We start from the raw sequence: 45,499 nt of genomic DNA on the forward strand, positions 1-45,499 counted from the left end.
ACCACGGCGGACCCTTCACTTTCCCCACGAGCAGCTCAACGAGTCACCAGACAAGCAGACATGGCCTCAGCGAGCCTTTGTGTTAGCTCCTCTTATGCTCATGCCGGCTGCGTGGCCATCACCCTACGGGTGGTGACCCGGTGGAGCTCGCCTTAGCGCCTCCTACTGCGCTGGCAACGGACCAGATGAACGGGCTCGGGATGCCGTGCCAACTTACGTGGAGCACATCCCGGGCACGAGTACAGGCCACGAACAGCAGGCTGAGTTCGCTCGCCATGTCCTCACGGTGCTGCTGTGCGTCGACCTCCATCGGTGTGATGGCGTTACGCATCGGAAGGGTGCCGTCGTTCACGCCGGCCACGGCCATGCAACGAAATTCCAGTCCCTTCATCCTGTGCATCGTGCCGATCCGCACACCTTCTGCCGGTGAGCCGCTGCCGAGTAGCGAGAAGGTGATCCCAGCTCGGCCGAGCACTTCGGCAATGTCGCGGCCGAGTTGGTTGAACCGGACAGCGACGCCGATGCTCTCCGGCGCGACCCCAGAGGCGACCCACTCGCCGATGCGGCTCACAAGCCCGTTGATTTCATCGGCCTTTGTGCTGTGGCCGGAGACCTCGGGGCGGGCTCCGTGCAGGGTCGCCCGATATCCGTCGAGTGACTCGCTGCTGTCGTCCATGTCATCGGGGTGCTCACCGGTCAGCAGAGCCGCCGACCAACGCAGGATCTCCTGAGTGGTGCGGTAATTGATGCGCAGCCGCGCGGACCGGCCGGTCACCTGGACGCCGACGGACCTCAGGGAGACCCGATTACCGTAGATCCGCTGATGTGTGTCACCGGCGAGGAACATGTCGTTCGGCCCCGGCGCGACCAGCGACCGCAGGAAGCGCCACTGGGTCGGGTGGAGGTCCTGAGCCTCGTCGACGACCACGTGCCGGAAGGCAGGCCTGTCGTGGCGGCCGAGGATCCTGGCGGCTTCCGCACAGATCTGCAGGAATGTCCACTCTTGGTTGTTCCGGAGCTGGTGCTCGAACTCGGCGACGGCGCGCCACAGCTGTGCGCGCTTCAGTGGTCCCAGCGCGACACCTCGGCCGGTGCGGGATGCCTTCAAATATGCCTCGGGGCTTTCGATCGCTTGGGCGAGGATGACCTGCCGCCACTCCTGGTCGAGGAACACGTCGGTGAAGTCGAGCCCCAGCCTGCGCCCCACCCGCGACCATCGGGAGGTGATGTCCCGCTGTTGAACGAGAAGCTTCAGTGGGGATCCGCCGCGTTCGCGGCGCACGATCTCGTTGGCCAGCGCGTCGACGTTCACCACCCTGACCTTGGCCCGCACGGTTTCGTCCGTGACCAGCAACCCCAGGCAGCGCTCGAGATCTGCAGCAAGCTCCTTGGTGTAGGTGGTGAGCAGGATCGACCCGGCCGGCGCGTCCTGGGGGAGCGACCTGGCCAGGTGGTAGGCGCGGTGCAGTGCGACGACGGTCTTCCCGGTGCCGGGGCCGCCGGTCACCCGGGCAGGGCCCGCGTAGGTTTCTCGGTAGGCGAGTTGGTGCTGGCTCGGGTGAAGGAAGACCCGCCAGGCGTCGAAAGGGCGCTCCAGGATCTCCATCAGTTCCTGCGGACCGGAGACGAGGGCGACGCGTCCACGGGATCGGGCCATCGCGAGGGCGAGCTCGTCATGGCCGAGGGCGATGGACTCGGGCGGCGCCGTTCGTGCGTGGGCCTGAACGATCTCTCGGTCGATGTCCTTCGGGTCCAGGCCACTGGCGAGTCCCAGGAGTACGTCGTACTGCTGCTCGGGCAGGATCTTGTGAAGTGCTTCGAGGTGATGCTCGTCGGGCAGGAGGCGGATGATCGGCAGGATCTCCTCGTCGATCCCGAGGCTCCGAAGCACCTTGTCCGGATGGTGGGCGAACAGCCGTTGGGGGTGGGGTTCGTCCGCCGCCAGGGCCCTCAGGGAGGTCGTGGCACGCTCCAACGCGACGTCGTTCCGGATCTCCACGCCCTGCGTAGCGGCATTGAGCGAGGCCCGGTGTTTGCGCGCCCAGTCGTTGGCCTTGTCGTGCGGCAGGACCTTCAGCAGCAGATAGCTGTTGCCGGTGTCAGCCTTGAGTACGACGCCACGCCAGAAGTCGGTGATGCGGATGGTGCGCAGGCGTGGGTCACGCTGGTTGGTGAGCTTCTCGAGGTGCAGGCCGGCGTGGGTGGCCGAGGTGAACTTCTCGAAAGCCTCGAAAACCCGTCGCTGCACCGGCTTTTCCAGTGCTGCGAACTCCAACAGGAAGTCCCGGTGCATTCCCAGCGTCGCCACGCGGGGCCTCCTCGGTGCTCTCCGTCCGACTGTTGGATCACTCTACTGAGAGGCAGTTCGACCATGGGGTACGAACGCAGTACTGCCCTACACTCCGCGGTCGGGAGGAGAACGATGGATCAGCTCGCTGGCGGCGTGGTACTCGGAGGGCGTTACCGACTCGAACAGCCGCTGGGCCGTGGTTCGATGGGGCAGGTCTGGCAGGGTAGGGATCTGCACCTCGGACGTGCCGTGGCGGTGAAGACGGTTGCGGCGGAGCTGGTGACCGGGCCCGAGGACCGTGCATACGCCCTCCGCCGCTTCGAGCGGGAGGCGCGTGCGGCGGCGGCGCTCGACCACGCCAACATTGCGATGGTGCACGACGCGGACATCACCGGCACGACCTGCTGGCTCGTCATGCAACTGGTGGACGGCGCCACACTGGACCTCCTCCTCGGGGAGTGCGAGCGCATGGACGTGGCCGCGGCCGCATCAGTTGCCGCACAGCTCTGCGCGGGCCTCGCGGCGGCGCACGCCGAGGGCCTGGTGCACCGGGATCTCAAGCCCGAGAACGTGATGATCCGGCGGGACGGCGTCCTCAAGATCCTCGACTTCGGTCTGGTGAAGCTGATCGCCGACAGTGGTCCCCGCATCACCCTGCCGGGTGAACAGCCAGGCAACCTCCGTTACGCCTCGCCGGAGTTGCTGGCAGGGACGCCGGTCGTCGACGCGCGGAGCGACCTCTACAGCGTGGGCTGTCTGCTGCACCACATGCTCGCCGGCGAGCCGCCCTTCCCCGGCGGGAACCCGGCAACCTTGGTTGCCGCTCACCTCGGGACGCCGCCGCCGCCCCTCACCGACTACGGCGTCGAGGTACCGGCCGGCCTCCAGGCCGTGATCACGGCCTTGTTGGAGAAGGACAGGGAGGACCGCCCCTGTTCCGCGGCTGAGGTGTACGGCGCCCTGGGACCGTTCCTTCCCCGGGCCGAGCCGGGCGAAGCGGCGATGCGGACGTTCGGCCCCGAGGACCCCCGTCGGCCCTTTGTCCTGCCTCAGGCGCCTTATCCGGTATGACCGCGCGATACGTCGGTGGGATGAGAAGATGCCCGCGGTGGCGGAGGTGGCGTGCGAACGATTCGTGACTGGGGACAGGGCGTGACGCAGGAGATCCTGGGACGTTACGAACTGGCGAGCCTGCTCGGCCGTGGCGGAATGGCCGAAGTCTGGTCTGCCCACGACAAGAGGCGCGACCGCCCGGTGGCGGTGAAGGTTCTCACTCCGCGCGGATACCGCGGCGAGGCGTTGACCACGCTGGAGCAGCGTTTCCTGCGCGAGGTGCGGTTCACCGCCCGGCTGCGCCATCCCGGTATTCCCCTCGTCCACGAGAGCGGGAAGCTGGACGACGGCCGGCTGTACCTGGTGATGGAGGTGGTGGCAGGACGGACGGTGTCCGCGTTGGCGAAGGACTGGGGGCAGTGGCCGGTCCCGCTGGCCGCGTCCCTGGCTGCCCAGACTGCCGACGTCCTGGCGCACGCCCATGCGAACGGCGTCGTGCATCGCGACCTCAAGCCCTCCAACCTGATGCTCACACCGGAGAACGCCGTCAAGGTGCTCGACTTCGGTATCGCCGCCACCCTGGACCCGGGGCTGGAGGAACCGCGCCTCACGCGTACCGATGCGATCCCGGGCACTGCCGGCTTCATGGCGCCGGAGCAGGCGGAGGGCAGGCCGGTCGCCGGCAGCGACCTGTACGCCCTCGGATGCATCCTGTACGAGCTGGTGGCCGGAACGCCGCCGTTCGAGGCGGAGAACAACCTGATGCTCGTCTACCGCCACATGACCGAGGCGCCGCTCCCGGTGACGTCGCTCCGGCCGGACCTGCCGCAGGGTTTCGCGGATCTCGTGATGCAGCTGCTCGCCAAGGACCCGGCCTGTCGTCCCGCCTCGGCCGGTGCGGTGCAGGACGTCGTGCGGGAGTGGGCCGGGGTCGGGGTCAAGGCGTGGGCGGATGCCGGCCACCGAGTGGCCATTCCGGGGGCCCCCGGTTTGCAGGCGAGACAACCGGAGCGGGTTGCCGCCGGAGGGCCTGCGGGCTCGGTGGGCCCGGTTGCTGCTGTTGCGCGATCGGGGACACCGCTGCACGAGGGCGGCCGGCAGGCGGAAGGCACCGGGTCCGTATCCACCAAACTGGAGCTGTACGAGAATCTCCGGCAGTCGGATCGGCCTGGGAGTGCTCACGACGGTTTCGTAACGCTTGCTGCGGAGCTCTGCCGCAACAGACCAGCGACCGACCGGGAGTTGTTGGCTTGTCGGATCGGCATCGCGAGGTGCCTTGCGGCCCTCGGCCGTGCCGCAGAAGCGAGGCATGAACTCGAGGCACTGCTGCCGGTGCAGCAGCAGGCTTTCGGCCACGCCGACCGGACCGTTTTCGACACCAGGTACGAGCTTGCCGTTCTGTCGGCCCAGGTGGGTGACCGCGACAGTGCCCGGCAGCAGCTGGTATGGCTGGGGAGGGATCAACGGGCCGCTCTGCCCTACTCCGACGAGTCCCATGCGCGGGTGGACCAGCTGCTCGCCAGGCTCGATCGCATGCTCCCACGACAGATTCTGCGTTAACTCTGTTCACGGAGCTCGCGGCTGCTAGTCTTCCACGCGCCGGCACGGGGATGCGGGGCGAGGCATCCTGGAGGATTGAGCCGGCTGCATCATGCGAAGATCGAACAGAGGGGCAGGCGCATTGGCCATGGCTGCGACGGACGCGCGCGGGAGCAGGAGCACGAAGGATCGCCTCCCCGTAGAGGGTGATCTCGTCGAGGTCCGGGGCCAGAGCTGGGTGGTGGCCGGCGTCAGGCCGTCGTCCAGCCCCGCGGAGAACGAGGGCCGCGGTGCCACCATGGTCGACCTCCAGTCCGTGGCGGACGGCCGCTTCGGCGACAGCATGACCGTCATCTGGGAGGTGGAGCCCGGCCGGCGAGTGCTCCCCGCAGGCTCCCTGCCCGACGCCTCCACCGGCCGGTACGACCAGCCGGGCACCCTCGCGGCCTTTCTGGACGCCGTTCGCTGGTCGGCCGTCGCCTCGGCCGACGCCAAGACCCTCCAGGCGCCGTTCCGCTCCGGTGTTGCCATCGAGCCGTACCAGCTGGAGCCCGTCTCCCGCGCGGTCGGAGCCCCCCGCGTCAACCTCCTGCTCGCCGACGACGTCGGCCTCGGCAAGACCGTCGAGGCAGGCCTGGTCATCCAGGAACTCCTGCTCCGAGGCCGCGCCCGCCGTGTGATGGTGGTCTGCCCGGCCGGCCTGACCCTGAAGTGGCGCGACGAGCTCGCCGAGAAGTTCGGCCTCGACTTCACCATCGTCGACTCCGAGCAGTGCGCCCGGCTGCGCCGGACCCACGGCACCGCGGCCAACCCGTTCCGGGTGCACCCGCTCACCATCGTGTCCCTGCCCTGGCTGCGCGGCACCAAGGCCCAGCGCCTGATGGACGAGGTCGTCCCGGCAGGCGGGGCCGCGCACAACGAGGACGGCACCGAGCGCCGTTTCTTCGACCTCCTCGTCCTCGACGAGGCCCACCACGTCGCGCCTGCCGCCCCCAAGCAGGTGTACGCCGTCGACTCCCAGCAGACCAAGTTGATCCGCCGCCTCGTGCCGCACTTCGAGCACCGGCTGTTCCTCTCCGCGACGCCGCACAACGGCTACCCGGAGTCGTACACGGCGCTGCTCGAACTCATCGACAACCAGAGGTTCGCGCGCGGTGTCGACCCCGACAAGGAGGCGCTCAAGGACACCGTTGTCCGCCGGCTCAAGAGCAACGTCACCAACCCCGACGGCACGAACCGCTTCCGCACCCGCCGGACGCGCGAACTGCCCGTCGAGTACACCGTCGACGAGCAGGAGGTCCACGGTCTGCTCGGCAGTTTCGCCGACCTGCGCCGAAAGCGCCTGGCTCCCAAGGCCCGCGGCGGGCGGCGGGCTGCTGACCTCGTCACCCTGCTGCTGAAGAAGCGCCTCTTCTCCTCGCCCGCGGCCTTCCTGCACACCGTGCGGATCTACCTCTCCCACGTGGACGACACGGCCGGGCGCACCCGCACCGCGGCCGACGAGGTCCCCGCCTGGCTGGACGAGTTCGCCGACCTCGCCGCCGACCTCGACGACTTCGGCCTGGCCGAGGCCGAGGACGACGCGCTCACCCGCTCCACCAGCCTCACCCCGCAGGAGGACGGGGAAGAACTCGAACTCCTGCGGCAGATGGAGCGCTGGGCACTCACCCACGAGGCCGCTGCTGACTCCAAGGCGGACGAACTGCTCACCTATCTCAAGGCGGTCTGCCGTCCGGACCGGCACTGGACCAACGAGCGGGTCGTGGTGTTCACCGAGTACCGCGACACCCAGAAGTGGCTTTTCGACCTGCTCCGCCAGCAGGAGATGACCTCGGACGGCCGGGTGGCCGTCCTGCACGGCGGCCTGAACGCCGAGGAACGCGAACACATTCGACTCGGCTTCCAGGCCCACCCGGCGTCGGACGAGGGAAAGGTCCGCATCCTCCTGGCCACCGACGCCGCCAGCGAGGGCATCGACCTCCAGAACCACTGCCACCGGCTCGTCAACTACGACATCCCCTTCAACCCCAACAAGCTCGAACAGCGCATCGGCCGCGTCGACCGCTGGGGCCAGCGGACCGACCCGGAGATCAGCCACTTCATCGGAGCCGGCTGGCAGCAGGCCGCGGCCGGCTCCTACGAGGCCGACCTGGAATTCCTCTCCCGGGTCGCCCGCAAGGTCGCGCGGATGGAGGAGGACCTCGGTTCCGTCAACGCGGTGATCGCCGACGCCGTCCAGCGCCGGATGACCGGCGACCTGACCCCGGTGGACATCGACAACGCCAAGCCCCGGCAGATCAAGGGCCGGACGACGGGCGGCACCGTCGCGCCCGACCAGAACGTCACCGCCCAAGCCCGGCGGCTGGCCGACCAGTACGACGAGACCGTCGACACCCTCGGCCTTACCCCCGTCAACGTCCGCCGGGTCGTCGACACCGCTCTGGCCCTGGACCGCCAGCAGCCCCTCGCCGAGTACTTCCACGAGGACTTCGACGGCGGCCTGTACACGGTGCCGCCGCTCTCCGGCACCTGGGAGCGCGCCACCCGGGGCCTGGCCCACAAGCTCCGCCCGAGCGAACAGCGGCCCGTCACCTTCGACCCGAAGATCGCCGCCGAAGGACGCGACGACGTTGTCCTGGCCCACCTGAAGCACCCGCTCGTCGCCCTGTCCACCCGGCTGCTCACCGCCGCCGTGTGGAACGCCGACACGGTCGGTCTGCACCGGGTCACGGCCGTCGTCACCGACCACCCCGACGTCGAGACCACGCTCGTCAGTGCCTACGCCCGGTACGTCCTCGTCGGCGCCGACGGCACCCGCCTGCACGAGGAGGTCCTGCATGCGGGCGGCTGGTTCGGCGACACCGGGCGCTTCCGCCGCTGGGAGTCCGTGCGCGCCCAGGGGGCCGTCCTCTCGCACGCCCTCACCACCGGCAGCGAGGCGGCCCCTCACCTGCGCACCGGACTGGCCGAGGCCTGGCCCCGCCTGGCGAAGCCGCTCTACGACTCGCTGGAGGCCCGCGCCCGGGAACGAGGCGCATCGCTGGAGAAGGCGCTCAACGACCGGCGTGAGGAGGAGAAGCGCCGGGTCAATGCGACCCTCGACCGTTTCGAGGCGACGCTGCGTGCGAAGCTGAAGGAGGAGGGCGACGAGATCGGCGAGCAGCTGGCCTTCTTCGGCGATCGCGAGGTCACCGCCGCAGAGCAGCGCCAGTACCGCGAGGACCGCGACCGCTGGCAGGCCCGCCTCGAGGGGCTAGCGGTGGAACGCGAACGAGAACTGGCAGCCATCGCCGCCCGCTACCGGAACCCGCGCTCCCACACCTTCCCGGTCGCCGTCGTCTTCGTCATCCCCGCCAAGGAGGCCACCCGATGAGCCCCCGTCCCGTCTCCCGCGGACTCGCCGTAGCCCAGGCCAAGGCCCGCGACGGGCGCGCCCAGCACCAGGAGTGGCTCGACCTCACCGAGGTCTCCGGCCCCTTCCTCACCATGCCCGTCCTGCTCGACGCCTGGCCCCAGCTGGACGCCGTCGACAAGGAACAGCGGATCCGGCTGCGGGCCCGCCACGCCGACTGGCAGACCGACGCCACGGCCGGCCGGGACGAGTGGGCCTCCTACGTCCTGCGTGACCTGCTGGAGTGGGGCGACGCCCTGGTGCTGCGTCGGGGCGAGGACGACGACCTGCTGCTCGACCGGTTCACCGTGGACGTCCCCGAACACGGTGCCCATCTGCGCGCCGACTTCGCCCTCGTCGAGCCCGGAAGTGACCCGGCCGCCGAACCGGACACCGCGGCCGCCGCGAAGCGCGTCCCCCTGCTCGGCATGCTCGTGCCGACCGGGACGGCGCCGACGGCACGCGCCTCCTGGGGCGGCGACTGGTCCGCCACCCCGGCGGACCGGCTCGCCAAGCTGCTCCGGCACCACGGAATCCCGCTCGGTCTCCTGACCGACGGCCGCTGGTGGTGCCTGGTGTGGGCACCGGTGGGCGGGGTCACGACGACCGCCGTCTTCGATGCCATCGGCTGGAACGAGGCCGGCGAGCGCAACGTCGTCCGTGCGCTGATCTCGATGCTGCGGCGCCGACGGTTCTTCGAGTACGAGGAGCCGGAGACGCTCGTCGGACTGCTGACGAAGAGCTTGGACGCCGGCGAGGAAGTCACCGACGCGCTCGGCGTGCAGGTGCGCCAGGCCGTCGAGCTGCTCGTCGACGCCATCGGGCGGGCCGATGCCCGTGCCATGGAACACGGTGCGCCCGGCCTGCACGCGGAGAACGTCAGCGCGGGAGAGGTCTACCGCGGCGCGGTCGCGGTGATGATGCGCGTCGTCTTCCTGCTGTTCGCCGAGGAGCGCGGCCTGCTGCCCGCGGACAACCAGGTGTACGCCGAGTCGTACTCGGCCGGCCGGCTCTGCACCGAGCTGGAGGCCCGGGCCCAGGCGGAGGGCGAGGGCGCGCTGGAGCACACCACCTCGGCCTGGCACCGGCTCATCGCTCTCTTCCACGCCGTGTACGGGGGAGTGGACCACCCTGACCTGCATCTCCCCGCATACGACGGCTCCATCTTCGACCCGAAGCAGCATGCCTGGCTGGAGCTGGGCTCGCCGCTGTTGCCGATCGACGACCGGACGGTGCTGCACATGCTGCAGTCCGTCCAGTACGTCCAGATCGGCAGCGGGAAGAACCGGGAGCGGCGACGGCTGACGTTCCGGGCACTGGGCGTCGAGCAGATCGGCTACGTGTACGAGGGCCTGCTGTCGTTCGACGGGCGACGTGCCGTCGACACGATCGTGGGTCTGATCGGCCCGACCGGCTTGGAGCACGAGGTCCGGCTGCGGGACCTGGAGTCGCTCGCGGCGAAGTGCCCGGACGTCAAGGCGCTGGCGAAGAAGATCCACGACACCTACAAGGAGCCGAAGCCGCCGGCCTCGGCGGCGAAGCTGGAGAAGCTGCTCGCACCGCTGACGGGCGACGCGCAGGCGGAAGCCCGACGACTGCTGCTGGCCGCCTGCCGCGACAGCGAACTGACGGAGCGTCTGCTGCCGTTCTTCGGCATCATCCGACGCGACCTGCGCGACCTGCCGGTGGTGATCCGGGCGGGCGCGTTGTATGTCACGGAGTCCTCGCTTCGCAAGAACACCGGCACCCACTACACGCCGCGGACGCTTGCGGAGGAGGTGGTGCTGCACGCGCTGGAGCCGCTGGTGTACGAGCCGGGGCCGCTCCAGACCGCCGACTCGGCGGAGTGGCAGCTCAAGTCGGCGAGAGAGATCCTTGCGCTGAAGGTCGCAGACATCGCGATGGGGTCGGCGGCGTTCCTGGTATCGGCCTGCCGTTATCTGGCGGACCGTCTCATCGAGGCCTGGACGGCCGAGGGGAACGAGGCTGCGGTGCGGTTTGCCGAAGGCCGGGGGATCGAGGCGGCGACGGCGGTCGACGCCGAGTCCGATTCGGTGGTGATAGAAGCCCGGCGCCAGGTCATCGAGCACTGCCTGTACGGCGTGGACATCAACCCGATGGCCGTGGAGATGGCCAAGCTGTCGCTCTGGCTGGTCTCCATGGACCCGACCCGGCCGTTCACCTTCCTGGACGACCGGCTGGTCTGTGGTGACTCGCTGCTGGGCATCGCCGACATGCAGCAACTGGAGACCGTCAGCCTCACCCCGTCGCAGCAGGACGACGTCCTGGGATGGGTCGAGGGCGCGCGCAGGCGAGTCGAGGAGCTGGCAGAGGAACGCCTCGCGATCACCAACATCAAGGGCGACGGCCTGCCCGCCTTGACCGAAAAGCGCGAGCGACTGGCCCGGGTGAATCAGCACTCGGCCCGTCTCCGCCTCGTCGGTGACCTGATTGTGGGAGCCGGCCTGGCAACGTGTGCCTCGGAGCGCGTCCCCTGGTACGACGAGGACGCTGGCGCGCGTTTGCGCAACCTCTTCCCGGCGGCGGAACGGATTGTGGGCCGTATCGCGGCGGGGGGTGTGACAGATGACGCCGACGTGGTCCGGGATGCGCGCGCGACCGCCGACGAGTGGCTGGCTAGTGAACTTCCTGGCGGTGGACTGGAGCGGGTGCCCGTGCACTGGCCGCTGGTGTTTCCGGAGGTCTTCACCAAGCGGGGCGGGTTTGATGCGATCATCGGTAACCCGCCGTTCCTGGGAGGCCAGAAGCTAACGGGCGCGATGGGTGAGGCCTATCGGGAATACCTGGTCGACTACCTTGCAGACGGCAAGCGCGGTAGTGCCGACCTGGTGGCCTACTTCGAGCTGCGTACTCATCGGCTGCTGAATAACGGTGGGCAGTCGGGACTGATCGCCACCAACACCCTGGCTCAGGGTGACACACGGGAGGTCGGCCTTGACCAGCTCCATGCTGCAGGAGTGACGATTCGCCGGGCAATCAAGAGCAAGCCGTGGCCGTCCAACTCGGCAGTGCTTGAGTACTGCGCGGTGTGGACCAGCAAGGCGCCGGTGGGGGACGGCGCAGCCTATGTGCTGGGTGACGGGCTCCTGGTGCCGAGGGGCATCTCAACGTCGCTGAATCCGGCAACGCGGGAAGCGTCGTGGGTTGAGGAACTGAAGGTCAACGGGGATTTGTCGTTCATTGGCTCGTACGTCCTAGGTCTGGGATTTACATTGCCAGAGAGCGAAGCCCGTTCGTGGATTGCGGAAGATGCGCGGTACGCGGAGGTGCTGTTTCCGTATATTAATGGAGAGGACCTCAACCAGAGTCCCACACACACTAGCGGCCGCTGGGTTATTGACTTTCAGACGTGGCCTTTGGAACGGGCGCAGGGCTACGAGAAGGCTATTGATAAGGTAATTCGTGATGTAAGGCCTGAGCGGGCGCGAAACAACGACAAGAGTCGGCGTGAGATTTGGTGGCGATTTACTCGCCCTGCCGTGGATATGCGCGTCGCGATCACGTCGCTGGAGCGATGCATTGTCATTACCCGCGTGAGCAAGGTCGTAATGCCGGTGATGGTGTCAACGGGGCCGGTGTTTAGCGAAGCTACTGTCGTATTCGCTTCCGACGACCCGGCTGTGCTTGCAGCCCTGAGCAGTGCCCCGCACTACTGGTGGGCGATCGACCGTGCCTCCACAATGAAGGGTGATCTCCGGTACACGCCGTCGGATGTCTTCGAGACCCTCGTCCGTCCGTCGCTCACTGATGATCTCCGTACTGCAGGCACTCGCCTCGACATCTGCCGCCGCGAATTGATGCTGCGCCGCAACCTCGGTCTGACCGCAACCTACAATCTCGTCCACGACCCCGACTGTCAGGACGAGGACATCGCCGAACTGCGCCGTATTCACGAGGAGATCGACCGGGCGACCGTCGCCGCCTACGGCTGGCACGACCTTCTCGACTCCACCGGTGCCACGCCGCTTACGGACCCCACCCACGAGACCGTTCCGCTCGACCACGGGTTTCATGAGACCGATCAGGGCATCCGCTACACCATCGGCTTGCTCGCCCGTACCGAGATCATCGACCGCCTGCGCCAGTTGAACCACCAGGCGTATGCCGACGAGGTCTTCCTCGGTCTCCACAAGAAGCCGGCCAAGCATCCCGACATGCCCAAGCCCTCCGCCGAGGCTCGGCGGAAGAAGGCCGAACAAGTCGGCCGGTCCAGCGTCGGGTTCGAGGACGACGGCCTCTTTCCTCCGGATGACGCCCTCTTCTGACGTTCTGACGTGAGCCGCCCGTTGCACCGGTCCGATCCCGGCCGTGCAGCGGGCGGCCTGCGCTCTTGCGTAACCCCCATCCACCGGACACCTGACCGGAGGCCGGCTTCCCCATGCCTGCACCGTTCGACCATCGTCTCGTCCAGACCGGAGTGATCGGCAACAAAGGCTCAGACAAGCCGATCATCCTGCCGATGGAGGCGCATGAGCTGGAGCGCTGGCGCAAGCAGCACCCCACCTACACCTACTGGTGCGGTCTCCAGCTCGGCGGCTGCGGCAGGCAGCTCGCCGACCGCCTCTACCGGGACAAGGTGTGCCACTTCGCACACCACCCCAACCCCGACGGTTCGCCGGTGGTCTGCCACCGCACCGCCAACGGGGAGGACAGCGCGGACCACCTCTTCATCAAGCAGGGCGTGGAGCGCTGGCTCCGGCGGAATCGTCTTGCGGGGAAGGCCACGCTCCGCAATCTCGGCACCGGTCCCGGTGATGCCGTGGAGGTCCACCTTCCGCGCAGCCGCCAGCGGTTGCGGTTCCAGCTGAGCGGTATCGACTACCGCGCCTGGCGACGAGCGGAGGAGGAACTCTCCGACGACGCCGACGGCATCGACTGGATCTTCGCGCAGTCCGGGCCGATCACCCGGGAGATGCTGGGACGCTTCGGCTACACCCTGCGCGTCCGGTGCGAGACCGACGGTGCTGTCCGACGCGTCTACCTCGGTACGGAGAGACCGAGCGAGAATGTCGATTGGGTGCCTTTCGAGGAGTGCACCCTGTCGTCCGCCGGCCTGGTCACGCCGAGGCACGCCCAGGAACCCGGGCCCACTGGAGTGGTGGTACTGCCAGCAAGGCCCAGGCTCAGGCCTGCTGCCTTCGTCCTGCCGAGCGAGGCCGTCTTCTTCGTGGTCGACCCCGATGCGCGAGTCCCCCAGGATTCCCCACTCGCCGCCGACGGGCGGTACCTCGTCGCTGCCGACGTCAAGCCGGGGGACAGCAGGACCGTGCGGGCGCTGATTTCCCTGCCGAGGGACGTCCCCGTCCCTGCCGCGGATCACGTGTACCGCTTCACGCGCGCGATCCGTCTTTTGGTCACCGAACCGGACCGTAGGGATGCCCCGCAGTGGCTCATCGAGGGCACGACCTTCGAATGCCTGAACGCGCGCGAAGCCCACCGCACCGGACTCTCCGCACTCCTGCCGACAATTCGGCCCCCGGAGGCACCGGTCCCCGCTGCGACCACACCCGAGAAGCACCGGCCGGTGGCTGTCGTGGCCAAGACCCCGGATCGTGCTCCGTTCGTCCCTGCACCAGCCGTCCCTGCCCCGGCCGTTCCCGTACGGAAGACGCCGCCGTCCGCACCCCGGAAGGGCGGGGAACCCGGCCGGCAGACAGATCGGCAGCAGCCGTCCCCGAAGGTCGCACTGCCAGTGGACGGCCTTCGCAAAGCCCTGGAGGACGCGGCCGCCCGCGGCGTCCACACCACCTGGGGCGAACTGGCCGAGGTCCTCCCCATCGACCTGTCACGGCTTGCGATCACCGACCGCCGGAAGCTTCTCGTCGCAGTGGATCGCGGAGCCGCGCGCAAGCAACCCCTGTTGTCCGTTCTCGTCCGGAGCCCGTCCGGCGGGCCGCTGCCGTATCTCCCGCTCGCTCTGACCCTGCTGGGGATGGATCCGCCTTCCTCCGTCCAAGGGTTCGCGGCCTTCTGCGACAGGGAGGCTCAGCGCACCTTCGCGGCGTACGCGCCCCGGAGCCAGGCACCCGTTGCCGTCGTGCCGCCGCAGGCCGCTGCCGTCCCAACTGTCGAAGAGATCCAGAGACTTGTTACCAGCGCGGAGAACGGCTTCCAGCTGTTGCGGGGTGGATCACGGCGTCGGCTGGCGACAACGGCGATCAGCCGTGCTCGGAACTGGTTGCGCTCGGTGGACGGCACCAAGCCGTCCCGGAGGTCCGACCACCACAGGCACGAGGAGGCGCGGCAGTGTGTCGACCTCCTCTCACAGGTGGTCGTGGAGGCCGAGGCCGCCAGGACCGCAGCGCCGACGAACCGGCCGACGACCGTGGCCGCTCCTCCCGTCCCGCCGCAGGGCAGCGGTCGGTCCGTTCTCCCGCCCCGGACGGCGCCGGATCTCCCTCCCGCGGACACACCGGACGCCGAGGAACGGCAGGGGCCCGTCGACGGCCGGCTCCCCGCCGACCGGCTGGACCGGATCGCCGAAGTGGTGAGGGAGATCCTCATCAAGACCGCCAGGAACCGGTCCACCGTCACCTGGTCCTCGATACGGCACCAGCTCGGCCCGTTGCTGCCCTCGCTCCACACGGACGATCAGGGCGAGATCCTGGTCCGGACGGACCGGGCGACCCCGGTGGACGAGCCGCTGCTGTCGGCGCTCGTCGTCGTGGGCGACCACGAGATGCACCCGCTCTACCGGCACGTGGCCTACTCGCTCGACCGCGATCCTCCGCCGTCCGACGATGAGCTGCGCACGCAGTGGGCCATGGACGTGCTCTCCGTGCACACGCACTGGCGCCACCGCTGACAGAGCGTGCGGCGTGGGCGCCCGGCACGGGAGAGCCGGGCGCCCACGCGACCTCATGCTCTGCGGGCGAGGTCCAGCGCCGCAGTGTGGACGAACCACTCCAGTACCGCGCAGATCTCCTCGCTGTGCTCCGCGAAGACCTGGAGCGGGAAGGACGGCCGCAGCTCCAGCTTGGCTTCGGCCAGTTCGACGCCCTCGATCTCGTTGAGCCGTCGCAGCAGCTCACGGCGCAATTCGGTGTCGTCGAAGGGGGCGCGGTCCTTGAGGTACTGGAAGACGACCTCGACGGTGCCGGTGACCGGGTAGAGGGCGAGCGGCCACAGCAGGTGAGGCTGCCCGGACGTGCCGGCGTCCAGCATCGGGAAGCAGCTGGTCTCCTCGTGGCGTCCGTGGTCGCGGTACCCGCCCTGCTGCTCCCAGAAGGCCAGTGCCGCGAGCACGCCGTCCGCAGCAGCCGGGTGGTGGTCCTTCAGCTGCTGTTCGAAGCGCGCAGCGGCTGCGCTGTTCTCCGCGTCGGGCAACGGGTCGGCGAGGCGGTTCTCGGGGATGTCCCGGCCGAGTAGGGTCGCCAGTTCGGCGGCGGTCAGACGGTGCGAGTGGTGGGCGCGGCCGGCCCGGTCGAACGGGACGCCTTCGCGCTCCAGAATCTCCTGGGGAGTACTTGCCTCGTGCCCGTCGGGCCAGCGGAAGGAGGGGGAGACCCGTCCGTCCGAGGTCAGCACCCGGTATACGCCGATGACGCCGACCTTGCCGGCCAGGTAGGCGCCGACGGGCACAGGGTGGCTGCCGACGAGTTCGGCGACGTCGCCGTAGGTCGTCCAGGTGCCGCTGGGCATGGCGACCAGGGCTGCCCGCAGCTCCGACCAGCCGGGCCACTCCTCGCCGACCGTGCGCGGGACGCCGACGGGGCCGGGCCACAGCTTCACGGCGCGCTCGGCGAGCCGGTCCGCTCGGGCGAGGATCTCGGCCTTGCCCCATCGTGCAGCGGCGGCGATCTCCTGGTTCATCCGCAGTGAGCTGGAGTCGAGGATCTGCTGCTTGCGCTGGAAGGGGTGATTGGAGAGCTTGGCGTTCTCACCCGAAAGGGTGAGGTTTCCGAGCGTGTGGACGAGCAGGTCGTGCAGTTCCTGCGGGCTCTGGCCGTTCTCGGTCTCCTCGGTCAGGAGGTCGAGCCAGGGCTGGCCGGGGCGCTGCGGGAGCACGTGCTCGACGGTCAGCGCGGCCTTGTCGAAGTCCACCGGCTCCGCGGAGGCGTGGCTCTCCTCCAGGCTGCGCAGGACGAACGTGCGCTGGGCAGGTCGCCCGCCCCAGTAGAAGGGCTTGCTGCGGATCGCCTCGCGGAGGTCCTCGTCCGAGGGCCAGTTGCGCCGGCGGCCGGACAGGAGCCTGCGGACCGCCTCCGCGGGGGAGCGGTCCGTCTCCAGTTCCTTCGGCGTCTCCATGAAGATGCGGTTGAGGTTGTTCGTCGGGATCTGGCAGATCATCCGGCGGACCAGGTAGGACTCGACGAAGCGGAGGGCCTCGGCAGCCTCCTCCGCGCTGGTGCGGCCGCCGTCCACGAGGTCCAGCAGGTGGAGCGCGAGCGGGTAGTGGATCTGGCCGCCCCACCGGCCCAGGCGCTCCAGTGCCGTCCGCAGCGGGACGGAGCGTTCGCGTCGGGGCTCCAGGATGCGCAGGAGCCGGCCGCCGCGTTCGGCGAGGAGGGTGATCTCCTGTTGCAGCGCCTCCTCGTCGCCCTTCCACGGGTCGAGACGCTTCTGCTGCTCGCGGTAGATCTCGCTCTGCTTGGCCTTGCTGTGACCGCGCACCACCAGGTCGAGCCAGACGAGGAGTTCGAGGTTCTTGGGCCCGAGCTGCTGCTGCATCGGCAGCCACAGCTCCTCGTAGATCCGTTCACCGCGCTTCGGCAGCATGCTGAAGAGGTAGTTGCGCAGCAGGTCGCTCTGGCTGAGGCCGACACCGGTGTTGTTGATGGACTCGAAGATCCGGTAGACGTTGTCGCCCTGCTCGGCCGTGATCTCGACGATCGAGAGCAGGTCCTTCAGTGCCGTCTCCACGGTCGTCACCCAGTCGTTGCCGCTCTGCTCGTCGCCTTGGGAGAGCACGCCGCGGAAGAACCGGTAGGCGGCGCCGATGTTGTCGCCGCCGCCTGCTGTTGGTGTGGCCTCCAGGCAGGCCTTGAAGGCGCTGCGGTCGGCTTGGGTCGGCAGCAGCCGGTAGTGGTCGAGCCCCTCGTGGAACTCGTTGGTCAGGAACTGGCGGTGAACCCGGTCCGCTCCGCGGGCGTCTCCGCGATCCTTGAGGTGGTCGCGCAGTGCCGTGCACGCGAGCATCAGTGTGGTCAGGCGCTGCTGGCCGTCGACCACGAGCCAGCGCTGGACCCCGCCGGCCTGGATGTGTCCGGGGGCGAGCACGACGGAGCCGAGGAAGTGCGGGGCGGGTGCCTCTCCGTTCCGCTGCTGGTCGACGAGTTCGCAGACGTCGTCCCAGAGGCGCTGGAGGTTCACCCGGCCCCAACTGTACGTGCGCTGGTAGAGCGGCACCTGGAACTGCTTCTCGCCCTGGACGAGCTTGAAGAAGGTGATCTCCTGAGCGCGCATGACGTCCCTTCGGTGCAATTCGCTCTGCGGCGACCGTCTTTGACGGACCAGAGAGTACGGTGTGGTGCGAACCGATTGCAGTGAATGTCCACTCCCGTTGCGATATTGTGAACTGAGTGCACATCTCGCGGCGGTGTGCTTCCGTGCGTCGTTGCGCCCGCTGTTCCGGGCGCGCAGTGAGGGCGCGGACAGCAGTCGAAGGTGCGTTGCCGGTCGGTGTCGGCCACCGGCAGCGGGAGGGGGCGACGTGAAGGAAGACGACCGCGGTTCCAAGGGGCTCGCGGAGCTGTTCGTGCACCGGCGGCGGGCCTGGGTCGGTGAGGTCGCCGCCGAACTCAGTTCGGCCTGCGAGTGGTTCAGCCCCCGGCTCTACGCTGCGGCACCGCGTGATCTGGGTGATCAGGGCCTGGTGCGTGCGCTGCTGGTGGCGCGTGTTGCCGCGGCCGACGCGCAGGTGCGTCCGACGGCGGACGTCGTGGCAGGTCTCGAGAGGGTGCTCGGTCCAGGCGTCGGCGGGCGGGGGTTGCCCGTCGAGGCCGTGACCGAAGTGCTGTCCGGTCTGCGGAGCAATGACCTCTCCCGGCTGTGGTCGTGGGAGGCGGCTACTTGGGAGTCCCTGCTCATGTCCGAATGGCTCCGCCGGCGGACGGTGGAGGTCGGTTCGGCGCGTGCGGAGTCGGAACTCTCGCTGCGGTGGGGGGCGTCCAGGCCGGTCGTGGTCGAGGGGGATGTGGCCGAGCGTGTTGCGCGCCGACGAGGTCTTCGTACTTTGTCCGCGTACTTCGCGGCGGCCGGTGACGAGCCTGCCCGTCTGCTGGTCGATGCGGTGTCGACCCGGTCGCACGTTGCGACGCGGGTGCGCGACCGCATGGCGCTCGCGACGGACGGGCTCGACGGAACGGGGCACCTCCTCCTCGTAGAGGAGGAGCACGTGCGCGCCGCAGAGCTCCAGCGTTGGTGCGATCTCCAGAGCCGTACGGCCGCTCCGGCCACGAAGGGCTTCCTCGAGCACATCGCCACCGCGGTCGGAACGTACCGGCAGCACGTGCTCGCCCCAGTCGTCGAAGCGCTCAGTGCGCCGGAGCAGGCGATGCTGCGTGCCGTACGGGTCGACGGTCTACCGGAGGAAGACGCCTACCTGGCGGAGTTCCTCCAGGAGTCCGGCACGGAGCCGGGCCGGACCGAGGAAGTGTTCGAGGCGGCGGCCGACGGCGGCGAGCCGATGTCGCTGCCGGCTCTGCAGGCGCCGGAGCGGTTCGGGCGGGGTGAACATTCCTGGCACGGAGCCGACGGATCGCTCCCGGTGTGGTGCCACATCGTGACGACACCTCAGGAGCGGGCGGCAGCGATCGCGTTCTCGGGTGCGGCCGTGCCACCCGTGGTGCACCTGGCGCCGGCCGCGCCCGACTGGGGGCGCGACTCGCTCTTCGGCCACGCCGCTTCCTCGGAGGACTGGTACCCCGAACCGGGCATCCGCCTGTACTACGACCGGGGCAGCGTACGTGACATGTGCGAGCTGCTGGTGCTGACCCGGCTGGGGCACGCCCGGCTGGACTTCCTGGTGCCCGATGCGGCCGGCTCGTTCAAGCTCCTGCGCTCGGTGCGGGCCGAGCTCGCGGCGGCGGACCGCGAATGGTGGGCCGAGCAGGCCCTGCAGGCCCTGCGCGCACTCGTGCCCTTCCCGGAAGCCCTCCCTGAGGTGCTGGCCGAGGAGAACGGTGCCGAGGAGGCCGATCAGGGTGGTGCGGGTGGTGAGCCGCCGTCGGGCGGCGGCGAACCGGAGGACGCGCCGGCCACGGGCGGATCCGCCGCGCACGACTCGCTGCCCCCGGCGCTGCTGGCGAAGGTGCGCGCACTGCTCCGGCAGGCGGAGGACCCGGCGGCCACCGACGAGGAAGCCCGGACCTTCCTGAAGAAGGCCACCGACCTGATGGCCAAGTACGGCATCGAGCAGGCGATGCTGCACGCAGAGCGGCCGGAGACCGACCGCATCGCGGAACGTCTCGTGGAGGTCGCCAACCCCTGGGCCAAGCAGTCCAGGTTCCTGCTCGGGCACATCGCCTCCGCACTGCGGTGCCGTTCGGTCATCCTCGACCGCCGGGACGCCGGAGGTGCCGTGCGGCGGAGCACGCACCTCTTCGGCTTCGCCTCGGACCTCGCCCGTGTGGACGTTCTCTACGCCAGCCTCCGGCTGCAGATGCTGAGCGGCGTCGAACGGGCCGGCCGAGAGCACCGGCCGGACGGTGAGGACATCAGGGCGTACAAGCGCTCGTGGATGTACGGCTTCATTCGTGAGGTCTGTGAGCGGATCGTGCAGGCGGAGAAGGCCGCACAGCGCACGGTCGAGCGTGAGCGCCAGGAGGAGGCGGTGAACGGCGGCAACGGCCCGGGTGTGGCTCTGGTGCTGGCGGACCGGGACCATGCAGTCGAGGCGAAGCGGGCGGCGGCCTACCCCAACCTCCGGAAGGCCGGCAAGGTCACCTTCCGGGGCAGCGGTTTCCGTCAGGGCCGTCTCGACGGGCAACGGGCGGACATCGGCGGGCCGTCCGTCGAAGAGGACCGGCAGGCGGAGCAGCTGACATCATGATGTTGTGCGGCTCCCGATCCTCAAACTGGTTGTGAACTCAGTCAATAATCAAGCATAGTTCCCCCTGTGCCCTTGTCGAGCACCCACGTACGGTGGCTCGTTGCACCAGGTACCCGTCGGAAAGGGCCTCATCCCATGGCTGCCCAGCCCTCAGTGGCACCCGTCCCGCACCCGCTCGACGAAGTGCCGCAGACCTTTCTCCCCGGTGACTCGTACGACGCCCGGGACGCCCTCGGCCGGTACATCAGCCGGGACCTGCTCGGCCCGTGGGACGGGGACACCGAGGAGCTGCCGTACCGGTCGGCGGGACCTCGCGACCGCTACCTGGTCGGCATGCTCGGCCCGCTGCCGAGCGGCGGCACCGCCAAGGAGATCGCCAGGACGGCTGCGCAGCTCGCAGACGTCGAGCCCGGCGCGGCGGGGGACCGGACCGATAGCGATCCCCCGGAGCTGCTCACACCGCAGGCCGCGGGCCGGATCTGGGCATCCTCGATGGGCCTGTCGTTCGTCGTCCCGGCGTCTATCGGCACGCTCACCGTGACGGCGTCGTGGGGTCGCTACTCGCTGAGCGACACTCTGACCGACGACGGGCGCACACTGCGGGTCTGGGCCCACGAACCCGTCCGCAAGCGCGAGGACATCGACGTCGTGGCCGAGGGCGACCGACGTGTCGCGCTCGAGGGCGACACAACCGACGGCGAGTGCATCCGCCTGGACGTCAAGGTCCGGCGGCGTGCCGGCGGACAGGCCGGCGATGACCTGCGCGTCGTCGAGATCGCCCTCGTCAACCAGCTCAATGACTCCAGTGAGCACCGTGACGCCAACTGGCTGTTCCAGACCGAGCTGGACGTGACCGCCTTTCCGGACGGCGGCGCCGCCGTCTTCCTTCCCATCGACGACCCGCTGGCGCCGGGTGCCGGGGGCAACGGCCCCGAGGACGCGGAACAGCGGCGGCTCAGGTTGCTGTACCGCGACAGCCTCCGCCACGCGGTCGGCCGCAACGTCGCCGTCCACGCCCGCGTGCGTGCGGGCGAGCGCCGCGCGCACCGTCTGACCACCACCTGGCTACCCACCTACGACGTGCGGGCCACCACCGCGCCCACGGTCGAGGAGCAGGGCCTCCTCACCGGCCTCGAGCTCGGCATGGACGAGCTCGCCGAGCTCTCGGTGCCCACCCGGCGCACGGCGCTGGTCGCCGCCCTCGCACCGCTGGCGGACGGCTACAACACCTGGCTCCAGGAGCAGCGCGCACGCGCGCAGTCCCTGCCCGACGACCTCCGCGTGGCAGCCGAGGCTGCCGTGGACCAGGCCGAGGACGTCTGCCACCGCATCGCGTTCGGCATCGACTGCCTGGCCACCGACGACCACGCCCTGGAGGCGTTCCGGTTCGCCAACCGCGCCATGGCACTCCAGCGGCGCAACACCGCGATCGGAGCCGCCCGGGCCGGGCGCGAGGACGATCCGAACTCGTACCGGACGGCCCGCGACGAGGTGCATGCGAAAGGCAAGACCGGTGCCAGCTGGCGCCCCTTCCAGCTCGCCTTCGTGCTGCTCAACCTCGCCTCGCTCACCCACCCCGGCCACCCGCACCGCGGCACCGGGCGTGAGGCCCTCGTCGACCTGCTGTTCTTCCCGACCGGTGGCGGCAAGACCGAGGCCTATCTGGGCCTGGCCGCGTACACCTTCGCGCTGCGGCGGCTCCAGGGCGTCATCGGCAGCGGAGCGGACGCCCGCAGCGGCGAGGCCGGTGTCGGTGTGCTGATGCGCTACACCCTGCGCCTGCTGACCGCCCAGCAGTTCCAGCGCGCGGCCGCCCTGGTGTGTGCCGCCGAGGTCCTGCGCCGTGAGGCCTACGAGGCCGGCGATCACCGATGGGGCATCACCCCCTTCCGTATCGGCCTGTGGGTGGGCACGTCGGTCTCGCCCAACTGGTTCTCCGAGGCGCAGGAGCAGATCGCCGGCGCCAAGGAGTCCGCCAGCGACAAGCACGCCCGCGTGATCCAGGTGCTCAGCTGCCCCTGGTGCGGATCGGGCCTGACGGCGCACCAGAACATGGACTACGACGAGGGACGCCGTCGCGTTCTGCTGTTCTGCCCGCGCGGAGAGGGCGAGGACCGGTGCCCGTTCTCCCGCAAGGGGGCGCCCAAGGAGGGCATCCCGGTGCTCACGGTGGACGAGGAGATCTACCGGCTCGCGCCCGCCATGCTGATCGCGACCGTGGACAAGCTCGCCCAGCTGCCGTGGAACGGATACGCCGGGCTGCTCTTCGGACGGGTCACCGAGTGGTGCTCCCGGCACGGCTACCGGCATGACGACCTCGACGCCGAAGTCGGCTGTGGCAGCCGACACATCGCCAAGGGAAGCCTGGAGAAGGTCACCTCTCAGCCGGTCACCCGGTTGCGTCCGCCGGATCTGATCATCCAGGACGAGTTGCACCTGATCTCGGGCGCGCTCGGCACCACCGTCGGGCTCTTCGAAGCCGCCGTCGACCAGCTGTGCACCTGGACCGTGCTGGACGAACTCGGCCGGCGCCGCGAGGTCGGCCCGAAGATCGTGGCCTCCACCGCGACCACCAAGCGTGCCGCGGACCAGGTGCGGGGCGTCTTCGGCCGCAAGATCGCGGTCTTCCCGCCGCAGGTGCTGGACGTCGGTGACACCTTCTTCTCCCGGCAGGTGGAGCTCAGCCGGAAGGACCCGGGCCGCCGCTACCTCGGTGTCTGCGCTCACGGCACCAGGCTCAAGGCTGCCGAGATCAGGGTCGCCGAGATCCTGCTGCTCGGCGCGCAGCAGCTCTTCGACGACTATGGTGCTCCGGCGGACCCGTATATGACGCTGGTCGGATACTTCAACGCGACCCGCGAACTCGCCGGTATGCGCCGCTACCTGGACGACGACATCACGACCCGGGTGCGCACCAACGGCAGCCGCAAGGGGCACGAGACGATCGCCGACCGCATCGTCAGCAAGTCCGGCATGCTGACCATCCAAGAGCTCACCTCGCGGATCTCCTCGTCGGACATCAGTGCAACCCTCAAGCGCCTGGAGACAGCCTTCGACCCCGAGCGGGACACCTCGCTGCGGCGCCGGGCGCTCTTCGCCGAGTACGCCGCTGCCCGCAAGGACAAACGCGATCCCCGGGTCCGGCTGACACCGACGGTGAAGCAGGCCGTGGACGTCGTGCTGGCGACCTCCATGCTCCAGGTCGGCGTGGACGTGTCCCGCTTCGGACTGATGCTGGTCGTGGGTCAGCCGAAGAACACCGCCGAGTACATCCAGGCCTCCTCGCGGGTCGGTCGCGACGCGGCCCGCCCCGGGCTCGTCGTAACCCTCTACAACTGGTCGCGGCCGCGGGATCTCGCACACTTTGAGGATTTCGAGCACTACCACGCGACCTTCTACCGCCAGGTCGAGGCACTGTCGGTGACCCCGTTCACCCGCCGTGCACTCGACCGCGGCACCGCGCCGACCTACATTGCGGCACTTCGCCAGGCCACCTACGACCACTCCCGCAACACCGACGCCCAAACCGTCGACCTGGACGGCCCTGTCGCGGGCGAGGTCGAACGGCGCCTGCTGGAACGAGCGGAGACGGTGGGAGGCCCCAGGGCCCGCCAGTACCTCGCCGAACGGATCACGGCGCTCAAGGACGCCTGGGCGGCGCGCCGCGACGGCGCGGCGGTACTCGGTTACCGCAAGGAGAAGAAGAAGGACACGCTGGTCTCACCGCTGTTGCGGAAGGCCGACGGAGCCCGGTGGGACGTGCTGACCGTGCCGATGTCGATGCGTGAGACCGAGAACGAGATCAACCTCCTGCTGCCCGGCGGCGGATCGTTCATGGACCAGCCTTCGAACGGCGGCCCCGAGTGGAACTTCGGCTCGAGCCACCAGGAGGAGGGCGTCGACTCGGTCGTCGACGCCGACGAGTACGGAGACACTGCCGCTCCGGCGGCCGGAAAGGGACAGCGATGAGCGGCAGCCACTTCCGCAGGGTCGGTGCGGCCCGCCCCAGCCACCTGATGTTCACCGCGGGCGTGGGCGCGCTCATCGACCTGCCCAACTTCTCGGTCTTGGTCAAGGGTCTCGAATCGTGGAACCACACCGGCCTGACCGACTACGTCATCGACGAGCCGAGACTGCGTACAGCGGTCAACCGCTCACTCCAGCTCTACGGCCGCTCCCAGATCACCGAGCTCCGCGCGGCGCCCTGGGCCGAGGGGGCCGACAGCTCGCCCAAGGACTGGGCCGCCCAGGCGGTCGGGGTGCCCGTCACCCCGTTCCCCCAGTGGCTGCGCTGCAGCGCCTGCAACGAGCTCGCGGCCGTTGACTCTGGCGCGTTCGCCTTCGTCAACAACAACCCGCGCACGCCCCACGAGGCCAAGTTCGTCCACGACTGCAAGCCCGGCAAGCCGTTGGCGGTGGCCGCCCGCTTCACGCTGGTGTGCACTGCCGGGCACCTGGACGAGTTCCCGTACATCCCGTTCGTCCACGGTGGCGGCTCCTGCCCCAAGGCACCCAGGCCCCGCCTCCGGATGAAGGACCATGGCGGGAACCAGGCCGCCAACGTCACCCTCGAGTGCGTGGGCTGCGGTGCCAAGCGGAACATCCGCGACGCCATGGGTGAGCGTGGGCGCAGGAACCTGCCGGCCTGCCGCGGCCGGCACGCCCACCTCGGGAGCTTCGAGAGCGGGGGCTGCGACCAGGATGCGATCCTGATGGTGGCGGGCGCATCGAACCAGTGGTTCCCCATGACGCTCAGCACGCTGGCCCTCCCCCCGGGTGAGAACGACGCCGTCCCGGACCTCGTCGAGGAGCGGTGGGCCGAGCTCCAGGGGATCACCTCGCGGGACAAGTACGACTTCCTGGTGACGATCCCTCAGTTCGGCTACCTGAAGGACTACGACCCGGACGCGCTGATCGCCGCGGTCAATGCCCGGGCGGCTGCCGAGAACGGCGAGGTGACCGGTACGGCGGTGGCGCCCGCGGACCTTCTGAGCCCCGAGTGGACGGTGCTCTCCGCCGTGCGTCCACCCGAGGCCACGGACGACTTCGCACTCGCGCCCGTCACCGTGCCGGACGCCCTCAAGCCGCTGTTCTCCGACATCCGACAGGTCGAACGGCTGCGGGAGGCCAGGGCCCTCATCGGGTTCACCCGCCTGGACGCACCGGACCCGGAGTCCCCCGAAATCGGTACCCCGGTGCGCCTCTCCCGGACCGCCCAGGGGTGGGTGCCGGCGAGCGAGGTGCGCGGCGAGGGCATCTTCCTGCGCCTTCGGGAGGACCTGGTCGCGGACTGGGTGACGCGGATGGAGAAGTCGTCGCAGATGGCGGCACACCGCGAGGCGTTCGGACGGTTCCGCACGAATCGCAAGTCGGACCGGCTGACCGGTCACTTCGACCCCATGCGCGGCTGGCCGGGCGAGCGCTACATCGCCCTCCACACCCTCTCGCACCTCCTCATCCGGACCATCGCCCTGGAGTGCGGCTACAACTCGGCAAGCCTCTCCGAACGCATCTACGCGGGGGACGATGCCGATCCCAGGACCGGCATCCTCATCTACACGGCGGTCCCGGACTCCGAGGGCACCCTCGGAGGGCTGGTGTCGTTGGCGGAGGAGCCCCACTTCGAGCGCATCGTGCGGAGGACACTGCGGGACGCTGCACACTGCTCCTCGGACCCGCTCTGCGCCGAGCGCCTGCCGAAGGCGCCTGCGGACTATCTGCACGGAGCCGCCTGCCACGTGTGCCTGTTCGTCTCCGAGACGACCTGTGAGCGGGGCAACCGGTTCCTCGACCGGCGCTTCCTCGTGGCGCTCGGAGACGACCCGGGTCAGGTCCTGACCCCGGGCGGGCTGCTTCCGTGACAGCGCGGGGCTTCAAGGCTGCCGCTGCCTCGGTGGTCGAGGCCCTGGGGCCGGGCCGTTCGGAGGACCTGGCGGAGCTCCTGGCGGACGGGCGGAGCAGAGAGTACGTGGCCGCCGAGTTTCCCTCCCCCGAAACGGCGCAGACCGTCGTGGACCTCTACGACTGGATGGTCCGGGACGCCGTTCTGCCCGGAGAAGCGGCGGCCTACCTGCAAGGCTTCGCCGCGGCATGGCGGCGGGGTCAGGGTGATGTCCAGGTGAACGTGGTCTGGAGCGGTCCCACCAGTGCCACCGTGCCCGTGCGGTCGACGGCCCAGGTCCTGACCGAGGTCGTCCGGGAGGCACGCTCCGAGCTGCTCGCCATGACGTACTCGGCCCGCCCGTACCGGCCGCTGCGGACCGCTCTGGCGGAGGCGGTCGCGCGTGGGGTCGACGTGAACGTGGTCGTGGAAACCAACGAGGGCGCCGGGCACCTGCTCTCCGGACCGGAACCCTCAGCGGCCTTCGCGGATGTGGCCGGGTTGCGTCTGTGGCACTGGCCCGTGGACAGCCGGGCCCGTCGGCCGACGCTCCAGCACGCAAAACTGGCCGTTGCCGACAGGCGAGTGCTCCTGGTCGGCAGCGCCAACCTGACCGAGTCGGGGGCACGCCGCAACCTCGAGGCCGGCACGGTTGTCCGGGGCGGGCCGGCACCGGAGAGAGCAGCCGAGCACATTCGTGCGCTCATGCGTGAGGGAGTCCTGCAGCCGCTGTCCAGGGGGTGAGCCCGGTGCTGTGGGCCACCGGCCGAGTGCCCCGGCCCGACGTGCTTCGTCGGACCGGGGTTCGCCTGCATTGAGCAGGGCTGCGCGGCTAACGGGAGAAGACGGTGTCGGGGAAGAGGGACAGCTGCCCCGGTTCCGGTTCGGGCTCACCGGCCAGGCCGACCGCCTCGGCCGTATCGGGGTCGGCGTCCGCCGCAGGGTCCACCAACGGTTCCTGGTTGTCCTCAGAGACGGTGGGCAGGACGTACTCCTGAGCCAGTCCGGCGAGATGGAGGGGCAGCGGAAGGCTGAGGGCATCCGGAAAATCGGGGGCCTGACGCAGCTGGTGGACGGCGAGGGCGAGGGCTTCCGCATCGTCGCCGTCCGCCGGGTGACAGCCGAGCACAGAGAGTTCGACGAGGCCGGGATTCCAGGCCGGCTTGTCGGTGTCGATGGTCAGCTCGCCCTTGCGTTTGCCGGAGCGCAGCGGACGCGGGGCGAGCTTGTCGGCCTCCACCGCCGAGGCCGCGAACTGGAACGCTTTGGGTGTGGTGCTCCAGAAGACGCGGGCGGTGCCGGGCTCGGCGGTCGGGTTGGTCCACAGGTGGGCCGGCAGGCCGTTGACACCGTCGTCCGGGTGCACGCCCCACCACTGCGGAGTCTCCCGGCCCTGGCCGGTGCGGACCCGTACCAGCCGCAGGTCCGAGTCGAGGCTACGGGGCTGCGCGTGGCCGGTACGGATCCGGTCGGGCTCGACCCGGCCGTCCTGCAGCCAGGTCCAGTGCGAGCGGCAGTTCTGCGCATGGGCGAGCAGCAGGGTCGGCGTGCCGCGCAGGGACCGGATGACCTTCTGGAGCCACTCCTCGGTGCGGCGGCGCTGTTCGTTCATGTCCTGCCACCACGACGGGCGGCCGGCCGGCTCCGCGGCTTCGGCCTCGTCTGCGCTGCGCTGTCCGGGGGCGGCAGAAGGGATCTCACAGAGCTGGGTCAGCCGCAGCAGGAATGCCGGGTAGGGGATCCAGGCGCCGGCCCCGTCGTCCGCCTTGCGGTCCCAGCCTTCCACCCGCGCCAGTCCCGTGCCGGGCTGCTCGGGGGTGACCCGGATGGCGACCGGCTCGTAGCCGGCCCAGCGGGTGCGGCTGCGCGCGTTCTTGCGCACCATCCACACTGCCGCGTACCGCAGGCCGTCGGGCAGTTGCTCGCCGAGGCTGTGCTCAGGGTGGACCCGTACGCCTAGCTGCCGCAGACCGTCGTCCCAGGCCTTGAGGGCGCGGAAGTCGGCATTCTTCTCGCTGTTGTAGCCGGCTACGTGCTTGGGAACGGCCATGAACTGAGTGAGCACGCCAGCATCCGCGCAGCCGAGGCGGATTGCGAACTTGGGGTCGTGGTCGGGAGTGGTGAAGTCCTTCCTGCGGTCGATCTCCACCAGCGCGAGCGTGGGTAGCGGGTCGGTCCGGTCGGCGGTGAGGAAGGCGGCGACCTGCACGCGCCGGGCGGCCAGCGCGGCGGTGAGCGTGTCCCGGGTGGGGCGGGCGTCAGCGGGCAGCGGGAGGTCACTGGCGAGTGAGTCGGTCAGCTTGAGGCAGCGCAGACGGACCGTCACCTCGGGCGACTCCCACTCCAGCACCACCGGTTCGCCGGGCCGGGCTGCCTCGTAGGCGTCGGCACTCGGTGCGCCTCCGTCGCCCTTAAGGTCGAGGTGGGTGACCAGGGTCGCGATGGCGGTGTCTCGCATCCGGGAGGTCTGCCACAGCAGCCGCGCCTCGAGGACCGGGGGCGTCTCGGAATCGGCTCCTTCCCCACCAAGGTGGCGAAGCGCGAAGGCCGCGCCGGCCCGGCGGGCAGCGGCCGCCCGGACCTCCTCGGCGGCCTTGCTCAGGGCGTCCTTTGGCTTGGGTCGCGAGTTGGCCGGTGTGTGGCGGGCCGCCCGCGTGGTGAACTCCAGCGGGGGAACGGGACGCAGCACTTCCGGCAACGCCTCCTCGGCCCACTCGGTGATCTTCGACCGCTGGTCTGACATCAGACCGGCGCCGACCTCGTGGGCACCCATCGCGGTGCTGTGGACGACGGCGGCACGCATGCTGTCGGTTAGCCACTCCTCGGGCGCGGCCAGGATGCTGCCGGCGTCGGGGAACGGTTCGGCGAGCGAGAGGGAGCGCAGCATGCCGGCCGGTCCCCCTCCAACCCAGTCGATGCCCTTGGTGGCGCGGCTCCACTCCAGACGGGCCACCGCGAAGCGGTCGCTGGCCGGCGCTCCGGGCAACCAGGGCGTGCGTGGGCGCAGCAGAACGGAGGTCCGGCGGCCGTACGGTAGCCGCAGCCAGCCGGTGGTGGAGCTGGTGCGGGTCGCCCAGCGTCGGATGTGGGTGTTCAGGTGCACTCGGGGCAGCGGATGGAAGGGGACGGTGTGCAAGGTGATGTTGAGGACCACCGAGTACCACCAGGTTCGTCCCTTGGCCTCCCACGGGAGCGGCTGCGAGACCAGCTCGGCGCCCTGGTCACGCGGGCCGCGTGGCACGGCGCGGAAGCGTAGCTTCCCGGCACCGAAGTCGTAAGGCTCGAGCGCGAGGATACGCCGGGCCAGATAGTCGGTGGTCAGTTGGAACTGGCGCGGCTCCGGGGCGGCGGTGCCGCCCGACGCCTTGGGGCACTGCAGCATCTCGGCCTCAACCGGTTGCCACTGCGGTGGGTCGTCCGTCAGCAGTGCCTGCACCTCTCGTAGCTGCGCCCGGTGTTCGGGTTCGGGCCGCAGGTCTCGCAGCCAGGTGGACAGCAGGCCGCGAAATGCTGGGCCGGGTAGCGGGTCAGGGAGCTCCTCGGGCTTGTAAAGCCAGAACTCTGACGTATCGTCGCTGTTTCTGGTGGAGCGGGGGCGGACGATCAGGTCTGGAGTGAGTGCCTGGAGTGCCTGATCCATCCTGAAGGTCGGGACGGTGCGGAGTGGCTTGGAGCTTGCGGGTCGGCCGGCATTGCAGAGCGCGAGCAAGGCGTCGCGCCATTGTTCGGGGAAGGACAGGGCTCGGTAGCGGGCGGTCAGGGAGGCCTCGGCGCTGATCGGTGTCCAGGCGGCGGTGCGGATGGTGCGGTACTTCACGGCCATGATGTCTCCTGGCGCCTAATGGGTCGTCACGTGTGATGGGTGAGGCCGCAGAGGGCTTCGTACAGCGGCTCGTACAGCATGCGGGCCAACGCGGGGTCGGCAAGGTCGGGGAAGCGGCTGGGATCCGCGGTGTCGTCGAAGTACGGGGCGAGAACGGACCGCAGCCGGCTGAGAAGGCCGTCGTCCTGGGGTATGGGGCCGGCCTGGACGCCGGGTGCCAGCGCCCGCGCGAGCCCCGGCGCGAAACGGGCGTCGACGAAGACCACCTGGGCTGGGACACCGCCGCGCACGAGGCGTCCGATGACCTGCCAGATGGTGACCAACTGGTCCCAAGCGAAAGCACGCTTCTCGTGCTCCGACAGGCGTGAGTAGACGTACCTGCGGGCCAACAGCCGGCGCCACTCGTGGCGGGCCACGTGCCGGAAGGCGAGTCCGGCCGCGTCAAGGCTGTCTGCCTGCTCGACGAGCGCGCCGAACGTGCCCTGGCCGAGCCCCGGTTCGTCGCGTACGAAGCGGGTTGCCCAGTCGTTGATTGCGAAGACGGCGAGCGTGAGGTCGTCCGGGCGCGGGTGCGGGCGGGCGAGAAACAGTGCGGTGCCGAAGGCGGCGTTGCGCTGGGTGTTGAGGATGTTGTGGCCGCGCTCGACGGCCATCAGCGGGGTCACCAGGACCTCGGCGCCCGGGTCCTCGGCGAAGGTCGCGAGGTCGCCGCGGCGCAGGGCGGTGGCGTGCTCGCGCCGTACCGCCGGCGCAGCACCACCGATGGCCTGTTCCAGATCGGCGTCGTCGGCGGCGAGCACCCGGACCCGTCCGTGCCAGCGCTCAATGCCGTGCAGCACGTCGGCGACGCTGTTCGCCTCCTTGTAGCTGCCGACCAGCAGGATCGCCCGCCGCCGCTCGTCGTCCTCGACGAAGGCGAGCTCCTGTTCCAGCGGACTGGGCGAGCCGCCGCGGCCTGGGCTCCCAAGTTTGTGGGCCATCGTGCGAGCCACGGACGGGCGCGTTTTCAGGTCGGTGCCAGAGAGGCTGATCGGGCGGCCCTCGTCGTCGTAGAGGAACCGGGTACGGAAGACCGTGCGGCGCACCGCTGCCAGGGAACGCTCCGATGGCTTGAGAACGGCCTTGACCGGTGAGAGCACGTGCGCGCGGGTGGAGGTGCCCGCCCAGCTGGTGCCGGACATCAGCACCACGTGCGGGCCGGGTCGCCCAGCCCCCGGGTCGGCGCCCAAGTCGTGGAGGGACAGTAGAAGTTCGCGTCCGACCCCCGCGCAGCGGAAGAACCGCAGCGTGCCGCTGTGGCGGCCGTCCTCGTCCCGTTCACGCTCGTCCGGCAGGTACTGGAAGCCCAGGACGTTACCCATCGGAGCTTCTGGGACGAGCGGCGCGTAGTCGAGCGGTGGCCGACGCGACAGCTCGTTGCCGGTGGAGTCGAGGTGCAGTGCCGCCTCGACCTGCGGCCACAGGAAGGTCAGCCGGTCCAGGCGCTGGTGCAGCGTGGAGAGCAGCAGCATGAACTCCAGCCGGCGGGCGTTCAGGTCGAGCCACTTCTCGTCTTCCACCGGGGCGGGAGTGTCCACCAGTAGCTCTTGGAGCACGGCAAGGACACGGTCCCGGGTACTCGAGGCCGACAGTGTGGTGAGCAGGTCCTGCGCGAGCCGGACCAGGTCGTCGGAGGTCGTGGCGGACGGTCCCTGGCCGCCGAGGGGGTCGTCACGGAACGCGTCGAATTGCGAGGTGAGGGCGCTGCGACGTGCGTCGCGGTCGGGGACAGCCGATTTGGGTTCGGGTTCGTCGTTCTCGTATGCCTCGAAGAGCTCGTTCTCGTCGGCGATGCCGTCCGGCGAGGCAGGCAAGTGGTACGGCTCGAACCATCCGCCGAGAAGCTTCTCCTGAAGCGTCCATGGGCTGAAGTACTCGGTGTCCGCCCATTCGCGCAGGTCGCTGTCGGAGATCAGCAGCTTGTACAGCCGATCGGTCGCGGCCGTCACCACGGCGAGGGCGGCGGACCACCGCTCGATCTCCTGGTCGGTGAGCGGCAGCCGGCCCTGCCGGGACAGCTCCTCGATCTTGTGGGTGTGCAGCTGGTCCAGCCAGGACTCCGGACCGGGGGAGACCAAGGACGCGGAGGGGGCGAAGATCTCGTCGAGCTTCATCTGGACCGAGTCGGCCTCGTCCACGATGACGATGTCACTGCGCAGACAGGCCAGTTCAAGATGGCGCAGCCGTTCGTGGTTCAGATGCTGAGGAACGGACGACTGGACGAGGCTCGACGGGTTGGCGATCCAGATCAGCGAGTCCACGAGTTCACGGGCGGCGCGGTGGCGCGGGCAGGTGCTCCAGATCGGGCAGCCGTGCGGCTGGGTGGCGGACCTGTCTGGGTCGGCCAGCCGGGGGGTTGGGGCTCGGCCTGGCCGGTAGCGCTCGGGTAGGGCGAGCGGGTCGGCATCGGCCACGTCTGTGGAGCGGGCGCCCTGGTCGGGGTGGAGCGAGGTGCACGGGGCATCGGCGTATCGCAGTGGCTCGGCGGCTTCCGTCCCGCGCAGTGCGTCAACCACGCAGACCGTGCTCAGGTCGTCGAACCGGGGGTCGTCGTGGTCGAGCAGGTTCTCGAGGCCCCGGGCGGCAAGCCGGCGGTGCAGGCGCTGGACATGGGTCTCACGGGTCGTCGGACCGAGTACCGGGGTGGCCGACAGGCCGAGGTTGCGTAGGAGGTTGGTCAGCCGCAGCTGCTCGGCGACATCGCCGACCACCAGGGTCGTCCTCAGCCCGCGCTGCGCCGCCCAGACCGCCACGAGTGTCATCAGCGTGCTCTTCCCGGCTCCGACCATGCCGACCAGATGGGTCATCGCGTCCAGGGACAGCAGGTCGGAGTCGGTGAACGCCGTACCGTTGCCTTCCCTCGGGGCAAGCCGCAGCTCGGCAAGGCGCTCTTCCCAATGCCCGCGCTCGGATACTCCCTCGGCTGCCTCGGTTTCGTCCATCCAGCGCGCCGTCTCGGTCAGTTCGGCACGAGTCAGCGAGATCGCGGTCCCGTCGCCTGGGCGGCCCACCACCACGTCGTGGCCAGGTACGGGGTCGGGCCGGAGCTCTACCGGCAGGGTGACGGAGGCGGAGCGGCGGCGGTCGGTGAAGGTGCTGCGCCCCGGCGGTGCCAGCGGCAGCTGCTTGAGGGCGAACCCGGGAAGACCGGCCAGGGCGGTGTCGTACACGGTGTTGCGCCCCGACGCGACCGTCGGCTGGAGCGGTTGGGGCGGGCCGCCCACATCCGGCAGGTGGTAGGCGCGCAGCCGTTCCGGCAGGGCGAGGTAGGTCCCCAGCGACTGCTGCCACATCCGGCGGCGGCGCAGCGTCCACAGCAGATGGCGGGCCGCTGTGAGCATCAGCTCGTGGTCCGGCGTGACGGCCAGGCCGGCGGCCCGCGCGAACGGGTAACCACCGAGCAGTGTGTAGGCGCCGACAGCATGCTCGTCCGGGGCGATCCGTTCCAGTACCCGCAGGGCCAGCTCGACCTGGCACAGCAGAACCGGCTTCACGCCGGACAGCTCGGCCGGCACCTCGTGCCACAGCCGGTTCAGCTCCCGGCTGACCGGGCGGTGCCAGGTCTCGCGGTCACGCATCGTGGCCTCCGTTCTCGGTGTGGCGACCGGCCCGGTCCAGCTGCTCGTTCGCACGGATGATCAGCTCGGCGTCGCTGAGCAGCGGCAGGTCCCGGGCCACAGGAGGCCGGTGGCGCTCGTAGGTCTTCCGGTAGCCGGGTCGGTCCTCGAACCGGTGCCGCGGTACCACCCAGAACGCCTCGTGATACAGGGGGTCTTGAGTCACCGGGCGGGCTGACCGCCCGAGGAACGCCGGATGCGCCCAGTCCTTCACGTCAACCGCCCAGACCAAACCGTCTGGAAAGGTGATGCGCAGGTCGTAGGCATCGAACCCGGGCCACATCTGAACGTACAGTCCGATTGCGGTCAGGCTGCGCTCCAAGTCGGCCTCCGCCCGCCCGGGTCCCGTGACGAACTGGCGCAGTGGACGCTCCAATTGGAATAGCTCACCAACCTCATCGGCGGCCAGCCGCCGTCCGATCGGGGGAGGGCCCTGGCGACGGCAGCGGTCGCGCTCGCACCACCAGGAGCCGTCCCGTACCGGATTGAGCAGCGTGAGGCAGCGGCCACAGGTGGCGTAGCCGTCCGCCACGAGATAACTGGCCGGCACGGGAAGGTAAATGCGTCGGATGAGCTCGTGGACGGGATCGAGCGCAAGGTCGTTGGTTACCTCGAACAGCTCCGCCGTGGTCAGGACGGGGCGGTTGACCAGCAACCCGCGAAACGCGGAGTAGGCGTTCTCCTCGCCGTACTCCCGGCACAATCGCAGTGCTGCGTGGATGATCTCCCGGTCGCGCTGGCGCTGGGCGCTGTCCCCGACGCGTTCAGCCCACTCGTGGCACAACTCGGTGGGGCGGCCCGAATCGGGATCCAATAGACAGTCGTGGTCGCCGACGGCGTCGTCGGGGAGGTCGAGGGGCCAGTCCGCGATCGGCCGGTGGCGGCACCAGTTCAGCAGTTCCGACAGGCCGGCCGGCGGAGCCGCGCCCTTCAGCAGGCACGCGAGCACGGTTCGGTTGAGTGCTCGCTGGGCTTCCGCGGGATAGGGCAGCGTGAACGCATCCGCACCGGAGAGTGTATCGATCTCGATCAGTGCGGTTGCCAGCGTGCGCAGGAGTGGGATGCCATCGTGCGCAGCCCAGTCGCCGGAGTATGGCGGCAGCGCGTCGACCTCGGTCACGACGCCGCTCCGGCGTCGAAGGGCCGGCCAGCAGAGCACCAGCGCTGGACCTCGCATCCGGCGCAGTGTTCTCCCGGTGTGGCGGTGTAGGACTCGTCCGAGGCCCACGGGCCGGCCAGGGTGGCGATGACCTGACGCGCCTCCTCGACCACGGCCGGGTCTGCGGGCTCGATCTCCTCGCAGGCCGAACCGTCCGGATAGAGCAGCTCCAGCTCGATTCGGGAGCGGCGCAGATCGCCGCCCGGTACTCCGGCGGACATCAGCAGCACGGCGAGGGAGAGTTGAGGGTAGGTTTCCAAAAGCGGACGACCTTCCCACGGGCGGCGAGAGGTGGTCTTGGTCTCACGCAGGACCCAGCCTCCGGACTCGGAGTACAGCAGGTCGGGGTCGGCGATCACGATGACGTCGAGTTCCGCGTCGTAAGCGGCCAGACGTGGCTGGACTTCGATCCGATCTCGTTCGGGCAAGCCGTCGAGGGGGCAGACCGCCGCGTGCTGGGCGATCATGCGGAGTGCCGATTCGGACTCCTCGGACGATAACCCGGGAAGAGCCACGGGAAGGGTCAGGCCACGACATCCCCGTGGGCGCCGGACCGAATGCTGATAGTTGAGCCACGTGTCGATCGCGCGGCCACGCCGGATCGCCGGGCTCTCAGGCTCGGCGGACCTCAGGTGGAGCACCCGGGTCAGATGGAACTTGGCGGGACATTCGGCGTGGGTACGAAGATCCGAGACCGACACGCTCCTCCGCCTGCGGATGCGGCGGGGGCGGCCAATTCCGAGCAGTCTCGGTGCCCGCAGCGGTGCCGAGCAGGCCGTCAGGCCCTCGCAATTGACGCAGTCCGAACCGGGGTTGAGGCCATCGGCTTCCACGGCTTGGGTGAGGACAGGCTTGGTGTGCTCGGCGAACTCGAGCACCGCCTGCTCCGCGCTCCAGTCGGCGACCACCTTGTGGCTGCCGTCACCACAGCCGACCGCGACCACCCGGACCTCCTGCGGGAGCGTGGTGTTCCCGTCGGCGGGCCGGTTGATGTCCCGGAACTTTGCCACGGCGGGATGGCCGGTGGCCGCCACTGAAGCTGCCTCGGCGATCACGGGTGCCGGATGGTCTTTGACCGAGTTCACAGACAGGAGCCAGATCTCCCGGCAGGAGCCATCGGCAGACGCATACCGGCGGCCCCAGGCGGTGCGCTCGTACCGGGTGGCTCCTCGGCGGTCCGCCCGCGCCAGCTGCTCCACGGCCACCCAGGAGTGGCGGACCGGGCAGGTGTCGGGTAGACCGGCCGCACATCGGGCCCTCGCCTCGGCGGACCGGGCATCGAGGTAGTGGCGGACGGCCTCGGCGGCCCAGGCGAGATGGGCAGGATGACACCTGAGCGTCAGCTTCAGCTGCTCCAGCGCCGCATCGAGGCTCGTTCCCTGGCGCTCGATGGTATCGAGTGCGGCCATCACCGGCGCCAACGCGAAGTCCTCGATGGGCTTGCGCCGCGAACGGGGCGGTGTCTGCTCGACCAGTGGCCGGGCACGCAGCGCGATGCCAGTCCCGCAGCCGTGCCGGTCCTCCCGGAGCATCGGCAAGGAGGTGCGGATGAGTCGGTGATCACCGACGGTGTCGGCCGGTGGCTGCCAGATGGTCACGAGACCCCCTTGGGGTGCGAGGCGGTGCGCACCACTCCAGGAGAGCGCATCTGTGTGAACTAAGTCAAGCGATGATACGTATCCTATTCGGAGGCGGGTAAAGTGCACTCGGCATGGTGCCACGGCGGATGGGGGCGAGGAGATGGAAACGGGCGAAGTCATCCACGGCCGGTTCCGAATCGTGGAGCCGCTACGGCTGGGTGGCATGGCCTGCGTCTGGACGGCGGTCGACATCGATACGGGCCGATTGGTCGCGTTGAAGATGCTCAAGTCGGACCAGTACCACCTCGGGTGGGCCGGTCGTCGAGAGTCGGCACAGCGGCGCACCGAGTTGCTCAAGCGCTTCGAGCGTGAAGGCCGGCTCTTGGAGGAGCTGGACCACCCTGGCATCCCGAAACTTCTCCATCGCGGCCATCGCCGGGGAGACCCGTACCTGGTGATGGAGTACATCGACGGCGTGCCGCTCGACGACTTCCTTGCTCGATACCGCCCTGTACCGCTGGGTGCCGCCATCTCCATCGCCGTGCAGCTGGCCGAGGCGCTCTCCTGCGCTCACGCGGCCGGCATCGTCCACCGTGACCTGAAGCCGGCCAACGTCGTACTCGACGCCGAGGGCGCCGTCTCATTGATCGATTTCGGCATCGCCTATCTCACCGGCCCGGACGCCACCCGATACACCGTCCTCGGTGCTACGCCTGGGAGCGCCGGCTACATGGCTCCGGAACAGATCCGGGGTCAGCAGATTGTCACCACTGCCGTGGACCGCTATAGCTTCGGCTGCGTCCTTTTCGAACTCCTCACCGGGCGTCAGCCGTTCAGTGATCAGCCCGACCGCAGCCGGGACATGCAGCACCTGGAGGATCTGCCACCCCGCGTGATCGACTTCAAGCCGAATGTCCCCGCTGAACTCGATGACCTCACCTGGCGACTGCTCAACAAGGACCCTGTGACGCGCCCCGCAGACATCGCCGAGGCCCTTCAGATCCTCCGTGCCCACTTGCCCGCCCTCGGTGCGCCGCTCCCTAATCCGGAGCTGGTACCGGATCCGACAGCTCGCTACCGGTCTCCCGGTCGTGCCATCGAGCCCGCGGGGCAGATGCGGCCACGCGCCAATGTCCGCGCGGGGACCCTGGCGCGCCGACCACGTGCCCGCCTGGCCCGGAGCAAGTTCGACGAGCTGGCCCGACTTGCCGAGGCGGAGCTGGCAATGGCCGGTCCGGGGCCGGCGGCTGGTCGCCTGACCGATGTGCTCGGGGAGGCACGCGATGCCTGGGGACTCGGTGACCTCTCGGTATCGCGAGCGCAGGTGCTGAGCGCGGACGCAGCCCGACTCGACGGTGACTGGGAGCGGGCGGGTGTGCTTTACCGGGCAGTAGGAAATGCCCTTGAGCATCGGTCCGCACCGGAGCTGCGCGCCGTGGTGCTAGAAGCGCGGGTCGGGGCTGCGGAGTGCCGGGTACCCGCACGTGATGTGCAGGGCGCCTTCGACGGCTGGGCAGACGTCGTTCACGAGCTGTCCGGCCTCGTGAAGCCGCCCGGCCGAGTCGTCGCCCGTTGTCGTGAGGTTGCCCTCGAGCTCGAGGAGTCCGGTCGGCAGGAGCAAGTCAGGTCGTTCCTCCGGTTGTTGCCCGATTCCTGAGCTCAGTCGCGGGGAAGTCGGCCCGACGCGAGCAGATCACCAAGAGCCCGCCCCATTCCTGCTCCCAGCTCATTGAGTTCACGAAGGGTGCGCTCGAAGGACACCAGCTTCCGAAAGCTTTCGCCATACTGCCGCTGCTCGTCCAACGACAGCCTAGGAACCTGAAGCCGCCGGACATCGACCCGTGAGGAGGTTGCGGCGTGTGTCCCAGCCTGCCGTGCGTTCGCTGGCGACCGCAGACAGCCGGCAAGAAACCACGGATCGAGCACGGATGGGTCCGTGCGAATCATGTGAAGCTGAGGCCCAAGAACAGTCGGAGCTTCGGTGTCCACCCAGGCGTCGAACGCACGGAATGCGCCCACCACGATGATGTCCTGCGAGGCCGTCACCGTGAGGTTGCCCTCCCGCTCGCTCTGTTCCGCGTCCGCAGGCGCGAGCCAGTGCCCGGGGCCGTCTGTGGTTACGAGGTCCGGGAGAGTCAGCGCACGCAGCGAGTCCGACGGCCTGTCACCGCGCTGCAGACGGTCCTCGGGTAGCGCCTGGCCTTGGCGCAGCTCAAGAGCACCGGCAAGTTCGAGCTCTCCGACCGTCGTGTGAGACGGCAGAACGTCGTTCCGTGCAGGAGCGAGCTTTGACAGGGCGTTGCCCAGATCGCGCAGTTCATCGAGGCGGACATCGAATCGGGTCCACGCTTGCCGCATATTGACGACTGCGACCGCGTCGGCACCCGGTACGTGTCGGGCAGGTGTGAGGTCGACCAGTTCGTCCAGCAGTTCAATGACCGGCACCGATACATGGCCGGGCCCTGGGCCACCTCGCATCGCCGCCATGATCCGGGCACGCAGCTCGGGCCAGTCAATCGCCACGCGGCCGGGCGCCGCCAAATCCAATGGCATCGCCGCGTCGACCAGCAAGAGCGCTGACTCGGACGGCTGCCCGGAGGGCGGACAGAGTACCCAAAGCTGCAGGCCGACACCATGGGGCGGCGCGGCTCCTGGAGGCAGCGCGATCACAGCCCTGAGGACGCCCGCACGCAGGAGAGCCGCCCGGATCCTCCGCCCCGCCCGGCGTGCGGCCACCGCCGGCGGAAGTACCAGTACTGCAGTGCCACCTGGAGCCAAGCTGGAGGCGATGTGCTGAACCCAGGCCAGTTCGGGTTCGGTTCGGGAGGGCTGGCCGAAGACCCACCGTGGATCGGTGGCCAACTCTGAGTGCCCCCATTCCCGTTCATTAGTCGGGGGATTGCACAACACGACGTCGGCGCGCCTACCGGCGTGCGCATCGGCCCGCAGAGTGTCGGCGATCTTGATGTCCACCGAACCTGCTGCATCGGAGCCGGTTTGGGCCATGAGGAGGCGTGCGGTCGTGACCGAGCAGAGTACGGGATCAATGTCCTGGCCCAGCAATCGCAGCTGCTCCGACCCCTTCCAGCGGCGTGCTGCTGCCAGCAGCAGCGTGCCTGTGCCGCAGGCCGGATCGAGAACGGTGCGCACCGGACCGCTGCTGCCCCACTGAGCGATGTCGACCAGCAACTCTGCCAGTGGCTCCGGTGTAGTGATGATCTGCCGGACATGCGTTCCGAGCCAACGCTGGAGCAGGAAATCGAAGGTCTCCGACGCTCCTTGCTGCTCTGCCAGCTCCACTGCGCGTTCGACCAAACCTTGCTGGTCGTCAGTCAACTGCAAGGGAACAGGAAACGGACTCTCGGAAGCGTTGGGGCTCAGACGCGCTCCGACTGCGGCAACGACCGAACCCATGGCGCGCCGGTCGCCCAGGGCTTCCACCTGGGGCCACAGCCTCTCGAGCTGCCCGGCGGTCGGCTTGATCTTCTTCTCTTTGCGGAGCCACTCCTCGACCTCGAATAGGTCGAACTGTGGGCTTGCGTCGCTTCCCCCGACAGGCGTCGGGAAGTCCTCGTGCCTCCGTCGCCAGTTGCTCACTGCGGCCCGCCCGACACCGGAAATCCGGGCGATTTCAGCCAGGGTTACCGAGATGACAGTCGGTTTGGCGGGCTTGGGCATCTAGGGCTCCGGAGGGCGATCGTTGCATCGTATCGGCTGATCGGTGCGGCGCCTACGCTATCGTGCCCCAGGTCGTCCGCCAATGTGTTGTTTGACTGAGTTTACGGATAGCTACGGGGAGTAGGGGTAGTGCGGGCCGCGTGCGCGGACTGGTTCAGCCCAGGATGTTCCAGGTCTCGGCACATGCGCTGGCGACCCGGCCGGACGGGTTCAGGTCGTACTGCCTGCAGGTGTGGAGCCGGTCGGTGGTGACGGAGGGCGTGCCCTCCGTGTGCGTCGGGGCTCCGGCGCAACCTCGCTGTGGCGCAGGGCTCGACGCTGCAGCGGTTGCGCCGCGAGCTTCAGCCGACCCTGAAACCGTACGCCGAGACGGCGGCTACCTATCGATGGCCACCCCGAGGAGTAGGGGGTTCGCGCAACTTTCACTGACTCGCTACGCCGGACCTCGACGACGCTCAGTGGCGACTGGAAATGTGCGCAGGAGGTGGCGGGTAGGCCATCTATCTGGCCTCTCCAGGCGCCATCCGATCGCCCCTCACTTTCGGTGACGGCCCGGATGTCCGTTGCCCCCTTACCGGGCGTTTCGTCCCTGGCTTCGGACGTTAGGTTCCGCGCCAGGTGGGGGTGGTCTCGCCGGTGAGGCGGCGGGTCATGAGGCCGATCATCGCAACGTGGACCATGGCTTCTGAGCGGGCGGGGAGAGCCTCGTAGTCGCGGGTCAGGCGTCGGTGGTTCATGAGCCAGCCGAAGGTGCGCTCGACGACCCATCGGCGGGGTTGGACGACGAATCCGCTGGTGGCAGGCTCGCGGCGGACGATCTCGAGGTCGATGCCCAGGGTGGCTGCGTGTTCGACGACGGCGTTCTTGTAGCCCATGTCGGCCCAGGCCTTGCGAATGTCCGGGTGGTCGGTTGCGACGGCGGTCAGCAACTGTCGGCCGGCGGTGCCGTCCTGGACGCTCGCGGCGGTGACCAGCACCACGAGCAGCAGACCGATCGTGTCGACCACGATGTTCCGCTTCCTGCCGACGATCCGCTTCCCGACATCGGCGCCCTGGGTGGCGGCGGGGACGTTCGTGGAGGTCTTCACGCTCTGGGAGTCGATGATGCAGGCGGTCGGCTCGGGATTACGCCCCTCGCGGGTGCGGACAAGGCGGCGTAACAGACCGTTGAGCTGCTCGAACACCCCCTCCTTCTGCCATCGGGCGAAGTAGGCATAGACGGTTTCCCAGGGCGGGTAGTCGTGCGGCAGGTAGCGCCAGGGGATGCCGGTGCGGTCGACGTACAGGATCGCGTCGAGGAGGTCGCGCAGTTCGTGCTCGGGTGGGCGTCCGAACGCCAGGGCACGCGCCGTGCGCTCCCGGCGCCAGGCGGTCAGGGTGGGCTCGACCAGGGCCCAGCGGGCGTCGGACAGGTCGCTCGGATACGGTCGACGATCCGTCATGACGACGGCATACTGCGAAATCCCGCCTCCGCCCAGAGACTGCGGAGCTCAAGGGACAATCGTGCTCCAGCCCGGCTCCTTGGGATGAGACAGGACGATCGGCACAGTTCCGACGGACATTCGTACGCAGGCGGCACTCCTGCCACAAAGGGCCTCAGGAGTTGCCGCAGGAGAGCTGGCCAAGCGGTCTAGAAACTGCGACCAACTGGTTCTTTCATGGGTGAAACGCCCAGTTAGAGACCATCTCATTTGTCACCGCAGACTCGCCAAATGAGATGGTCTCTAAAATGGGAGTCATCGGTGCGAACCCTGCAGAGGCTCGCACTTGAAGGGTCGGCGAGGCTTCGTATCGAGACCCATGGCCTGTCTGGGCCTGTGACTGCCGCCCGCGGAGCGAACTTCCCGCCACTACGACCCTCGCATTGGATCAAGGGCGATGGCCGTCCACCGTGCGCGGCGTAAATCCCTTCAGGTTGTCATCGAGCCATGCGAGGCTGGATCCATGATTGGTGAGCCGCCCGGCGCTTACGTCGGTCAAGAGTTCAGCACCCGCCGCTTGGCCCATGAGGCGGGGGTGCACCGTCCGCTTCAGGCCGGCATTTGTGGCACGAAGACGACGGGTGCTGAGTCGATCGTCCTCTCTGGTGGTTACAAGGACGACGAGGACTACGGAGACGTGGTTGTCTACACCGGCCACGGTGGACAGGACTCATCGAAGAACCAGGTTGCTGACCAAACCCTGGATGATCCTGGGAATGCTGCCCTGGTCACCAGCTACCTGGAAGGCCTTCTCGTCAGAGTGCTGCGTGGGGCACACCGGGGCTCCAAGTATGCGCCCAAGTCGGGTTACCGATACGACGGATTGTTCCGAGTTGCGAGCTACGGCAGCAAACTCGGCATTGACGGTCATTTGATCTGGCAGTTCCGCATGGAGGCGCATGAGGGCACACCGGCTCCCGTTGCCGCGGAGACAGCAGACCTGTCCGCGGTCGACGAACTCCCGATCGAAGGCGACTTCGGACAGCCTGCCGCCGGCAGTGAAACGCCCGAACGGGTAACTGCCACAGTGCAACGCATAGTCCGTAGCAGCGCTGTGAAGCGGCGGGTCAAGGCCTGGCACGATAACCGGTGCCAGGTATGTGCGTTGCGCATTGAGGTCCCCGGCGGCAGCTACAGCGAGGGCGCCCATATCCAAGCACTGGGCAGCCCCCACAACGGACCTGACCTCGCTGCGAACGTTCTCTGCCTCTGTCCGAACTGCCACGTCATGCTTGACGTGGGCGCCATCGTCCTGAGTGACGATCTCATGGTCATCAAGGGCGGTACCGAGATGGGACCGCTCCGTACCCATCCGCAGCACAAGATCGATCTCAATTGTGTGCGACAGCACCGCGAGCGCTGGCGTCAGTGAGGAGCTTCGATCGGAACCGGGGCTGTTGGGGGCCAGTTGGGGACCACACGCAGTGCAGGGGGCCGGGGCAGCTCGATGGAACGCACGCTCGTCCGCCAGCAAGCGGTTGACCTGTGGGCGCGGCTGGTTCCTTGATGGGGGATCAAGGGGCCGCAGGTTCAAATGCTGTCGTCCTGGCAGGAAACCCGAGAGCCCTGCTGACCTCCAGGGCCGCCGCGTTGCGCAGCACGGGAGAGCGGGGGTTGGATCCAGCCAAGCGCGTCTTTCGCGTCGGCGATGTTGTCGCCGAGGTTGGACGATCAGGCAATTGCTGGGTGCTGTTTTGAATTAGCGGTTCAGGGCTTGACTTGACGAATTCCCGAGGACCCGACATCGATGACAACTTCCGAGGAATGGGAAGCCGCAAAGCTCGACTACCCGGTCGGTGCCGTGCTGCGCGGAAAAGTCGCGGCCGTAAGGCTGTTCGGGATGTTCGTCGGAATCCCCGGGCATGCCGGGGTCGCGGCAGTGGTGGATGCCATGAGCCCTTTCAGCGTTGCAGCTCCAGGGTGAGGACGGCTTTGGCTGCTGACGTCAGCCAGTTCGGGCTGCAGCGGGCACGGCGGAAGATCCGCCATTGCTTGAGGGTCGCCACGCCTCGTTCGACGGGGTACCGGAACCGGGCGTGGGCTCGGTTCAGCGATCTTTGGCCCGCGGTGAGTTCCTTGCCGGGCTTTCGCCTGACCGGTACGGCGAACGTCCCGCCGGCGCCGGTGTAGGCCAGGTCGGCCAGGGCGGGGATGCGGAGTCTGACGCAGGTCTTCACGATGCGGTGGGCGCGGGCCGCGGTCAGGTCGTGGGTGCGGCCTGCCAGCGCTCGCGACACCCACACGAGTTTGCCCTACGGGTTGCTGATGACCTGGAGGTTCACGCCGTGGCGGCGATGCTTTCCCGAGTAGTCGGCGCGGCCGTCGCCGATGCGGTCGCACTCCGCGAGGGTGCCGTCGACCAGCACATACTCGGGGTCGGCCTCGCGCAGGGCCCGGGTCAGGCCGGGCGCGCGGCGGGCGAGGAGGTCGGTGACCGCGTGGACGTAGGCGTGGGCGGTGCCGACGCTGATCCGGAAGCCGGCCGCGATCTGCGCGAGGGTGTCGTGCTTACGTAGGTACACGAGTGCGACGATCGCCCGCTGCGAGGGTCGGAGCTTGCACCGGCGGTCACCCTCCCGGGTGACGATCAGCATGGTGACCCACTCAACGAGCGCGTGCGGCAGGTCCAGTGCGGCAGGATAGGTGACCAACGAGGCTCCCCGGCGGAACAGTTGAGACTTCAGACATCTCGCTCAACCGCTGGGGAGCCTCGTTCGTTCTGCACTCACACCGACAGCGCAGCTGTCACCCGATCGGTGCCCGGTCTGAAAAGGCTCCATCTCCTACTACCCCGACCGCGATCCGTGCCCCCGGAGTTGTGGCCCGCGGTGGGCGAAACCGTCGAAGGCGTCGTCTCCGAGCATTCCGAGCACAACCGGCAGCTGAAGCTGCGGGTCGGATGACGGTGAGCCGGCCGGCCGCGGCGGCGGGGCGCTGCTGAGCGACGGCCGCGTGCCCACGCCCCCGGCCGCCGGGGGCGGCCTTGGTGAGCTGCCCCTTCGGTTCACCAGGAGGTGTACGGGGTGAGGGTGAGGGCGGCGTTGGAGTAGCGGCGGTCGGTGCTGACGTCGGGGCCGGCCCAGGTGGGGGTGGGGGGTTCGGGTTGGTGTTCGTCCCATTCGACCTCGGCGACGAGGAGGCCGGTGTTGGCGCCGGCGTACTCGTCGACGGTCCAGCGGCCGGGGGTGCGGGAGAGGTGGTGGCGGTGCTTCCGGAGCGGGGTGCCGAGGCAGAGGGCGAGGAGTTCGCGGGCGTCGGCCACCGGTACGGGGTACTCGTATTCGAGGCGGGCGGGGCCGCTCCGGCGGGCCTTGACGGTGAGGAAGGCCGCGGTGTCGCCGGAGAGGCGCACCCGGACCTCGCGGTCGCGGTCCATGGAGAGGTAGCCCTGGGTGAGCGTCTCGGTGCGGACCACCTCCGCCCGCCAGTCCTCGCCGGACAGCAGGTACTTTTTCTCGATCTCCACAGCCATCGGAGGCCTCCTACTGCCAGAGGATCAGGGCGATGCCGGCGAGCATCACGCCGGCGGCGGTGATCCGCGCCCCGCCGAAGCGTTCCCGGAAGAACACGGTGCCGATCGCCGCACCCACGATGATGCTGGTTTCGCGCAGCACGGCGACCGGTGCGAGCGCGGCCCGCGCCTGGGCCCACAGCACCAGCCCGTAGGACAGCACCGACATGGCACCACCGAGGAGCCCGCGGGCCCGTACCGGCCGCAGCCGTTCGGCGAGCCCGCGGCGGTGGGTGAGGAGGGCGTACCCGGGGACGGCGGCGCCGTCCAGGGCCATCAGCCAGGCGATGTAGCCCAGGACGGCCCCGGAGGAGCGGACGCCGACCCCGTCGACGACGGTGTACGCCGCGATGGTCAGTCCGGTGGCGACGGCGGCGGTGACGGCGGGCCACGGTGAGGCGGTGCGGCCGGTGCCGTCCGGGCGCCGCCCGGCGCGCAGGCCAC

Annotated in this window: 22 protein-coding genes, 1 tRNA gene and 1 pseudogene; 13 read left to right on the forward strand and 11 right to left on the reverse strand. The window is 69.1% G+C overall.

Annotated features, from left to right (window positions below; all coding sequences use genetic code 11):
- Positions 1-118: 118 nt before the first annotated feature.
- Positions 119-2,293 (reverse strand): UvrD-helicase domain-containing protein, encoded by a 2,175-nt coding sequence (locus tag ABZ641_RS02355; protein WP_359978614.1) that lies wholly within the window; start codon positions 2,291-2,293, stop codon positions 119-121.
- Positions 2,294-2,422: 129 nt separating this feature from the next.
- Between ABZ641_RS02355 and ABZ641_RS02360 the strand changes: the two genes are divergently transcribed.
- From ABZ641_RS02360 to ABZ641_RS02380, 5 genes are all read left to right on the forward strand, one after another.
- Entirely contained in the window at positions 2,423-3,361 is a 939-nt protein-coding gene (locus ABZ641_RS02360; protein ID WP_359978560.1) for a serine/threonine-protein kinase, read from the forward strand.
- An 81-nt stretch (positions 3,362-3,442) separates the two neighbouring features.
- Positions 3,443-4,903 (forward strand): serine/threonine-protein kinase, encoded by a 1,461-nt coding sequence (locus tag ABZ641_RS02365; RefSeq protein ID WP_359978563.1) that lies wholly within the window; start codon positions 3,443-3,445, stop codon positions 4,901-4,903.
- Positions 4,904-5,030: 127 nt separating this feature from the next.
- A complete protein-coding gene (gene drmD / locus ABZ641_RS02370; protein ID WP_359978565.1) occupies positions 5,031-8,255 on the forward strand; it encodes a DISARM system SNF2-like helicase DrmD in 3,225 nt (1,074 codons plus the stop codon).
- Positions 8,252-12,559, forward strand: coding sequence for a DNA methyltransferase (locus tag ABZ641_RS02375; protein ID WP_359978568.1), 4,308 nt, complete (start codon positions 8,252-8,254; stop codon positions 12,557-12,559). The genes drmD and ABZ641_RS02375 overlap by 4 nt, the downstream gene beginning before the upstream one ends.
- A gap of 113 nt (positions 12,560-12,672) precedes the next feature.
- Positions 12,673-15,099: a hypothetical protein gene (locus ABZ641_RS02380; RefSeq protein ID WP_359978571.1), complete on the forward strand. Its 2,427-nt coding sequence runs from the start codon at positions 12,673-12,675 to the stop codon at positions 15,097-15,099.
- A 53-nt stretch (positions 15,100-15,152) separates the two neighbouring features.
- On the opposite strand, the gene ABZ641_RS02385 is transcribed toward ABZ641_RS02380, so the two are convergent.
- Positions 15,153-17,699, reverse strand: a complete 2,547-nt coding sequence (locus ABZ641_RS02385) for a DUF262 domain-containing protein (RefSeq protein WP_359978574.1) — start codon at positions 17,697-17,699, stop codon at positions 15,153-15,155.
- A 247-nt stretch (positions 17,700-17,946) separates the two neighbouring features.
- Between ABZ641_RS02385 and ABZ641_RS02390 the strand changes: the two genes are divergently transcribed.
- From ABZ641_RS02390 to drmC, 4 genes are all read left to right on the forward strand, one after another.
- Positions 17,947-20,286 carry a DUF2786 domain-containing protein gene (locus ABZ641_RS02390; RefSeq protein WP_359978577.1) on the forward strand — a complete coding sequence of 780 codons (2,340 nt, stop codon included), beginning with the start codon at positions 17,947-17,949 and terminating at the stop codon, positions 20,284-20,286.
- Between the two features lie 135 nt (positions 20,287-20,421).
- Positions 20,422-24,255: a DISARM system helicase DrmA gene (drmA, locus tag ABZ641_RS02395; RefSeq protein WP_359978580.1), complete on the forward strand. Its 3,834-nt coding sequence runs from the start codon at positions 20,422-20,424 to the stop codon at positions 24,253-24,255.
- Positions 24,252-26,147, forward strand: a complete 1,896-nt coding sequence (locus tag ABZ641_RS02400) for a DUF1998 domain-containing protein (RefSeq protein ID WP_359978582.1) — start codon at positions 24,252-24,254, stop codon at positions 26,145-26,147. The genes drmA and ABZ641_RS02400 overlap by 4 nt, the downstream gene beginning before the upstream one ends.
- 32 nt (positions 26,148-26,179) lie before the next feature.
- The gene (gene drmC, locus ABZ641_RS02405; protein ID WP_359978585.1) at positions 26,180-26,911 is read left to right on the forward strand and encodes a DISARM system phospholipase D-like protein DrmC; all 732 of its coding nucleotides are present in this window, start codon (positions 26,180-26,182) and stop codon (positions 26,909-26,911) included.
- A gap of 88 nt (positions 26,912-26,999) precedes the next feature.
- On the opposite strand, the gene ABZ641_RS02410 is transcribed toward drmC, so the two are convergent.
- Genes ABZ641_RS02410 through ABZ641_RS02425 form a run of 4 tightly spaced genes read right to left on the reverse strand, consistent with a single transcriptional unit; the run spans position 27,000 to position 36,403 of the window.
- A complete protein-coding gene (locus ABZ641_RS02410; RefSeq protein ID WP_359978587.1) occupies positions 27,000-29,990 on the reverse strand; it encodes a DUF3962 domain-containing protein in 2,991 nt (996 codons plus the stop codon).
- Between the two features lie 26 nt (positions 29,991-30,016).
- Complete coding sequence (locus ABZ641_RS02415; protein ID WP_359978589.1) at positions 30,017-33,607, reverse strand: hypothetical protein; 3,591 nt, start codon at positions 33,605-33,607, stop codon at positions 30,017-30,019.
- Entirely contained in the window at positions 33,600-34,766 is a 1,167-nt protein-coding gene (locus tag ABZ641_RS02420) for a hypothetical protein (RefSeq protein ID WP_359978592.1), read from the reverse strand. Before ABZ641_RS02420 ends, ABZ641_RS02415 begins: the two co-directional genes overlap by 8 nt.
- On the reverse strand, positions 34,763-36,403 hold the full coding sequence (locus ABZ641_RS02425) for a PD-(D/E)XK nuclease family protein (RefSeq protein ID WP_359978594.1): 1,641 nt from the start codon (positions 36,401-36,403) through the stop codon (positions 34,763-34,765). Before ABZ641_RS02425 ends, ABZ641_RS02420 begins: the two co-directional genes overlap by 4 nt.
- Positions 36,404-36,545: 142 nt before the next feature.
- Between ABZ641_RS02425 and ABZ641_RS02430 the strand changes: the two genes are divergently transcribed.
- Entirely contained in the window at positions 36,546-38,042 is a 1,497-nt protein-coding gene (locus tag ABZ641_RS02430) for a serine/threonine-protein kinase (RefSeq protein ID WP_359978597.1), read from the forward strand.
- A 2-nt stretch (positions 38,043-38,044) separates the two neighbouring features.
- Here ABZ641_RS02430 and ABZ641_RS02435 read toward each other — a convergent pair whose 3' ends face one another.
- Both ABZ641_RS02435 and ABZ641_RS02440 read right to left on the reverse strand, forming a co-directional pair.
- Positions 38,045-40,063: an N-6 DNA methylase gene (locus tag ABZ641_RS02435; protein ID WP_359978599.1), complete on the reverse strand. Its 2,019-nt coding sequence runs from the start codon at positions 40,061-40,063 to the stop codon at positions 38,045-38,047.
- A gap of 602 nt (positions 40,064-40,665) precedes the next feature.
- Positions 40,666-41,505 (reverse strand): IS5 family transposase, encoded by an 840-nt coding sequence (locus tag ABZ641_RS02440; protein ID WP_359978601.1) that lies wholly within the window; start codon positions 41,503-41,505, stop codon positions 40,666-40,668.
- 436 nt (positions 41,506-41,941) lie between these two features.
- On the opposite strand from ABZ641_RS02440, the gene ABZ641_RS02445 reads away from it, so the two are divergent.
- The 3 genes from ABZ641_RS02445 to ABZ641_RS02455 all read left to right on the forward strand — a co-directional run bounded on the left by ABZ641_RS02445 (position 41,942) and on the right by ABZ641_RS02455 (position 43,468).
- Positions 41,942-42,916 (forward strand): YDG/SRA domain-containing protein, encoded by a 975-nt coding sequence (locus ABZ641_RS02445; protein ID WP_359978604.1) that lies wholly within the window; start codon positions 41,942-41,944, stop codon positions 42,914-42,916.
- Positions 42,917-43,010: 94 nt separating this feature from the next.
- Positions 43,011-43,095 (forward strand) — tRNA-Pro (locus ABZ641_RS02450).
- Positions 43,096-43,291: 196 nt separating this feature from the next.
- On the forward strand, positions 43,292-43,468 hold the full coding sequence (locus tag ABZ641_RS02455; protein ID WP_359978606.1) for a hypothetical protein: 177 nt from the start codon (positions 43,292-43,294) through the stop codon (positions 43,466-43,468).
- Here the strand turns inward: ABZ641_RS02455 and ABZ641_RS02460 are convergent.
- The 3 genes and pseudogenes from ABZ641_RS02460 to ABZ641_RS02470 form a co-directional block, all read right to left on the reverse strand.
- Positions 43,446-44,195: pseudogene (locus ABZ641_RS02460) on the reverse strand (transposase family protein). The gene ABZ641_RS02455 and the pseudogene ABZ641_RS02460 overlap by 23 nt on opposite strands.
- Before the next feature lie 353 nt (positions 44,196-44,548).
- Positions 44,549-45,016, reverse strand: coding sequence for a CYTH domain-containing protein (locus ABZ641_RS02465; protein WP_359978608.1), 468 nt, complete (start codon positions 45,014-45,016; stop codon positions 44,549-44,551).
- Between the two features lie 10 nt (positions 45,017-45,026).
- Positions 45,027-45,499 (reverse strand): EamA family transporter (locus ABZ641_RS02470; RefSeq protein WP_359978611.1); only part of this gene is annotated, 473 nt, incomplete at its 5' end.

It is taken from the genome of Kitasatospora sp. NPDC007106 (assembly GCF_040634455.1).
GTDB lineage: Bacteria > Actinomycetota > Actinomycetes > Streptomycetales > Streptomycetaceae > Kitasatospora > Kitasatospora arboriphila.

What these genes read in the sequence shown, in the direction of transcription:
- ABZ641_RS02380 (WP_359978571.1), top strand. Translation starts at nt 12,673, where the DNA reads ATGCCTGCACCGTTCGACCATCGTCTCGTCCAGACCGGAGTGATCGGC.
- ABZ641_RS02445 (WP_359978604.1), top strand. Translation starts at nt 41,942, where the DNA reads ATGGCCGTCCACCGTGCGCGGCGTAAATCCCTTCAGGTTGTCATCGAG.
- ABZ641_RS02435 (WP_359978599.1), bottom strand. Translation starts at nt 40,063, where the DNA reads ATGCCCAAGCCCGCCAAACCGACTGTCATCTCGGTAACCCTGGCTGAA.
- ABZ641_RS02440 (WP_359978601.1), bottom strand. Translation starts at nt 41,505, where the DNA reads ATGACGGATCGTCGACCGTATCCGAGCGACCTGTCCGACGCCCGCTGG.
- ABZ641_RS02385 (WP_359978574.1), bottom strand. Translation starts at nt 17,699, where the DNA reads ATGCGCGCTCAGGAGATCACCTTCTTCAAGCTCGTCCAGGGCGAGAAG.
- drmD (WP_359978565.1), top strand. Translation starts at nt 5,031, where the DNA reads ATGGCTGCGACGGACGCGCGCGGGAGCAGGAGCACGAAGGATCGCCTC.
- ABZ641_RS02375 (WP_359978568.1), top strand. Translation starts at nt 8,252, where the DNA reads ATGAGCCCCCGTCCCGTCTCCCGCGGACTCGCCGTAGCCCAGGCCAAG.
- ABZ641_RS02360 (WP_359978560.1), top strand. Translation starts at nt 2,423, where the DNA reads ATGGATCAGCTCGCTGGCGGCGTGGTACTCGGAGGGCGTTACCGACTC.
- ABZ641_RS02400 (WP_359978582.1), top strand. Translation starts at nt 24,252, where the DNA reads ATGAGCGGCAGCCACTTCCGCAGGGTCGGTGCGGCCCGCCCCAGCCAC.
- ABZ641_RS02415 (WP_359978589.1), bottom strand. Translation starts at nt 33,607, where the DNA reads ATGCGTGACCGCGAGACCTGGCACCGCCCGGTCAGCCGGGAGCTGAAC.
- ABZ641_RS02410 (WP_359978587.1), bottom strand. Translation starts at nt 29,990, where the DNA reads ATGGCCGTGAAGTACCGCACCATCCGCACCGCCGCCTGGACACCGATC.
- ABZ641_RS02355 (WP_359978614.1), bottom strand. Translation starts at nt 2,293, where the DNA reads ATGCACCGGGACTTCCTGTTGGAGTTCGCAGCACTGGAAAAGCCGGTG.
- ABZ641_RS02465 (WP_359978608.1), bottom strand. Translation starts at nt 45,016, where the DNA reads ATGGCTGTGGAGATCGAGAAAAAGTACCTGCTGTCCGGCGAGGACTGG.
- drmA (WP_359978580.1), top strand. Translation starts at nt 20,422, where the DNA reads ATGGCTGCCCAGCCCTCAGTGGCACCCGTCCCGCACCCGCTCGACGAA.
- ABZ641_RS02430 (WP_359978597.1), top strand. Translation starts at nt 36,546, where the DNA reads ATGGAAACGGGCGAAGTCATCCACGGCCGGTTCCGAATCGTGGAGCCG.
- ABZ641_RS02455 (WP_359978606.1), top strand. Translation starts at nt 43,292, where the DNA reads ATGACAACTTCCGAGGAATGGGAAGCCGCAAAGCTCGACTACCCGGTC.